General features: G+C 70.2%; 46 protein-coding genes and 2 tRNA genes (2 of these 48 cut by a window edge). 32 read left to right on the plus strand and 16 right to left on the minus strand.

Features of this window, described 5'->3' with window-relative positions; all coding sequences use genetic code 11:
• The 3 genes from AB0K73_RS13250 to AB0K73_RS13260 all read right to left on the minus strand — a co-directional run.
• Positions 1 to 59, minus strand: the beginning of a protein-coding gene (locus tag AB0K73_RS13250) for a thymidine kinase (protein ID WP_360513157.1). 532 nt of this gene lie to the left of the window's left edge; only the first 59 of its 591 coding nucleotides appear in the window; it begins with the start codon at positions 57 to 59; the stop codon falls past the left edge of the window.
• Positions 60 to 121: 62 nt separating this feature from the next.
• Positions 122 to 562 carry a hypothetical protein gene (locus AB0K73_RS13255; RefSeq protein WP_360513155.1) on the minus strand — a complete coding sequence of 147 codons (441 nt, stop codon included), beginning with the start codon at positions 560 to 562 and terminating at the stop codon, positions 122 to 124.
• Between the two features lie 164 nt (positions 563 to 726).
• A complete protein-coding gene (locus AB0K73_RS13260; RefSeq protein ID WP_360513153.1) occupies positions 727 to 915 on the minus strand; it encodes a hypothetical protein in 189 nt (62 codons plus the stop codon).
• Between the two features lie 110 nt (positions 916 to 1,025).
• Here AB0K73_RS13260 and AB0K73_RS13265 point away from each other — a divergent pair, with 110 nt between their 5' ends.
• From AB0K73_RS13265 to AB0K73_RS13275, 3 genes are read left to right on the plus strand one after another with little or no spacing between them, the layout of a single operon-like run.
• Positions 1,026 to 1,625, plus strand: a complete 600-nt coding sequence (locus AB0K73_RS13265; protein ID WP_360513151.1) for a TetR/AcrR family transcriptional regulator — start codon at positions 1,026 to 1,028, stop codon at positions 1,623 to 1,625.
• A gap of 8 nt (positions 1,626 to 1,633) precedes the next feature.
• Entirely contained in the window at positions 1,634 to 4,522 is a 2,889-nt protein-coding gene (locus tag AB0K73_RS13270; RefSeq protein ID WP_360513149.1) for an MMPL family transporter, read from the plus strand.
• On the plus strand, positions 4,519 to 6,480 hold the full coding sequence (locus AB0K73_RS13275; RefSeq protein ID WP_360513147.1) for a YhgE/Pip family protein: 1,962 nt from the start codon (positions 4,519 to 4,521) through the stop codon (positions 6,478 to 6,480). The genes AB0K73_RS13270 and AB0K73_RS13275 overlap by 4 nt, the downstream gene beginning before the upstream one ends.
• A 32-nt stretch (positions 6,481 to 6,512) precedes the next feature.
• Here the strand turns inward: AB0K73_RS13275 and AB0K73_RS13280 are convergent, their stop codons facing one another.
• Complete coding sequence (locus AB0K73_RS13280) at positions 6,513 to 7,379, minus strand: sugar phosphate isomerase/epimerase (RefSeq protein ID WP_360513145.1); 867 nt, start codon at positions 7,377 to 7,379, stop codon at positions 6,513 to 6,515.
• Between the two features lie 88 nt (positions 7,380 to 7,467).
• Here AB0K73_RS13280 and AB0K73_RS13285 point away from each other — a divergent pair, with 88 nt between their 5' ends.
• From AB0K73_RS13285 to ilvC, 5 genes are all read left to right on the plus strand, one after another.
• Positions 7,468 to 9,720 carry a bifunctional alpha,alpha-trehalose-phosphate synthase (UDP-forming)/trehalose-phosphatase gene (locus AB0K73_RS13285; protein ID WP_360513143.1) on the plus strand — a complete coding sequence of 751 codons (2,253 nt, stop codon included), beginning with the start codon at positions 7,468 to 7,470 and terminating at the stop codon, positions 9,718 to 9,720.
• A 10-nt stretch (positions 9,721 to 9,730) separates the two neighbouring features.
• Positions 9,731 to 11,425 carry a dihydroxy-acid dehydratase gene (ilvD, locus tag AB0K73_RS13290; protein WP_360513141.1) on the plus strand — a complete coding sequence of 565 codons (1,695 nt, stop codon included), beginning with the start codon at positions 9,731 to 9,733 and terminating at the stop codon, positions 11,423 to 11,425.
• A gap of 41 nt (positions 11,426 to 11,466) precedes the next feature.
• A complete protein-coding gene (locus AB0K73_RS13295) occupies positions 11,467 to 13,275 on the plus strand; it encodes an acetolactate synthase large subunit (RefSeq protein WP_360513139.1) in 1,809 nt (602 codons plus the stop codon).
• 2 nt (positions 13,276 to 13,277) lie between these two features.
• Positions 13,278 to 13,787, plus strand: a complete 510-nt coding sequence (ilvN, locus tag AB0K73_RS13300; RefSeq protein WP_360513137.1) for an acetolactate synthase small subunit — start codon at positions 13,278 to 13,280, stop codon at positions 13,785 to 13,787.
• A gap of 69 nt (positions 13,788 to 13,856) precedes the next feature.
• Complete coding sequence (gene ilvC, locus AB0K73_RS13305; protein ID WP_360513135.1) at positions 13,857 to 14,885, plus strand: ketol-acid reductoisomerase; 1,029 nt, start codon at positions 13,857 to 13,859, stop codon at positions 14,883 to 14,885.
• Between the two features lie 92 nt (positions 14,886 to 14,977).
• Here ilvC and AB0K73_RS13310 read toward each other — a convergent pair whose 3' ends face one another.
• Together AB0K73_RS13310 and AB0K73_RS13315 are read right to left on the minus strand one after the other, a co-directional pair.
• Complete coding sequence (locus AB0K73_RS13310; protein WP_360513133.1) at positions 14,978 to 15,583, minus strand: GNAT family N-acetyltransferase; 606 nt, start codon at positions 15,581 to 15,583, stop codon at positions 14,978 to 14,980.
• Positions 15,584 to 15,682: 99 nt separating this feature from the next.
• Positions 15,683 to 17,317 carry a tetratricopeptide repeat protein gene (locus AB0K73_RS13315; protein ID WP_360513131.1) on the minus strand — a complete coding sequence of 545 codons (1,635 nt, stop codon included), beginning with the start codon at positions 17,315 to 17,317 and terminating at the stop codon, positions 15,683 to 15,685.
• 80 nt (positions 17,318 to 17,397) lie between these two features.
• Here AB0K73_RS13315 and AB0K73_RS13320 point away from each other — a divergent pair, with 80 nt between their 5' ends.
• The 3 genes from AB0K73_RS13320 (at position 17,398) to serA (ending at position 20,024) form a co-directional block, all read left to right on the plus strand.
• Positions 17,398 to 17,862 (plus strand): DNA polymerase III subunit gamma/tau, encoded by a 465-nt coding sequence (locus AB0K73_RS13320; RefSeq protein WP_360513129.1) that lies wholly within the window; start codon positions 17,398 to 17,400, stop codon positions 17,860 to 17,862.
• A 1-nt stretch (position 17,863) separates the two neighbouring features.
• Entirely contained in the window at positions 17,864 to 18,259 is a 396-nt protein-coding gene (locus tag AB0K73_RS13325) for a hypothetical protein (protein WP_360513127.1), read from the plus strand.
• Between the two features lie 172 nt (positions 18,260 to 18,431).
• On the plus strand, positions 18,432 to 20,024 hold the full coding sequence (serA, locus tag AB0K73_RS13330) for a phosphoglycerate dehydrogenase (RefSeq protein ID WP_360513125.1): 1,593 nt from the start codon (positions 18,432 to 18,434) through the stop codon (positions 20,022 to 20,024).
• Between the two features lie 39 nt (positions 20,025 to 20,063).
• Here the strand turns inward: serA and AB0K73_RS13335 are convergent, their stop codons facing one another.
• Positions 20,064 to 20,630, minus strand: a complete 567-nt coding sequence (locus AB0K73_RS13335) for a TetR/AcrR family transcriptional regulator (RefSeq protein ID WP_360513123.1) — start codon at positions 20,628 to 20,630, stop codon at positions 20,064 to 20,066.
• Positions 20,631 to 20,707: 77 nt separating this feature from the next.
• Between AB0K73_RS13335 and AB0K73_RS13340 the strand changes: the two genes are divergently transcribed.
• Positions 20,708 to 22,297, plus strand: a complete 1,590-nt coding sequence (locus tag AB0K73_RS13340) for an MFS transporter (protein ID WP_360513121.1) — start codon at positions 20,708 to 20,710, stop codon at positions 22,295 to 22,297.
• Between the two features lie 100 nt (positions 22,298 to 22,397).
• Here AB0K73_RS13340 and AB0K73_RS13345 read toward each other — a convergent pair whose 3' ends face one another.
• Complete coding sequence (locus tag AB0K73_RS13345; protein WP_360513119.1) at positions 22,398 to 22,658, minus strand: DUF6458 family protein; 261 nt, start codon at positions 22,656 to 22,658, stop codon at positions 22,398 to 22,400.
• A gap of 140 nt (positions 22,659 to 22,798) precedes the next feature.
• Here AB0K73_RS13345 and AB0K73_RS13350 point away from each other — a divergent pair, with 140 nt between their 5' ends.
• From AB0K73_RS13350 to AB0K73_RS13360, 3 genes are read left to right on the plus strand one after another with little or no spacing between them, the layout of a single operon-like run.
• Entirely contained in the window at positions 22,799 to 23,872 is a 1,074-nt protein-coding gene (locus AB0K73_RS13350) for a 3-isopropylmalate dehydrogenase (protein ID WP_360513117.1), read from the plus strand.
• 11 nt (positions 23,873 to 23,883) lie between these two features.
• On the plus strand, positions 23,884 to 25,002 hold the full coding sequence (locus AB0K73_RS13355; RefSeq protein WP_360513115.1) for a branched-chain amino acid aminotransferase: 1,119 nt from the start codon (positions 23,884 to 23,886) through the stop codon (positions 25,000 to 25,002).
• Positions 25,003 to 25,009: 7 nt separating this feature from the next.
• Positions 25,010 to 25,783, plus strand: coding sequence for a fumarylacetoacetate hydrolase family protein (locus AB0K73_RS13360; protein WP_360513113.1), 774 nt, complete (start codon positions 25,010 to 25,012; stop codon positions 25,781 to 25,783).
• A gap of 52 nt (positions 25,784 to 25,835) precedes the next feature.
• On the opposite strand, the gene AB0K73_RS13365 is transcribed toward AB0K73_RS13360, so the two are convergent.
• Positions 25,836 to 26,867, minus strand: a complete 1,032-nt coding sequence (locus tag AB0K73_RS13365) for an aminotransferase class V-fold PLP-dependent enzyme (protein ID WP_360513111.1) — start codon at positions 26,865 to 26,867, stop codon at positions 25,836 to 25,838.
• Positions 26,868 to 26,950: 83 nt separating this feature from the next.
• On the opposite strand from AB0K73_RS13365, the gene AB0K73_RS13370 reads away from it, so the two are divergent.
• The 4 genes from AB0K73_RS13370 (at position 26,951) to AB0K73_RS13385 (ending at position 30,152) form a co-directional block, all read left to right on the plus strand.
• A complete protein-coding gene (locus AB0K73_RS13370; protein WP_360513109.1) occupies positions 26,951 to 27,895 on the plus strand; it encodes a LysR family transcriptional regulator in 945 nt (314 codons plus the stop codon).
• A gap of 55 nt (positions 27,896 to 27,950) precedes the next feature.
• Complete coding sequence (gene gltX / locus AB0K73_RS13375) at positions 27,951 to 29,468, plus strand: glutamate--tRNA ligase (protein WP_360513107.1); 1,518 nt, start codon at positions 27,951 to 27,953, stop codon at positions 29,466 to 29,468.
• Between the two features lie 88 nt (positions 29,469 to 29,556).
• Positions 29,557 to 29,628 (plus strand) — tRNA-Gln (locus AB0K73_RS13380).
• A gap of 194 nt (positions 29,629 to 29,822) precedes the next feature.
• The gene (locus tag AB0K73_RS13385) at positions 29,823 to 30,152 is read left to right on the plus strand and encodes a hypothetical protein (RefSeq protein ID WP_360513105.1); all 330 of its coding nucleotides are present in this window, start codon (positions 29,823 to 29,825) and stop codon (positions 30,150 to 30,152) included.
• An 80-nt stretch (positions 30,153 to 30,232) separates the two neighbouring features.
• Here the strand turns inward: AB0K73_RS13385 and AB0K73_RS13390 are convergent, their stop codons facing one another.
• From AB0K73_RS13390 to AB0K73_RS13400, 3 genes are all read right to left on the minus strand, one after another.
• Positions 30,233 to 30,697, minus strand: coding sequence for a hypothetical protein (locus AB0K73_RS13390; RefSeq protein ID WP_360513103.1), 465 nt, complete (start codon positions 30,695 to 30,697; stop codon positions 30,233 to 30,235).
• A 1-nt stretch (position 30,698) separates the two neighbouring features.
• Positions 30,699 to 31,121, minus strand: a complete 423-nt coding sequence (locus AB0K73_RS13395) for a hypothetical protein (protein WP_360513101.1) — start codon at positions 31,119 to 31,121, stop codon at positions 30,699 to 30,701.
• Between the two features lie 103 nt (positions 31,122 to 31,224).
• Entirely contained in the window at positions 31,225 to 33,189 is a 1,965-nt protein-coding gene (locus tag AB0K73_RS13400; RefSeq protein ID WP_360513099.1) for an AarF/UbiB family protein, read from the minus strand.
• A gap of 228 nt (positions 33,190 to 33,417) precedes the next feature.
• Between AB0K73_RS13400 and AB0K73_RS13405 the strand changes: the two genes are divergently transcribed.
• The gene (locus AB0K73_RS13405) at positions 33,418 to 34,029 is read left to right on the plus strand and encodes a GNAT family N-acetyltransferase (protein ID WP_360513097.1); all 612 of its coding nucleotides are present in this window, start codon (positions 33,418 to 33,420) and stop codon (positions 34,027 to 34,029) included.
• A 72-nt stretch (positions 34,030 to 34,101) separates the two neighbouring features.
• Here the strand turns inward: AB0K73_RS13405 and AB0K73_RS13410 are convergent, their stop codons facing one another.
• Both AB0K73_RS13410 and AB0K73_RS13415 read right to left on the minus strand, forming a co-directional pair.
• Positions 34,102 to 34,764 carry a response regulator transcription factor gene (locus AB0K73_RS13410; protein WP_360513095.1) on the minus strand — a complete coding sequence of 221 codons (663 nt, stop codon included), beginning with the start codon at positions 34,762 to 34,764 and terminating at the stop codon, positions 34,102 to 34,104.
• Complete coding sequence (locus AB0K73_RS13415; protein ID WP_360513093.1) at positions 34,761 to 35,972, minus strand: sensor histidine kinase; 1,212 nt, start codon at positions 35,970 to 35,972, stop codon at positions 34,761 to 34,763. The genes AB0K73_RS13410 and AB0K73_RS13415 overlap by 4 nt, the downstream gene beginning before the upstream one ends.
• A 172-nt stretch (positions 35,973 to 36,144) precedes the next feature.
• Here AB0K73_RS13415 and AB0K73_RS13420 point away from each other — a divergent pair, with 172 nt between their 5' ends.
• Positions 36,145 to 37,719 (plus strand): multicopper oxidase domain-containing protein, encoded by a 1,575-nt coding sequence (locus AB0K73_RS13420; RefSeq protein ID WP_360513091.1) that lies wholly within the window; start codon positions 36,145 to 36,147, stop codon positions 37,717 to 37,719.
• Between the two features lie 414 nt (positions 37,720 to 38,133).
• Positions 38,134 to 40,416, plus strand: a complete 2,283-nt coding sequence (locus AB0K73_RS13425; RefSeq protein ID WP_360513089.1) for a transglycosylase domain-containing protein — start codon at positions 38,134 to 38,136, stop codon at positions 40,414 to 40,416.
• A 102-nt stretch (positions 40,417 to 40,518) separates the two neighbouring features.
• Here AB0K73_RS13425 and AB0K73_RS13430 read toward each other — a convergent pair whose 3' ends face one another.
• Both AB0K73_RS13430 and AB0K73_RS13435 read right to left on the minus strand, forming a co-directional pair.
• On the minus strand, positions 40,519 to 42,246 hold the full coding sequence (locus tag AB0K73_RS13430) for a hypothetical protein (RefSeq protein ID WP_360513087.1): 1,728 nt from the start codon (positions 42,244 to 42,246) through the stop codon (positions 40,519 to 40,521).
• 348 nt (positions 42,247 to 42,594) lie between these two features.
• Positions 42,595 to 43,233, minus strand: a complete 639-nt coding sequence (locus tag AB0K73_RS13435; protein WP_360513085.1) for an MBL fold metallo-hydrolase — start codon at positions 43,231 to 43,233, stop codon at positions 42,595 to 42,597.
• Positions 43,234 to 43,295: 62 nt separating this feature from the next.
• Here AB0K73_RS13435 and AB0K73_RS13440 point away from each other — a divergent pair, with 62 nt between their 5' ends.
• The 10 genes from AB0K73_RS13440 to AB0K73_RS13485 all read left to right on the plus strand — a co-directional run.
• Positions 43,296 to 44,198, plus strand: coding sequence for a YegS/Rv2252/BmrU family lipid kinase (locus AB0K73_RS13440; protein WP_360513083.1), 903 nt, complete (start codon positions 43,296 to 43,298; stop codon positions 44,196 to 44,198).
• Positions 44,199 to 44,274: 76 nt separating this feature from the next.
• Positions 44,275 to 44,347 (plus strand) — tRNA-Glu (locus tag AB0K73_RS13445).
• 257 nt (positions 44,348 to 44,604) lie between these two features.
• On the plus strand, positions 44,605 to 45,648 hold the full coding sequence (locus tag AB0K73_RS13450) for a TerC family protein (protein ID WP_360513081.1): 1,044 nt from the start codon (positions 44,605 to 44,607) through the stop codon (positions 45,646 to 45,648).
• 135 nt (positions 45,649 to 45,783) lie between these two features.
• A complete protein-coding gene (locus AB0K73_RS13455; RefSeq protein ID WP_360513079.1) occupies positions 45,784 to 46,665 on the plus strand; it encodes a protein phosphatase 2C domain-containing protein in 882 nt (293 codons plus the stop codon).
• Positions 46,646 to 47,764 carry an FHA domain-containing protein gene (locus AB0K73_RS13460; RefSeq protein WP_360513077.1) on the plus strand — a complete coding sequence of 373 codons (1,119 nt, stop codon included), beginning with the start codon at positions 46,646 to 46,648 and terminating at the stop codon, positions 47,762 to 47,764. The genes AB0K73_RS13455 and AB0K73_RS13460 overlap by 20 nt, the downstream gene beginning before the upstream one ends.
• On the plus strand, positions 47,764 to 49,497 hold the full coding sequence (locus tag AB0K73_RS13465) for a protein kinase (RefSeq protein ID WP_360513075.1): 1,734 nt from the start codon (positions 47,764 to 47,766) through the stop codon (positions 49,495 to 49,497). Before AB0K73_RS13460 ends, AB0K73_RS13465 begins: the two co-directional genes overlap by 1 nt.
• Positions 49,485 to 50,195 (plus strand): hypothetical protein, encoded by a 711-nt coding sequence (locus tag AB0K73_RS13470; RefSeq protein ID WP_360513073.1) that lies wholly within the window; start codon positions 49,485 to 49,487, stop codon positions 50,193 to 50,195. Before AB0K73_RS13465 ends, AB0K73_RS13470 begins: the two co-directional genes overlap by 13 nt.
• Before the next feature lie 146 nt (positions 50,196 to 50,341).
• A complete protein-coding gene (locus tag AB0K73_RS13475) occupies positions 50,342 to 55,702 on the plus strand; it encodes an Ig-like domain-containing protein (RefSeq protein WP_360513071.1) in 5,361 nt (1,786 codons plus the stop codon).
• Positions 55,703 to 55,746: 44 nt separating this feature from the next.
• On the plus strand, positions 55,747 to 56,715 hold the full coding sequence (locus AB0K73_RS13480) for a MoxR family ATPase (RefSeq protein ID WP_360513069.1): 969 nt from the start codon (positions 55,747 to 55,749) through the stop codon (positions 56,713 to 56,715).
• Positions 56,712 to 57,399 carry the 5' portion of a DUF58 domain-containing protein gene (locus AB0K73_RS13485; RefSeq protein WP_360513067.1) on the plus strand. The gene runs 611 nt beyond the window's last position, so only the first 688 of its 1,299 coding nucleotides appear in the window; its start codon is at positions 56,712 to 56,714; its stop codon lies off the right edge, out of view. The genes AB0K73_RS13480 and AB0K73_RS13485 overlap by 4 nt, the downstream gene beginning before the upstream one ends.

A 57,399-nucleotide genomic window follows, 5' to 3' on the forward strand; every position in this document is an offset into this window, starting at 1 on the left:
TTGCCGGCGAACATCGGGCCGCAGACCACCTGGAGTCGGCCGTTCTGGTTCCTGGGCATGGATCAGAGCTTAATGAGGCCGATGTCGCAATACCGGCAATGGCGCCCGCGGCGCCCGAGCGTCAGGCGGCGCGGGACTCGACCTCGGCTGACGCGCCGATCGCCGGCAGCTTCGCGGCATCCGTCTTGGATACCTCGGACTCCGACACGACCACCGGGTCGGCCCAGACGACGAGGGGCGCAGGCGACCAGCTGAGTGCGAGCGGCTCGTTCTCGGCGGGCACGATGACGGCCACGGTGTCGCGCTCGTCGAGCACGGTACGGGTGAGTTCGGCCGCGATCTGGTGGGTGAGCATCGCGTGGAAGATCTGGTCGGTGTCCTGCTCGGTGCGACGCACGAGCGACCATGCGCCGCCGGGGCCGATGAACTCCGCGAGCTTGGCATTGAGGAGTTCGAAGAGGTGTTCGCCACGCAGGTCGGCCGCGGTGGGGCGCGTCGCGGCGGCGGCGGCGTGGGCGGAGGCTTGTGCTGCGAGCCTCGCTCTGCGCCATCGGCGGAACATCGGCGACCCCTCTCGGTGGCATTCGGGCCGTGCGGTTCGGGTCGCACGGTCGGTCTACGTTTCAGTCTCCGCCCTCGGTTCGTGGATCGCCGCTGACACGCCGCGCAGGCCGGCTTGCGCAGGGAAAGACCGGAGTGACGAACGGTGGAGGTCGGATGACGCTGCTAGTCGGTGAGCTCCGCGCGCTTCGACTCGTCGGCGACGGTGCCGATCGCGATGGCGAGGCTCGCGGCCCACGCGACCCACATGAGGATGAGACGCCAGTCGCGCGGGCCGGCGATGCTGGCCCGGACGACCCCGATGCCGCCGAAGATCGAACTGAGTACTGCTCCGCTGAAGAGGTACTTGCGCATCCTGCAACGCTACCCGTTCACCTCCGGCGACCGGGAGCACGACTGGGAGTCGTCCGTGAATCTGCCCGATCGGTCAGAAGCTGACCGATCGGTCAACTACAGTCGATCGCATGCCCGCCGATGCACCCACGCCGTCACGCGTGCGCGCCAGCGACGAACTCCGCCAGGTCGCCCTCGAGCAGTTCTCGACCATCGGATTCGCCGCCAGTTCGCTCCAGCTCATCGCCGATCACGCCGGCTACTCCAAGTCGAGCGTCCTCTACCACTACTCCTCGAAAGAGGCGCTGCTCGAGGCCGCCATCGGCCCGGCGATCGACGGGCTCGAGGAGCTCCTCGGCGACTTCGTCGCCAGCGGTCGCACGGTCGAGGCTCGTGCCGACTTCATCGAGCGGTTCGTCGACTTCCTCCTCGGCAACCGGCTCGCGGTGCACACCTTCGTCAACCAGGGGCAGTCGCTCCGCGGTCTCCCCGTGATCGAGCGGGCCAACGCGGCCATCCGCGGGCTCGCCGACTCGATCTGCGAAGCGGATGCCCCGCTCAGCGAGCAGATGCGCTTCGGCGTCGCGCTCGCCGGCGCCGCCTACACGCTCGTCGCGGGCGCCACGTTCCTCGAAGACGACCGGCAGCGCGACGACGCCGATGTGCGTGCCGCACTCATCTCCGTGCTCTCCGAACTGCTCATCCCGGCCGACGGCCGCTCGACCCGATAGGCCGCGCCATGGCATTGCTCCTCCACCGGATCGGACGATTCGCCTTCCGTCGCGCCTGGTTCGTCATCATCGCGTGGGCCGTGGCCCTCGCCGCACTCCTCGGCGCCGGCATCGGCCTCGGCGGCCAGCTCCAGGAGTCCTACGCCATCCCCGGCACCGAGTCGCAGGACGCGATCGACCAGCTCGCCGCCGTGTTCCCGCAGACCTCGGGTGCGTCAGCGAAGGCCGTCGTCGAAGCGCCTGATGGGGCATCCGTGGAGTCCGACTCCTACCGAAGCGCCCTCGCCGACATGGAGACCGAACTCGAACGGGTCGACGGGGTCGCGAGCGTGCTCGGGCCGTTCGACGAGTACGCGGGCGATCAGGTCTCGACGGACTCGCGCAGTGCCTACATCCAGGTGCAGTTCGACACGCCGACCACCGGCGTGACCGACGACTCGATCGACGCCGTGGTCGCGACCGGCGACCTCGGGCGCGACGCGGGCCTCACCGTGGCATTCGGCGGCGAAGTGTTCCAGGACACCACCTTCGGCCTCACCATCACCGAGGTGTTCGGCGTGCTGTTCGCGGGCGTCGTGCTGCTCATCACATTCGGTTCGCTGCTCTCGGCCGGGATGCCGCTGCTCACCGCGCTCGTGGGGGTGGGCGCGACGTTCGGCGGCATCTCCCTCGTCGCGGCCTTCGCGACCGTCTCGAGCACCGCCCCGATGCTCGCCGTCATGATCGGCCTCGCGGTGGGCATCGACTACGCCCTCTTCATCCTGTCGCGCCACCGAACCCAGCTCGCACGTGGACACGACCCCGAGGCGAGCGCGGCCGAGTCCGTCGCGACCGCGGGCGGAGCCGTCGTGTTCGCGGGCCTGACCGTCATCATCGCGCTCCTCGGCCTGCTCGTGGTCGGCATCCCGTTCCTCAGCGTCATGGGCATCGCCGCCGCCTTCGCGGTGCTCATCGCGGTGCTCGGCGCCGTCACCCTGCTGCCCGCGCTCCTCGGGGTGTTCGGCACGCGGCTCATCCCCAAGCCCGGCAGCCGAGCGCACCGCCGGGCGAACGCCGACGACGACCGGGGCAAGCACACCATGGGTCGCCGATGGGTCGACCTCGTGCTCAAGGCGCCGGTCGTGTTCGTGCTCGTGGTCGTCGGCCTGCTCGGGGCGGCGGCGATCCCCGCGGCGAGCCTCGACCTCAACCTCCCGAGCGGCGCCTCGGAGCCAGTGGGCTCCACGCAGCGCGAGGCCTACGAGATGATCGAGAACGGCTTCGGCCCCGGCTACAACGGGCCGCTCATCGTCACCGTCGACATCACCCAGACGACCGACATCTTCGACGACCTCGACGCGGTCGGCGCACGCATCGCCGCGCTCGACGGCGTGACCTACGTCGGCCAGGGGCTCCCCAACGAGACGGCCGACACCGCCATCATCCAGGTGATCCCCGAGAGCGCGCCCGACGCCCCCGAGACGAAGGTCGTCGTCGAGGAGATCCGCGACCTGGCCCCCGGCATCGAAGCCGACTACGGCACGCCCATCGCGGTGACGGGCTACACCGCCGTCACGATCGACATCTCGAACCGCCTCAACGACGCGCTCGTGCCGTTCGCCCTCATCGTGGTGGGGCTCTCGATCCTGCTGCTGCTCCTCGTCTTCCGGTCGATCTTCGTGCCGATCAAGGCGGCGCTCGGCTTCCTGCTCTCGGCGTTCGCCGCCATCGGCGCGACGGTCGCGATCTTCCAATGGGGCTGGTTCGCCGACCTCCTGCACATCCAGCCCGGACCGATCCTGAGCTTCCTGCCGATCCTGCTGCTCGCAGTGCTCTTCGGCCTCGCCATGGACTACGAGGTGTTCCTCGTGTCGGGCATGCGCGAGGAGTTCGTGAAGACGCGAGAGCCGAGGGCGTCGATCGTGCACGGCTTCCAGCACGCCGCCCGGGTGGTCACCGCCGCTGCGCTCATCATGTTCTTCGTCTTCTTCGCCTTCGTGCCCGAGGGGTCGGGCGTCATCAAGGGCATCGCGTTCGCGCTGGCCGTGGGCGTCGCGTTCGACGCGTTCCTCGTGCGCATGACGTTCGTGCCCGCGGCCATGGCGCTCGCCGGACGCGCGGCGTGGTGGCTGCCGAAGTGGCTCGACAAGCGGCTCCCCGACGTCGACATCGAGGGGGAGGGGCTCCGTGCCCACCTCGAGCAGCAGGAGTGGGCCGCCGGGCGCCCCGCCGCGGTCAACCTCGACGGCGCGGTCTTCGGACTTCCCGAACGACCCATCGGACCGTTCACGGCCGACGTTCCCGCAGGCGGCGTGCTCGTCGTGCGCGGCGACGCCGTCGACCGTCGGGTGGTCGCAGCGACCCTCGCCGGCCGGCTCGCTCCCGTGTCGGGCCGGATCGCGGTGCTGGGGCATCCGCTGCCCACCGCGACGGGCGCCGTCATGCGCGGCGTCGCGATCGCCGAGTTGCCGACGGATGCCGCGACCGGCGGCAGCGTGGGCGAACTCGTCGCCCGCCGCCTCGACGCCACCGGCCCGTGGTACCGCGTCGCCCCGTCGAACCGCGCCGTGCGGTCGTGGGTCGAGCGCGCCGCCGATGCCGCCGGACACGGACCCGACGGCCCGCGCTTCACCGTCGAAACGCCGATCGCCGCCCTCGGCGCCGAGGCACGAGCCCTCGTCGCGGTCGCCGCGGCGCTCGCCGAGCGCCCGCAGGCCGTGGCCATCGACCTCGACGACCAGCCCGGGTCGGCGAGCGCCGGGTTGTGGCGTGCGCTCGCGCAGCTCGTCCCGTCGTCGGTGACGATCATCGTCGGGCTGGGCACGTCGGCCGTGACTCCCGACGCCGCACCAGAACTCGCCGCACGCGGCATCCGCACCATCGAACCCGTCTCGTCCCTGCAGGAGGTCGCCCGATGACCAGCACCAGGCTGTCCCGCCTGTTCGGCTCCACCCCGGCGCAACGTCGCCTGCGCTACGGCGCACTGGTGGCGGCGGTCATGGCCGTGCCACTCGCCGTGGCCGGCCTCGTTTCGGGCGCCTTCGCCGGCGCCGACGACAACATGGAGGCGATCCCCGCCGTCGTCGTGAACAACGACGAGATGGTCACCATGACCCTGCCCGACGGCACCGAGCAGCCCGTGCTCGCGGGGCGCCTGCTCGTCACCGAGCTCACCGACCCCGACACCGCGGGCTTCGACTGGACCATCTCGAACGACGAGGAGGCCGCCGAGCTGCTCGCCTCAGGCGACGCGTACGCGGTGCTCACCATCCCCGACGACTTCTCGTCGTCGGTGACGTCGCTCTCAGGCGAGGAGCCCACCAAGGCGAACCTCGACATCCGCACCGACGACGCCCACGGGTACCTCGCAGGTTCGGTCGCGCAGTCGGTGGGCGACGCCATGACGACCGCGTTCGGGCGCGAGCTCACGCAGCAGTACCTCGAGGGGTTCTACACGAACCTCGCCGCGCTCGGCGGGTCGCTCGGCGACGCCGCCGACGGTGCGACGCAGGTCTCCTCGGGGGTCGGCTCGCTCGCTGGCGGCCTCGGCGAACTCTCGAATGGTGTCGCCCGGTCGGCGGCCGGAGCCGACGAGCTCGCGAACGGCGCCACGGCCTACGCCGACGGCGTCGCGCGGTACACGGACGGCGTCGACGGCATCGCCGGCGGGCTCGCCGAGCTGGATGCGGGCGCCGCGCGACTCGACGAGCTCGCCGCGGGCGTTTCGCAGTACGTCGCCGGCGTCAACGGCGCGGTCGGCCAGATCGAGGGCGCGTTCGGCCAGGTCGCCGGCGGCCTGCAGCAGCTCGCCGTGCAGTACCCCGAGCTGCAGCCCGTCGTCGATCAGGCGCTCGCCGACCTCGCCACCCAGTCGGGACCGCTGACGCAGCAGCTCACCCAGTTCACGCAGGGCGGCCAGACCCTGGCGACGCAGACGCAGTCGGGCGTCGACGGCATCCAGGGTGGCATCTCGGGGCTCGCGGGCGGCGCGGCCGAGCTCTCGGCGGGCTCCGCCGGCATCCGCGACGGTGCCTACGGCATCGCCGGCGGGGTCGGCGAGCTCGCGGGCGGCCTCGACCAGCTCTCTGGCGGTGCAGCGGATGCCGCGAGCGGCGCGAGCCAGCTCGCGGGCGGCGCCCAGGCCCTCGCCGACGGCCTGACCACGGGCGCCGAGGAGGCGAAGGCGCTCACCGACATCGACGCGGAGGCGACCGCCGACGTCGTCGCCGAGCCCGTGACCTCGACCACCGATCGCGACAACGAGATCGGCACGATCGGCGAGGTCATCGGCATGCTGTTCGCCCCGATCGGGCTCTGGCTGGGCGCGATGGCGATGTTCCTCGTGTTCCGGCCCTTCGGGCGCGAGGTGCTGCGCAGCACCGCGTCGACGGTCGGCCTCGTCGGCCGCACGCTCACTCGCGCGAGCCTCATCGCCCTCGCGCAGGCGGTGGCCGTGGTCGCGCTCATGCACGCCGCGCTCGGCGTCTCGTGGACGTTGCTGCCGCAGACCCTCGCGTTCGCGGCGCTCCTCGCCCTCGCGTTCACCGCGGTGCACGCCCTCCTCACGGCGTGGCTCGGCCGGGCGGGCCTGCTCGTGTCGCTCGTGCTCGTGGCGTTGCAGCTCGCGGCATCCGGTGGGCTCTATCCGATCGAGGTGCTGAGCGGCCCGTTCCAGGTGATCAGCCCGTTCCTGCCGCTCACCTGGGCGGTGCAGGGCATGCAGCTCATCGTGTCGGGCGCCGGCGGTGCCGCGGTCGCCACGGCGGCCGGGGTGATCGCGCTCTTCGGGGTGCTGGCCGCGGTCGGCACGACCGTGGTCGTGGGGCGACGCCGGGGCATCCGCTCGATCGGGTTCGCGGCGACCGCGCTCGGCTGACTCGACTGACGCGTCGTCGTTGCGACGACGCGTCAGTCGTCGTCGTGCCGGTGACCCGGGCGGATCGCCTCGAGCGCCCGGCGCGACTTCGTGAGCATCGGTCGGCTCGTCTGGTGCGTGTGGCGGCGGGCGAACTCGAGCGTCTCGCGGAGCAGCTCGATCCGCTCGCGCTCGCTCTTCGCCTTGCGCGTGTTCACCTCGGCGACGACCGAGCCCTTCCACCCGCGCGCGCTGAGCGCCTCGAGCACCTCGGCGACCGGCTCGCGCCCATGGCCGGGCAGCAGGTGCTCGTCGAAGATCTGGCCCTCGCCGATGGCGCCCGAGCCGTCGCACAGGTGCACGTGCCGCAGGCGGTCGCCGAGGTCGTTCGCGAACTGGAGGCTGTCGACCCCCGAGAGCGCAGCGTGCGAGAAATCGAGCGTGACCGCGTCGCAGTCCATGATGCGAGGATCCCAGCCGGGCGCGTACGCCTTCATGTTCCGCCCGGCGGCACGCCAGGGGAACATGTTCTCGACGCCGATCTCGACGTCGTACTTGCCCGAGATCTCGCGCACGATCTCGAGGAAGTTGGAGGCGTACGTCGCCTGCCAGCGGAACGGCGGATGCACCACCACGCTGTCGGCGCCGACCGCCGCCGCGAGCGCGGCGGTGCGATCGAGCTTCACGCGCGGGTCGCGACCCCACACGAAGTGGGTCAGCAGAAGCACGGGAGCGTGGATCGACAGGATCGGCAGGGAGTAGCGGCGGGAGAGCTCGAGCAGCGGCTCGGGCTGCTGCGTGGACTCCTCCTGGGTGACCATGATCTCGATGCCGTCGTAGCCGGCGAGCTTCGCCAAGCGGAAGGCATGCTCGGGTTCGAGCGGGTAGACGCAGGTGGTGCTCATGCCGACGCGGATCATCAGGACCGCAGTCTATCCACGGAGCCTGAGCGTCTGCGGGGGGCTGTTAGCCTGAACGGAGCCGCGAGGAGGAGGGGGAATCCGCCGCATGCACGCTCCCGGACCGGAACGCGACGAACTGCACGTCGAACACGCCTACGACATGATCGTGGTCTCGAACCGGCTTCCGGTCGACTACCAGGCCGGGCCCGACGGCGAGACGCAGTGGAGGAGCTCGCCCGGCGGCCTCGTCACGGCGCTCGAGCCCGTCATGCGCGCCGCCGACGGCGCGTGGGTGGGGTGGACGGGGGTCGCCGAGCGCGAGTTCGATCCCTTCGAGCACGACGGCATCTCGATCATCCCCGTGCCGCTCACCGAGTCCGAGCTCGAGGAGTACTACGAGGGCTTCTCCAACGACACGCTGTGGCCGCTCTTCCACGACGTGATCGCTCCGCCCTCGTTCCACCGCGAATGGTGGGACGCGTACGTGCGCGTCAACCGTCGGTTCGCCGAGGCGGCCGCCCGTGCGGCATCCGACGGCGCCGTCGTCTGGGTGCACGACTACCAGCTGCAGCTGGTGCCGCGGATGCTCCGCGAGAGCCGCCCCGACCTCGTCATCGGCTTCTTCAACCACATCCCGTTCCCGGCCTACGGCATCTACTCGCAGCTGCCGTGGCGCCGCCAGGTGATCGACGGGCTGCTCGGCGCCGACGTGATCGGCTTCCAGCGAGCGGCGGACGCCGGGAACTTCGCCCGTGCCGTGCGCCGGCTGTTCGGCTACGCCACGCGCGGCACGGTCATCGACGTGCCCGACCGCGGCGCCGACGGTGAGACGCGGCGCGTGGTCGCGCGCCACTTCCCGATCTCGATCGACGCGGCCGGCTTCGAGGAGATCGCCCGCCGGCCCGACGTGCAGGAGCGGGCGCGGGAGATCCGCAAGAGCCTCGGCAATCCCGAGACGATCATGCTCGGCGTCGACCGCCTCGACTACACGAAGGGCATCCGGCACCGCATGAAGGCGTTCGGCGAGCTCCTGCGCGACGGGCGGCTCTCGGTCGACGACGCCACGCTCGTGCAGGTCGCGAGCCCCTCGCGGGAACGCGTCGAGACGTACCGGCAGCTCCGCGACGAGATCGAGCTCATGGTCGGCCGGCTGAACGGCGACTACTCGACGCTCGGCCATCAGGCGATCGCCTACCTGCACCACGGCTACCCGCGCGAGGAGATGGTGGCGCTCTACCTCGCCGCCGACGTGATGCTCGTCACGGCCCTGCGCGACGGCATGAACCTCGTCGCGAAGGAGTACGTGGCCTGCCGCTTCGACGACGACGGCGTGCTGCTGCTCAGTGAATTCACCGGGGCATCCGACGAACTCCGGCAGGCGGTGCTCGTGAATCCCCACGACATCGAGGGCCTGAAGGACGCCATGGTCGAGGCGGTGCGGATGCCGAAGCGCGAACGCACGCGTCGCATGCGCGCTCTCCGCAAGCGCGTGCGCGACAACGACGTTGCCAACTGGTCGGCGACCTTCCTCGAGACCCTCACCGGCGCAGGGATCATCAGGCCCGGCGTCCCCGACGGCCTGCGCACGGCGCTCTCGCGCGTCGCCGAGACCGAGCGGCTCCTCGTCGCGCTCGACTTCGACGGCACGCTCGCCCCGCTCGTCGACCGGCCCGAGGATGCGCGTGCCACCGATCGGGCGCGGTCGGCCATCCAGCGGCTCGCCGAGTCCGACGACACGCGCGTGGCGATCGTCTCGGGGCGTGCGCTCGCGAGCCTCGGCGAGGTGGCGAGCCCGCCAGAGGGCACGCTCCTCAGCGGCTCGCACGGCGTGGAGCTGCAGCTCGACGCCGGCGAGGTCACGATCGACCTGCGCGACACCGAGTTCGCCCGGCTCCAGCGACTGGCGGAGATCCTCGATGACGTCGCCGCCGGCTCCGACGGCGCCTGGATCGAGAAGAAGCCCGCCGGCCTCGCGCTGCACACCCGGAAGCTGAGCTCCTCGGCCGGCACCGCGCTGCAGCACGCGGCTCGCCAGCGCGTGGAGTGGGAGGTGCAGGGCATCACGGTACGCGCCGGCAAGTCGGTGCTCGAGTTCTCGGTGCGCTCGAGCGACAAGGGGGAGTCGCTCACCCGGCTCCGCCAGCACGTCGGCGCGACCGCCGTCATCTACGTCGGCGACGACGTCACCGACGAGGACGCGTTCGCGGCGCTCGATGCCGAGGATGTGGGCGTCAAGGTGGGGCAGGGCAAGTCGATCGCCACCCATCGCGTGCGCAGCCCGGAGGATGTCGCGATCATGCTCGAATTCCTCGCGGATGCCCGTGAGACCGCGCGCGAGGCCGTTGCCCGCTGGTCATAGACTCGTGGGTATGCCCGAGTTCGATCCCAAACCGCGTAGTCGTACCGTCACCGACGGCATCGAGGCCATGACGAGTCGCGGGATGCTCCGCGCCGTCGGCATGGGCGATGCCGATTGGGACAAGCCGCAGATCGGCATCGCGAGCTCGTGGAACGAGATCACGCCGTGCAACCTCTCGCTCGGCCGCCTCGCGCAGGCCGCGAAGGAGGGCGTGCACGGTGGCGGGGGATACCCGCTGCAGTTCGGCACCGTCTCGGTCTCCGACGGCATCTCGATGGGCCACGAGGGCATGCACTTCTCGCTCGTCTCGCGCGAGGTCATCGCCGATTCCGTCGAGGTCGTCATGCAGGCCGAGCGGCTCGACGGCTCGGTGCTGCTCGCCGGCTGCGACAAGTCGATCCCGGGCATGCTCATGGCCGCGGCGCGGCTCGACCTCGCCTCGGTCTTCCTCTACGCGGGCTCGATCGCGCCGGGCTGGGTGCGCCTGTCCGACGGCACCGAGAAGGACATCACGATCATCGACTCGTTCGAGGCGGTCGGTGCCGTCAAGGCGGGCACGATGAGCGAGGCCGACGCGAAGACGATCGAGTGCGCCTTCGCACCGGGCGAGGGTGCCTGCGGCGGCATGTACACCGCCAACACCATGGCGTCGGTCGCGGAGGCACTCGGGCTCTCGCTCCCGGGGTCGGCGTCACCGGCAGCCGCCGACCGCCGCCGCGACTACTACGCGCACCGTTCGGGCGAGGCCGTCGTCAACCTGCTGAAGCACGGCATCACCGCGCGCCAGATCCTCACGAAGAAGGCGTTCGAGAACGCCATCGCCGTGGGCATGGCCCTCGGCGGCTCGACGAACATCGTGCTGCACCTCCTCGCGATCGCGAGCGAGGCCGACGTCGAACTCACCCTCGACGACTTCAACCGCATCGGCGCGAAGGTGCCGCACATCGGCGACCTCAAGCCGTTCGGCACGTACGTCATGAACGATGTCGACCGTCGCGGCGGGCTGCCAGTGCTCATGAAGGCCCTGCTCGACGCCGGGCTCATGCACGGCGACGCCCTCACCGTCACCGGCAGGACGCTCGCCGAGAACCTCGCCGAGATGGATATCCCGCCGCTCGACGGCGAGGTGCTGCGCACCCTCGACAACCCGATCCACGAGACCGGCGGACTCACCATCCTGCACGGCTCGCTCGCCCCCGAGGGCGCGGTCGTGAAGACCGCGGGCTTCGACGCCGCGACGTTCGAGGGACCCGCCCGGGTCTTCGAACGCGAGCGCGCCGCGATGGACGCGCTGACCGCCGGCGAGATCAAGCACGGCGACGTCATGGTGATCCGCTACGAGGGCCCGAAGGGCGGCCCCGGCATGCGCGAGATGCTCGCCATCACCGCCGCCATCAAGGGCGCTGGCCTCGGAAAAGATGTACTACTCTTGACTGACGGTCGATTCTCAGGCGGCACAACCGGGCTGTGCATCGGCCATCTGGCACCCGAAGCGGTGGACGCAGGTCCTATCGCCTTCGTGCGCGATGGTGATCTGATACGGGTCGATATCGCAGCTCGTTCCATCGACCTACTGGTCGACGATGCCGAGCTGGCTGCCCGCCGGGAAGGCTGGGCTCCGCTTCCCCCGCGCTATACCCGTGGCGTCCTCGCGAAGTACTCGAAGCTCGTGCGTTCCGCCGCAGAAGGCGCCACGACGGGCTGAGTGCTGCGCTCTCCGCACACCGTCCAGAGAACAGGAATCGAATGACCACGGAATCCTCTCCCGTGCCATCGCCCGCCCCCGCGCCGCCCGGCGCGCCGGTCGAGATGACCGGTGCCGAGGCGGTCGTCCGCTCCCTCGAGATGCTCGGCATCACCGACGTCTTCGGCCTGCCCGGCGGCGCGATCCTCCCCGTCTACGACCCGCTGCTCGACAGCCGCAAGCTCCGCCACATCCTCGTTCGGCACGAGCAGGGCGCCGGCCACGCGGCCGAGGGCTACGCCTCGTCGTCGGGCCGGCTCGGCGTCGCCATCGCCACCTCCGGCCCGGGCGCGACGAACCTCGTCACGGCGATCGCCGACGCGCACATGGACTCGGTGCCGATCCTCGCGATCACCGGCCAGGTGTTTTCGAACCTCATGGGCACGGATGCCTTCCAGGAGGCCGACATCGTCGGCATCACGATGCCCATCACCAAGCACTCATTCCTGGTGAAGCGCGCCGAGGACATCCCCGGCACCATCGCGGCGGCGTACCACATCGCCACCACCGGGCGTCCGGGCCCCGTGCTCGTCGACATCACGAAGGACGCGCAGCAGGCGACGTTCCAATTCCGCTGGCCGCCGAAGGTGGAGCTGCCCGGCTACCGCCCCATCACGAAGGCGCACGGCAAGCAGGTCGCCGCGGCGGCGCAGCTGCTCGCCGACGCCAAGCGCCCCGTGCTCTACGTGGGCGGCGGCATCATCCGTGCGCACGCGTCCGAAGAGCTCATCGCATTGGCCGAGGCCACCAACGCGCCCGTGGTCACCACGCTCATGGCGCGCGGGGCGTTCCCCGACTCGCACCAGCAGCACCTCGGCATGCCCGGCATGCACGGAACCGTGCCCGCCGTGCTCGCGCTGCAGGAGGCCGACCTGCTCGTCGCGCTCGGCTCCCGCTTCGACGACCGCGTGACCGGCAAGGCGCCGCTCTTCGCACCCAATGCGAAGGTCGTGCACGTCGACATCGACCCGGCCGAGATCTCGAAGATCCGCACCGCCGACGTTCCCATCGTGGGCGACCTGAAGGACGTGCTCGTCGACCTGCTCGCCGGCTACCGCGACGTCACCGCGACCGCCACCGAGAAGCCCGACCTCGAGGAGTGGTGGGCGACGCTCGACGGGCTTCGCTCGGAGTTCCCGCTCGGCTACACGCAGCCGTCCGACGGGCTCCTCGCGCCGCAGTACGTCATCGAGCGCATCGGCCAGCTGACCGGCCCCGAGGGCGTGTACGCCGCGGGCGTCGGCCAGCACCAGATGTGGGCGGCGCAGTTCATCAAGTACGAGCGGCCCAACTCCTGGCTCAACTCGGGCGGTGCGGGAACCATGGGCTACGCGGTCCCTGCGGCGATGGGCGCGAAGGTCGCCGAACCCGACCGGGTCGTCTGGGCGATCGACGGCGACGGTTGCTTCCAGATGACCAATCAGGAGCTCGCCACCTGCACGCTCAACGACATCCCGATCAAGGTCGCGATCATCAACAACTCCTCGCTCGGTATGGTGCGCCAGTGGCAGACCCTGTTCTATGACGGCCGGTACTCCAACACCGACCTGCAGACCGGACATGACACGGTACGCATTCCCGACTTCGTTGCGCTCGCCGAGTCGTACGGCGCGCTCGGCATCCGGGTCACGAAGGAGGAGGAGGTCGACGACGCGATCAAGCTCGCGCTCGAGACCGACGACCGGCCGGTCGTCATCGACTTCGTCGTCTCGGCCGACGCCATGGTGTGGCCGATGGTGCCGCAGGGCGTCTCGAACAGCTACATCCAGTACGCCCGCGATCACTCGCCGGCATTCAGCGAGGAGGACTGACCATGTCGACACACGTGCTCTCCCTCCTCGTCGAGGACAAGCCGGGCCTGCTCACGCGCGTCGCGGGGCTCTTCGCCCGCCGCGGGTTCAACATCGAGTCGCTCGCCGTGGGCCACACCGAGATCCCCGGCCTCTCGCGCATCACGGTCGTCGTCGACGTGGAGGACCTGCCGCTCGAGCAGGTCACGAAGCAGCTCAACAAGCTCATCAATGTCATCAAGATCGTCGAGCTCGACCCGGCGCAGTCGGTGCAGCGCGAACACCTGCTCATCAAGGTGCGCGTCGACAACGCCACGCGTTCGCAGGTGCTCGAGGCGGTGAACCTCTTCCGCGCGCGTGTCGTCGACGTCTCGACCGACGCCCTCGTGATCGAGGTCACCGGCGACAGCGGCAAGACCACCGCGTTCCTCAAGGTGCTGGAGCCCTACGGCATCAAGGAGATCGCCCAGTCGGGCCTTCTCGCGATCGGCCGCGGCGGCAAGTCCATCACCGAGCGCGTCTTCAAGAACTGACCCGCGGATGCCGCAGCGCGATGTCGCGGCATCCGTCACCTGAACCCCACCAAGGAGAAAGAACAGCACATGGCTGAGATCTACTACGACAAGGACGCCGACCTCTCGCTCATCCAGGGCAAGAAGGTCGCCGTCATCGGCTACGGCTCGCAGGGCCACGCGCACGCGCAGAACCTCCGCGACTCGGGCGTCGAGGTCGTCATCGGCCTCAAGGAGGACTCGAAGTCGAAGCCCAAGGCCGAGGAGGCCGGGTTCGAGGTGAAGAGCGTCGCCGACGCCGCTGCCGGTGCCGACGTCATCGTGATCCTCGCGCCCGACCAGTACCAGCGCCACATCTACGCCGAGTCCATCAAGGACAACCTCACCGAGGGCAAGACGCTCGTCTTCGGCCACGGCTTCAACATCCGCTTCGGCTACATCGAGGCGCCCGAGGGCGTCGACGTCGTCATGGTCGCCCCGAAGGGCCCCGGCCACACCGTTCGTCGCGAGTACGAGGCCGGCCGCGGCGTGCCCGTCATCGTCGCCGTCGAGAAGGATGCGTCTGGCAACGCGTGGCCGCTCACCCTCTCGTACGCGAAGGCCATCGGCGGCCTGCGCGCGGGCGGCATCAAGACCACCTTCACCGAGGAGACCGAGACCGACCTCTTCGGCGAGCAGGCAGTGCTCTGCGGTGGCGTGTCACAGCTCATCCAGTACGGCTTCGAGACCCTGACCGAGGCGGGCTACCAGCCGCAGGTCGCCTACTTCGAGGTGCTCCACGAGCTGAAGCTCATCGTCGACCTCATGTGGGAGGGCGGCATCGCCAAGCAGCGCTGGTCGGTCTCCGACACGGCCGAGTACGGCGACTACGTCTCGGGCCCCCGCGTCATCGACCCGCGCGTCAAGGAGAACATGCAGGCCGTGCTCGCCGACATCCAGTCGGGCGCGTTCGCCGAGCGGTTCATCGCCGACCAGGATGCCGGTGCCCCCGAGTTCCTCGAGCTCCGCGCGAAGGGCGAGGCGCACCCCATCGAGGCCACCGGCCGGGAGCTCCGCAAGCTGTTCGCCTGGAACGCGTCGAGCGACGACGACTACGTCGACGGCGAGGTCGCGCGCTGACGCGAGTACCCCTGTCCTGATGTCACGCATGGCGGGGTCGGCTTCGGCCGGCCCCGCCGTCGGCGTCCGCGCCGGGTCGGGTCCCGGCCGGGTCAGGTGATGCTCGGCTCTCGCCACATCGGCCACAGCGGGGGAGAGGTTGCGCTCCGGATCTCGGCCTGCACGACGAATCCGTGGCGTTCGTACAGCGCACGATTGCGTTCGCTGGTCGCTTCGAGGTAGGCGCCGAGCCCGTCGGTGTCGACGCGGGCGAGCGCGGACCGCATCAGCCCGGATCCGACGCCGCGGCCCTGCTGGTGCGGGTCGACGCCGATGAACGGGAGGTACCAATGCGGCCGGGTCGGATGGTGCGCCTGCGTCTGTTCGAGGAACCCGAACATCTCGTCGTGGCGCGACGCATCGACACTGCGGACGATGAGGTCCGCCGCCGCGTCCGCGGCCGCATCCGAGTCGTCGGATGCGCCCGGGGGCACCCAGAGGGCGGCACCGGCGCCGCCGGGGGCGATGTCGGCAGTGCCCGCCGCGAACGCGCCTTCGCCGAGCATGGCCGCCGCGTCCGGGTAGTACTGGAGGAACCGCCCGGCGTCGGGCCAGATCCATCGGATGACCGGGTCGCCGGCGAACGCGAGGGTGAGAATACCGACGGCCGGGTGACGGGAGAGCTCCGTGCGCTCGGCGACCAACGTGGTGATGCTCATGATGTTGCTCCTTCGACACGGATCACGCTACGAGCCGGGGTCGGGGTTCGGCATGAGCACCGGTACGCAACCCGCTACGCAGTTCGTGGTGCGATCCGCTCAGGCGAGGGGATCGATGAGCCCATTCCGCAGTGCGAGACCGACGGCGGCGGCGCGGGCCGTCCGTCCGCCGACCCCGAGCTTTCCGTAGACCCCGACCAGATGCCGCTCCACGGTCCGAACGCTGAGGAACAGATCGTCCGCGATCTCCTGGTTGGTGCGACCGGTGGCGACGAGAGTGAGCACCTGCGTCTCGCGCGGCGTCAGCCCCGGATCATGCCCGCTCAGCCGGAGCCGCTGCGGTTCGGCGAGGAGGGACGTGCGCGCGGCATCCGCGGCCCGTCGCTCGCGCTCAGCCGCCTCCGTGTCACCCATGGCGGAGTACGCACGGCCCAAGTCGGAGCGGATCCGGATCGACGGCAGCACGGCACCGACGTCCTGCCACAGCTGCAGCGCACGTCGCAGGGTCGGCAGCGCCGCCGCCGGACCCTCGGTGGTGAGGAGCAGACGACCCGACGCATGGGCGGACGCCGCCTCGAAGCCCGCTGTCCGGAACACCGCCGCGAGCTCACTGAGCTCGGTGCACATCAACCCAGCCTGCTCCAGGTCTCCGATGGCGATGGCCGTCTCGACCGCCGTCGGCAGCAGCCGCGCGCGTGCGAGCGGATCGTCGGGCACGCCGGCGAGCGCCGAGCGTATCGCCGTGTCAGCGGCAGCGTAGTCGCCACGGTCCAGCGCGAGACGGGCGAGGCCCGGGTGCGGGTCGCGGCCGAGCTCGTGCGCCCGGCGGAACTGGCGCTCGGCCGTAACGAAGTCACCCTGCTCCCGGGCGATCTCGCCGAGCACGTAGTGCGCCTCCGCGGCGTTCGAGGCAGGGATGCGATCCGCTTGCGAGATCACTCGACGGGCCTCGCGCCTCGCCTGCGGCCAGTCGCCGCGCAGCTGCAGCAGGGTGGCGCGATGCACCCGGCAGATGCCCAGGAACGGCCCCGCCCCGCCGGGCATGGACTCGCACCAGCGCGCCGTCGCATTCGTCCATTCCATCGCTCGACGCAGGTCGGCGATCTCCTCGCACGCCGTGATGAGGTGGCAGTAGATGTTCCCCGCCCAGTCCGGCGCGATCTCGTCGGACACCGCGGCGAGCATGGCCTCGTCGAGCATCGCCAGCCCGCGGTCGGTCTCGCCGCGTCGAACCGCGATCCTGCCGAAGGCGAGCACCGCCAGGGCCGCCAGCGTGGGGTCGTCGTGTCGGCGGGCGCGCCGGTCCACGAGCACCGCGGCACGCTCCGCGCCGTCGAGGTCGTTCCGGTCGAAGGCCTCTTCGAAGCCGACGTAATCGAAGTAGCCGTGTACCGGGTGGTCGGGGAGTTCGGCGGCGGCTCTCGTGGCGCGACGCATCCAGCCCGACGCCTGCGCGTGCTCGTCGAGCAGCGACAGCGTGTACGCGACGTCGAGTGCGATCCGTGCCGCCTGTTCGGCGGCTTGCGCGGCGACGGCCAGCCGATACGCCTCGTGCAGCACTACGAGCGCGCGGTCGAATTCACCCAGCCACCAGTGACAGTCGCCGAGCGCATACAGGTCGGGGGTCTCCAGTCGCGCCGCGTCCTGCAGGCGTGCATACCCGTCGCGAGCAGCGACCCAGTCGTGATGCCGATACGCATCCCGAGCCGCGGACAGCACGGCGACGGTGTCCATGAATCCATGGTCCCACCCGGACGGAAGGCGCGCTTGCCCGACGGTCGAGGCGACGCCGAACCGCTCGCTAGTCTGGGGGCATGGCCCGCGACTCCGACGACGAAGCCCTGCGATGGGAGGGCGACGACGATCCGACCCTCGCGCCCGGCTGGAAGACCGTGGGGCAGCCTGTGCCGCTCGCCGGCGCGCCCGCGGGGGAGCGCGCGGAGGGTGCTGCTGCGGACGAGGCCGGTGGGAAGACCGCGGCGACGGATGCCCCCAGGCAGGCGGGCTCGGCCGAACTCGTCATCCTCGGGGTGCTCGGCGGCGTCTACCTGCTGTACGCCATCGGCTGGCTGATCACCGCCACCACGCCCGCTCCTGCGCTCGCCGATCCGGTCGCGCAGTTCATGTACGGACTCGGCCGCTGGCTGGCGGTGGCGGCCCCGGCGCTGTGGTTCGGCACGGTGCTGTGGCTGGCCGCCGAGCACCGTCGCGCCCGGCTCATCTGGCTCATCGCCGGGGCCGTGCTCCTCGTGCCCGTCCCGTTCCTGTTGCGAGGTTGAGATGACCGAGGCATCCGTTCCCGCCGGTGACGCCGGCACGGACTCGAGCGACACCGGGGCCACCCGCCGCACGGTGACGCCGCTCTGGCTGGCCGTGACGATCGCGGTGATCTTCGGGGTGCTGTACGCCTACGACGTGTGGGAGGCCGTGCGCGACCTCGTGGGCGTTTCGCTCATGGTCTCCGACCTCGGGGTCACGCTGGCGGGCGGCGGCATCGCCCTCCTCATCGCGGCCCTCCTCGTGCCCCTCGCCGTCTTCGCACTGGCCTTCTGGCTGGGATACCGACGCGGTCCGGTGGCGCAGGTCGTGCTCCTCCTCACCGGGTATGCCGTCGTGCAGGTGCTGACCCTCGACCTCGGGGCGCTCTTCGAGCTCGGGGGCATCGACTTCTCCTGACGGGGTGCGACTCGTGCAACGCGGTCGCGCGCATGAGCGCAGGCGTCACGGAACAGAGTGCGCATCCGCGCTCCCGTAGAATGGCCGGGTAGGCGCCCCCACGGCGTGTGGCGCATCCCACCGCATCAGCGCGCGTTCGCGCGCCTCGCCCTCGCCCCGAAGGAACCGATTCGTGTCAAAGCCGGTCGTGCTGATCGCTGAAGAACTCTCGCCCGCCACCGTCGAAGCCCTGGGGCCCGACTTCGAGGTCCGCAACGTCGACGGCACCGACCGTCCGGCGCTGCTCGCGGCGCTCGCCGACGCGAACGCCATCCTGGTGCGGTCGGCGACGAAGGTCGACGCCGAGGCGATCGCGGCGGCCCCCAAGCTGAAGGTCATCGCGCGGGCGGGCGTCGGCCTCGACAATGTCGACATCAAGGCCGCGACGACGGCGGGCACCATGGTCGTGAACGCCCCGACGTCGAACATCATCTCGGCGGCCGAGCTCACGGTCGGCCACATCCTGAGCCTCGCCCGCCACATCCCCGCTGCCCACGCGGCGCTCGCACAGGGGGAGTGGAAGCGCTCGCACTACACCGGTGTCGAGCTCTACGAGAAGACCGTCGGCATCATCGGCCTCGGCCGCATCGGCGCGCTCATCGCGGCCCGGCTCCAGGCGTTCGGCACCGAGGTCATCGCCTACGACCCCTACATCACGGCGGCGCGTGCACAGCAGCTCGGCGTGCAGACGATGAGCCTCGATGAGGTCCTCGAGCGCAGCGACTTCATCACCATCCACATGCCGAAGACGCCCGAGACCACGGGCATGATCGGCGCCGAGCAGCTCGCGAAGATGAAGCCGACCGCCTTCGTCGTCAACGTCGCGCGCGGCGGTCTCATCGACGAGCAGGCCCTGCACGACGCGCTCGTGGCCAAGACGATCGCGGGCGCCGGCCTCGACGTCTTCGTGTCGGAGCCGCCGAGGGACTCGCCCCTCCTCTCGCTGCCGAACGTCGTCGTCACGCCGCACCTCGGCGCGTCCACCGACGAAGCGCAGGAGAAGGCCGGTGTCTCGGTCGCCAGGTCGGTTCGTCTCGCGCTCGCGGGCGAACTCGTGCCCGACGCCGTGAATGTCGCCGGCGGCGTCATCGACCCGTACGTGCGCCCGGGCATCCCGCTCGTGGAGAAGCTCGGCCAGTTGTTCGCGGGCCTCGCGCACGGCCCGCTCACGAGCCTCGATGTCGAGGTGCGTGGTGAGCTCGTCGACTTCGACGTGAGCGTGCTGAAGCTCGCCGCCCTCAAGGGCGTGTTCACCAACGTCGTGAGCGAGACGGTGTCGTACGTCAATGCGCCGCTCCTCGCCGAGCAGCGCGGCATCGACGTGCGGCTCATCACCGACCCCGAGAGCCCCGAGTATCGCAACGTCATCACGCTGAGCGGTGCGCTCGCCGACGGCACGCAGGTGTCGGTCGCCGGCACGCTCACGGGCACGAAGCAGACCGAGAAGCTCGTCGGCATCAACGGCTACGAGATCGAGGTTCCGATCGCGACCACGCACATCATCATGGAGTACACCGACCGTCCCGGGATCGTGGCGATCTACGGCCGCGAGTTCGGCGAAGCCGGAATCAACATCGCGGGCATGCAGATCGCTCGACGGGAGGCCGGGGGCGAGGCCCTCAGCGTGCTGACGGTGGATTCGCCCGTTCCCTCCGAGGTGCTGGAGCGCGTGCGCACCGCGATCGACGCCGCCGTGCTCGTCGAGATCGACATCACGGAGTCCTGACCCCTCGGTACGCGCCCCGGTGCTCCTCGGCCGGCCGCACTACTCGCTCGCGGGCGGTTCCGTGGCGAGCCGTTCGAGCAGGGCGACGAGCGCGTCCATCTCCGACGCGCGGGGCGCGTCGACGCCGAGGTCGTCGACATCGCCGTGCAGGGCGGAGTCGTAGTACAGGCCATCGCCGATCAGGGTGATCGCGAGGGCCACGGTCGGGTCGGCGACGTGACGGCGCATGGCCTCGAGCCAGCTCCGCCGCGCGTTGCGGATCGCCCGGCCCGCCGCGGCGTTGCCGCCCTGCGCGAGCCGAGCGGCGGCGACGACGGCACGATCGAGCGGATGCTCCATCGCAACCGATGACCGCACGAAGTATGCGATGGGTCCTTCCGGTGCCGCCTCGATGGCCTGCACGTCCTGCTCGACGAGCGTGTCGAGGCGTGCGACGAGGCCGTCGATGAGCGCGTCACGGGTGGCGAAGTGGTAGAGCAGGCCGCCCTTCGAGACGCCGGCGGCCTTGGCCGTCGCGTCGAGGGTCGCCGCCCGCTCCCCATCGTGGAGGAGGATGCGCTCGAACGCATCGAGCACCGCTTCGCGGGCGGCGGGTGGTCGGCTCATGTGCTCGATCGTACCGAGCGCTGGAGACCGATGATCTGTTACTATACCGGCTGGACGGTATAGTAATGAGTACTTCGATGACCCACACCTCAGACCCCTCGACCGGCAGCCGACCGGCGATCACGGCAGCGGATGCCGCGGCGCCCATCGATCCCGGTCGCGTCGGGCTCGCCCCGCGGCGCGCATGGGTGGCACTCGGGGTGCTCATGCTGCCGGTGCTGCTCGTGTCGGTCGACAACACGGTCCTGAGCTTCGCGCTTCCGGCGATCTCGCGCGACCTCGCGCCGACCGCGGCGCAACAGCTGTGGATCATCCACGCGTACCCGCTGGTCCTCGCCGGGCTCCTCGTCGCGATGGGTGCCGCCGGTGACCGCTTCGGTCGTCGGCGCCTGCTGCTCATCGGCTCGACGGGGTTCGCCGTGCTGTCGGTCGCGGCCGCGTTCGCCCCGACCCCCGAGGCGCTCATCGGCGCGCGTGCGGCACTCGGCTTCTTCGGCGCGATGCTCATGCCGTCGACCCTGTCGTTGCTGCGTGCCGTGTTCGTCGACCGTGAGCAGCGACGGCTCGCGATCGCCATCTGGGCGTCGGGCTTCGCGGCGGGGAGCGCTCTCGGGCCGCTCGTCGGCGGCGTCCTGCTCGAGCATTTCGCCTGGGGCTCGGTCTTCCTCCTCGCCGTGCCGGTGCTCGTGCCCATGCTGGTGCTCGTGCCACTGCTCGTCCCCGAGAGCCGGGACCCGGCGCCCGGGCGCGTCGATCTCGTGAGCGTGGCGCTCTCGCTCGCCGCCATGGGACCGATCGTCTATGGTCTCACCTCCCTCGCGACGGAGGGCGTCGCCGGCGGCGGCGTGCAGGCGATCATCGTCGGCGTGTTCTGCGCCCTCTGGTTCACGCGGCGGCAGTTGCGAAGCGCCTCGCCCCTGCTCGACATGCGGCTGTTCCGGCAGGGTTCGTTCGGCGGTGCCGTGCTCGTGAACCTCCTCAGCGTGATCGCCCTGGTCGGGTTCCTCTTCTTCGTGTCGCAGCACCTGCAGCTCATCGCCGGCCTGAACCCGGTCGCGGCGGGGCTCGCGCTCGTGCCCGGCCTCGCGGCGATGATCCTCACCGGCCTCGCCGTGGTGCCCATCGCCCGACGGGTGCCGCCGCGAGTGCTCGTACCGGTGGCCCTCTCACTGTCGGCCGCGGGTTACCTCCTCATCGCGTCGACGACCGGCGTCGACTCCATCGCGCCCATCATCGTGGCGTTCGTGCTCCTCGGCGCGGGCATCGGGGCGGCCGAGACCGTCTCCAACGAGCTCATCCTCTCGAGCGCGCCCCCCGCGAAGGCGGGTGCGGCCTCGGCCGTCTCCGAGACGGCCTACGAGCTTGGGGCGGTGCTCGGCACGGCCGTTCTCGGCAGCATCCTCGCCCTGCGCTACCGCGCGGGCGTCGAGGTGCCGGCCTTCCTGCCGGATGCCGCGACGGATGCCGCTCGCGAGACGCTCGCCGGCGCGGTCACGGTCGCCGAAGGGCTGCCCGGCGCCGTCGGCGCCGAGCTCGTGGCATCCGCTGCTCGCGCCTTCAGCGACGGAGTGGTGGTGACCTCGCTCATCGGGGTCGCGCTCATGATCTCGGCGGCGGTGGTGGCGGCGGTCAGCCTTCGCAACCCCGCGCCCGCGCGTGAGGAGTGACGCGAGCGCCCCGCTGTTCGCCCGACGACAGGGCCGGAACGCGGAACGGCCGCCGGCCCGCCGAGTGGCGGAGACCTGCGGCCGTTCGATCGAGCGCGACTCAGAGCACCGGGTCGTCGGGCGCGGAGTGCTCGTTGCGCACCACGCGGTCGCCGGTGGCGGGGTCGACGCTCGTGTGCGAGGTCGAAACCGAACGGCGCCGGCGCGCCAGGAGGACGATGCCGAGGATGATGATGATCGCACCCGCGATCATCAGGATGTAGCCGACGAGCTGGAGGTTGATCCAGTCGACCGCGAGGTTCAGCGCGAACGCGAGGATCGCGCCGATGACGAAGAGCACGATACCGAGACCGAGACTCATGTGGGGGTCCTGCTTTCTCTCCGGCAACGCACTGAGCGTCGCGTTTCGATGAGGCGGATACCTCGTCCTGAGGCCGAGTGTAACGAGCGCCCGCCCGCACGGACAGTACGCTGGGAGGGCTGGCGCACGAAGGAGAATTCATGGTACGCACGGTCAAGCTCGCGGTGATCCCGGGCGACGGCATCGGTCCCGAGGTGGTCGGCGAGGCGCTCAAGGTGCTCGACGCGACCGTCGCGGGCACGGATGTCTCGTTCGAGCAGACGCCGTTCTCGCTCGGTGCCGCGCGGTACCTCGAGACCGGTGACGTGTTGACCGACGACGACCTCGAGGCCATCCGGCAACACGATGCGATCCTCCTCGGTGCCGTCGGCGGCGTGCCCGGCGACCCACGCCTCGCGGGCGCGAACATCGAGCGCGGGCTCCTGCTCCGACTCCGGTTCGAGCTCGACCACTACGTGAACCTGCGCCCGTCGGTGCTGTATCCGGGCGTCGTCAGCCCGCTCGCGAATCCCGGCGACGTCGACTTCGTCGTCGTACGAGAGGGCACCGAGGGCCCGTACGTCGGCAACGGCGGGGCGATCCGGGTCGGCACGCCCGCCGAGGTCGCCAACGAGGTGAGCGTGAACACGGCATACGGGGTCGAGCGCGTCGTGCGCTACGCGTTCGCCGCGGCATCCGCTCGTCCGAAGCAGAAGCTCACGCTCGTGCACAAGACGAATGTGCTCGTCTTCGCGGGATCGCTCTGGAAGCGCACGGTCGACGCGGTCGCCGCCGAGTTTCCCGAGGTCTCGGTCGACTACCTGCACGTGGACGCCGCGACCATCTTCCTCGTGACGGACCCTGCTAGATTCGATGTCATCGTCACGGACAACCTCTTCGGCGACATCCTCACCGATCTGGCCGGCGCGATCAGCGGCGGCATCGGCCTTGCGGCCTCGGGCAACATCAACCCCGACGGCCGGTTCCCGAGCATGTTCGAGCCGGTTCACGGTTCCGCTCCCGACATCGCCGGGAAGGGCATCGCCGACCCCACCGCGGCCATCCTCTCCGTCGCCCTGCTCCTCGACCACCTCGGTCACCAGGAGCTTGCGGCGAAGGTGCAGCGGGCGGTCGCCGCCGACATCGCCGAACGCGGCGACGTGCGACGCTCGACCTCCGAGGTCGGCGACGCGATCGTCGCACGCATCGGCGCACTCGAGACTCAGCGCATCTGAAGGAAGGCACCATGACGACCACGAACCTCACCCTGCAGACCCCGTCCGAGGCGGGACTCACCTGGGCGATCACGCGCAATGAGAACGCCCGAAGCGACGCCGACCGCGAGGCGATCCTCGCCGACCCCGGCTTCGGCAACCACTTCACCGACCACATGGTCGACATCTGCTGGTCGGAGAAGGGCGGATGGCACCGGCCCCGAGTCTCGCCGTACGGCCCCATCCAGCTCGATCCCGCCGCGGCGGTGCTGCACTACGCGCAGGAGATCTTCGAGGGCCTCAAGGCGTACCGGCACGCCGACGGTTCCATCTGGAGCTTCCGACCCTACGAGAACGCGGCCCGCATGCAGCGCTCCGCCCGTCGCCTGGCCCTGCCCGAGCTGCCCGTGTCGTACTTCATCGACTCGCTGAAGCAGCTCATCGCGGTCGACGGCGCGTGGGTGCCGAGCGCCGCCGAGACGAGCCTCTACCTGCGCCCGTTCATGTACGCCAAGGAGGCGTTCCTCGGCGTGCGCCCCGCGAAGAAGGTCGCCTACTACGTCATCGCCAGCCCGGCGGCCGCGTACTTCCCGGGCGGCGTCGAGCCCGTGAACATCTGGCTCTCGACGACCTATGCGCGGGCCGGCAAGGGCGGCACGGGCGCCGCGAAGACCGGCGGCAACTACGCGTCGAGCCTGCTGCCGCAGGCAGAGGCCTACGAGAAGGGATGCCAGCAGGTCGCGTTCCTCGACCCCGACGGCAACCTCGAGGAGCTCGGCGGCATGAACATCGTGCTCGTGAAGCGCGATGGCACCCTGCTCACCCCCGAGTCGGACTCGATCCTCGAGGGCATCACGCGCGACTCGATCCTGCAGCTCGCCGCCGACCGCGGCCACGTCGTCGAGCGGCGACCGGTCAGCCTCGCCGAATGGCGTGAGGGTGCGGCATCCGGCGACATCATCGGTGCGTTCGCCTGCGGCACCGCCGCCGTCGTCGTGCCGATCGGTCGGCTTCTCGCCGAGGACTTCGAGATCGTCCATCACGGCAGCCGGTCGTCGGAGCTCGCGCTCTCGCTGCGCGACGAGCTCACGGGCATCCAATACGGCCGCGTCGAAGATCGCCACGGCTGGATGACCCGGCTGGACGCGTGACGGCGCCATGAAGATCGCCCGCTTCTCGTACGGTGAGACCATCGCATTCGGCATCGTCGACGCGGAGGAGCACGAGCTCGTCGTGCTGAAGTCCGACCCGATGTTCGCCGGCTACGACCCGACGGGGGAGCGGGTGCCGCTCGCCGAAGCCAAGCTGCTCGCGCCGGTGATCCCGCGCTCGAAGGTCGTCGCCGTCGGCCGGAACTACCGCGAGCACGCCGCCGAGCTCGGCAACGACGTGCCGGCCGAACCACTCCTCTTCCTGAAACCGAACACCTCGGTGATCGGTCCCGGCGACGCCATCGTGCTGCCGCGCCAGAGCGAGCAGGTCGAACACGAGGGCGAGGTCGCCGTCGTCATCGGCCGCATCGCCAAGCACGTCGCCGAAGCGGATGCCGCGAGCGTGATCTTCGGGTACACGATCGCCAACGACGTCACCGCGCGCGACCTCCAGCGCCGCGACGGGCAGTGGACGCGCGCGAAGGGCTTCGACACGTTCTGCCCGCTCGGGCCCGTGATCGACACCGAGCTCGACGTCGAGCGCGGCACGATCGAGACGAGCGTGAACGGCGTGCGCAAGCAGGAGGGTCGGCTCGCCGACATGGTGCATTCGATCCCCGCGATCATCGCGTACGCGTCGAGCGTGTTCACGCTGCTGCCCGGTGACGTGGTCCTCACCGGTACGCCGGCGGGTGTCGGCCCCCTTGTCGAGGGCGACACCGTCGAGGTCACCGTGTCGGGACTCGGCACCCTGTCGAACCCGGTGCGCGCGGCGGCCTGAGGGCGCTGCTGCGGCATCCGCCGGGCCGTCCTGCGCGCGGGCGTCGGACCGCTCAGCGACCCAGGCTGGCGGCGGACAGCTCGACGTCCTCCTCGTCGTTCCACAGGTGGAAGGCGACGCGTGCGCGTCCGGCGCGCCCCGACGCGGTGACGCCCGAGGCGGTGAGCGCCGCCAGATCTGCACCGTCGGCGTCGGGCCAGGTGACGATGGCGCTGTCGGATGCCTCGAGCCCGAGCCGCTCGCGGAACGCGTTCGCAAGCCCCAGGTCGTACTCGCGCACCGCCTCGGCGTCGAAGGACGCCGCGAACTCGAGCGCGACCTCGGCGCCGGCCCACGCGTGCCACGCGGGGGAGACGTCGAAACGGCTCGCGTCATCGGCGAGGTGCAGTTCGGGGCCGTAGGTCGATGCCCACGGGTCGGCCCCTGAGAACCAGCCCGCCGTATAGGGCACGAACTCCGCGAGCGCCCGGTCGGAGAACGCGGCGAAGGCGGCACCGCGCGGCGCACTGAGCCACTTGTAGGCATGGCAGACGATGAGGTCGGCGTCGAGGCCGGTCGTCGGCATCCAGCCCGTGGCCTGCGTCGTGTCGACGAGCGTGAGCGCGTCGTGGTCGCGGGCGGCGGCGGTGACGGATGCCGCGTCGGCGACCTCCCCGGTCGCCGACTGCACGAGCGAATACGCGACCATCCACGTGGCGTCGGTCACCTCGTCGGCGATCGCGTCGACGGGCACGTGGCGCACGCGCAGGTCACCGCGCACGAGGAACGGCGCCACGACCGACGAGAAATCGCCATCGATGCAGAGCACCTCTGCCCCACGCGGCGCCGACGCGGCGGCGAGCCCGGCGAACACCGACACCTGGGAGCCCATGGCGATGCGCTCGGGGCTTGCCCCGAGGAGGGCAGCGGCGTGGGAACGGCTGCGATGGAGGATGTCGGAGTAGTCATGGGCGCTCGCCGTGCCGGCGGCCCAACGTTCGAGATCGCGCAGGAGAGCGTCCCGGGTGGAGTGCGTGGGAATGCCGAGCGTGCAGGCGCTGAGGTAGCCGCGCACGGAGGGGAAATGATCGCGGGGAGGAATCATCCTCACAGTCTCCGCCCGGGATCATCCATTGGACAACGACATGTGAGTGATCACAGCCATGACGAACGCTTATGATTCGGGGTATGACCGACGCGTCCGTCGAACACCTCGCGAGCGCCATCGACGTTCAGACGGTGCGCGTCATCCGGCAAGTGGCCGAGCACGGGTCCATCACCGCGGCCGCCGAGGCGCTCGGGTACAGCCAGCCGGCGGTGAGCCAGCAGATTCGCCGTTTCGAGGAGCGCACCGGCATCGCGCTCGTCGAACGCGTCGGCCGGGGCATCCGGCTCACCCAATCGGGTCGCGTGCTCGCGCGGCACGCCAACGCGGTGACGACGGCGATCGAAGCGGCGGCGGGCGAGCTCGCCGAGATCCGCGGACTCCGGGCCGGACGGGTGCGGCTCGTGGCGTTCCCGTCGGCGTCGGCCACGCTCGTGCCGCGGCTCATCGCCACGCTCGCCGCCGAGCATCCGGGCGTCGCGGTCACCTACGTCGAGGCCGAGCCGCCCGAGGCGGTCGCCGCCGTGCGCGCCGACCGTGCCGACGTCGCCATCACGTTCAGCTACCCCGGTGACCGCGACGATCCGCATCAGGCGAGTGCCCGCGGGCTCGACGTACTCGACTTCTGCGACGAGCCGATGCGGCTCGTGCTGCCCGAGGGTCATCCGGCCGCGGCATCCGATGTCGTCGAGCTCGGAACGCTCGCCGACGATCACTGGATCGCCGGATGCCCGCGCTGCCGGGGCCACCTGCTCGAGCTGGCAGATGCCGCGGGCTTCCGCCCCCGGATCGCCTTCGAGACCGACAACTTCGTCGCGGTCGAGGGGATGGTCGCGCAGGGACTCGGGGTTGCCCTGCTTCCTTCGCTGGCCCTGAACGCGTCGCCGCGGTATCCGGGCGTCGTCACCAGGCCGACCGCGCATGCGGATGTGCGCTCGCTGCATCTCGTCACCGCCCGTGGCGCCGACCGGGTACCCGCCGTGGGCGCGATGCTCGGCGTGCTTCGTCGGCTCGTGCCCGCGGAGTGACGAGCCGCGGCGGCGCGGCGTGTCGGCCACCGGCCGGTCGATACGATTGGTGCGTATGTCCGAGACAGCTGATCCCACGACCACCGCCACCGGCAGCGACATCCGTGTCCGCTTCTGCCCGTCGCCCACCGGCACACCGCACGTCGGCCTCGTGCGCACCGCACTCTTCAATTGGGCGTACGCCCGGCACACCGGCGGCACGTTCGTGTTCCGCATCGAGGACACCGACGCGGCGCGCGACACCGAGGAGAGCTACGAGCAGATCGTCGACGCCATGAAGTGGCTCGGCCTCGACTGGGACGAGGGCATCGAGGTGGGCGGTCCGCACGCACCGTACCGCCAGTCGCAGCGGCTCCACATCTTCGCCGATGTCGTCGAGCGGCTGAAGGCCGCCGGCCACGTCTACGAGAGCTACTCGACCGCCGAGGAGATCGACGCACGCAACGAGGCCGCGGGCCGTCCGAAGCAGTTCGGCTACGACAACTTCGACCGCGACCTCACCGACGAGCAGCGTGCCGCGTACCGTGCCGAGGGCCGAACGCCTGCGCTGCGGCTGCGCGTGCCCGACGACCTCGACCTGGGGTTCGACGACCTGGTGCGAGGCCGCATCGACTTCGCGCCCGGATCCACCACCGACTTCGTCGTCGTGCGGCCGAACGGGGCGCCGCTCTACACGCTCGTGAACCCGGTCGATGACGCGCTCATGGGCATCACGCACGCGCTCCGCGGCGAGGACCTGCTCTCGTCGACCCCGCGCCAGATCGCGCTGTACCACGCGCTCATCGACATCGGCGTCACGACGTTCGTGCCCCGATTCGGCCACCTGCCCTACGTGATGGGGGAGGGCAACAAGAAGCTCTCCAAGCGCGACCCCGAGTCGAACCTCTTCCACCACCGCGACCGCGGCTTCATCCCCGAGGGGCTCCTGAACTCACTCGCGCTCCTCGGCTGGGGCTTCGCGGCCGATCGCGACGTGTTCAGCCGTGACGAACTCGTCTCGAAGTTCGACGTCGCCGACGTGAACCCGAACCCCGCGAGGTTCGACCTCAAGAAGGCCGAGGCCATCAACGGCGACCACATCCGGCTTCTCGACGGCGCCGACTTCGCCGCCCGCACGGTGCCCCACCTGCAGGCGGCCGGCATTGTCGACACGCCCCTCACGCCCGCGCAGGAGGCCGTGCTCGCCGAGGCGGCGCCGCTCGTCCAGGAGCGCATCGGCCTGCTCGGCCAGGCACCCGGCATGCTGGGCTTCCTCTTCACGGACGCCGCGAGCCTCTCGTACGACGACGACGCCCTCTCGGGCCTGCCTGCGGATGCGCCGGTCGTACTCGCCGCGGCCCGCGAAGCCCTCGATCGCCTGCCCGCCGAGGCGTGGCAGCACGCCGAGATCGAGGAGGCCCTGCGCGACGCCCTCGTCGACGGTCTCGGGCTGAAGCCGCGAGTCGCGTTCGGTCCGGTGCGCACCGCGATCTCGGGCAGGCGCGTCTCGCCACCACTCTTCGAGTCGATGCAGATCCTCGGCAAGATCGACTCGCTCGAGCGCATCGACCGACTCGTGGGCCGGCTGGGGTAGCGGGTCGTCGGCGAGGTGCGCTCAGTTTGGTCGGGCCGCCGTCCGTAAGCTAGAGTTGCATGTCGGCCGGGGCTTCGGTTCCAGCCTTTGGGGTATGGTGTAATTGGCAACACGGCGGTTTCTGGTACCGTTGTTCTTGGTTCGAGTCCAGGTACCCCAGCAGTGAAGAACCCCCGACCATTCGGGGGTTTTCGTGTTTCGCCCGCGCTCGTCGCGCTGCGCTCGGTGGCAGCATGTGGGCGGTTCGACCGCCTTGGCCGAGATCCGACGAACCATGACGGTTCCGGCGTCGCGGCGATGGCAGAAGCGCCGCAGGATGAGGTCATGACAGATGAGGGCATGACAGATGAGGGCATGACATCTGAGGGTTCGGTCGTTCGCATGTGGCGGGGCGTCGTCCGAACGGACGATCGCCAGAGCTACGTGGAGTACATCGAGCACACGGGGATGCGGGAGTACCGCCAGACGCCGGGGAATCAGGAGGCGTGGATGCTCAGCCGCGACCTCGGGGATGGACGAACCGAGATCGTCACGTTGTCGAGGTGGGAGTCGCTCGCTGCGATCGTCGGCTTCGCCGGCGACGACATCGAGCGCGCGGTCTTCTACCCCGAGGACGACGAGTTCCTGATCGAACGGGACCTCAGCGTTCGGCACTACCGCCTCGAGAGCCGATCAACGGGGTGATTCTGAAAACGTCTCGATCACGAAGCGCGGCGGCGGCGAACGCATCTTGGGTGCGTTCGCCGCCGTCACGCGTACCGGGCTCAGGCCGACAAGGCGTTCCGACGCGCAACGGCTTGGATCCCCGCGGCGATCAGCCCACCGATCGCCCCGATCGCCGCCCCGGTGAAGAGGCCGCTCGGAATCGCTGCGATCCGTGGCACCAGGAGGCCGACCGGACCGTCGCCGAGCGAGATCGTTCGGCCGTCGAACGCGACTTCCCAGAGCAGTTGGTGGGTGATCACGAGCATGACCCCGTAGAACACGCCGATCATCAGGACCGTGACGAAGGGGTGCGGCACGCGCTTGAGCACGGCCACGGCGATCCACACCGCGACCGGAAGGAGCGAGAGAAGCCACGTCACCGGGCTCCACTCACCGATCAGGTGGAGGTCGTGCAGGATCACTCGGGGAACGGCGAGTGCGGCGAGGCCGATCATCGCGAGCAGTGGCAGCCCGAGGGCGCCCTGCCGCGTGCGAGGTGTGGCGGCGGTCGCGTTGTCGGTCATCTCACGACCTGGCCTTCTGAATGGCGTAGGCCACGACGCCGGCGAGCGCGCCCAGCGCTGCGCCTCGTCCGATCTCGATGATCGCGGCGATCAGCAGGATCCCTGGGGCTCGATCGCCCATCTCGCCCAGGACCAGCGACGTGATGGTGATCAGCACACCGGCGATCACGCCTGAGAGCGTGAGGGTGGCGACCGGTTGGGGCACGCGACCGAGACCGACGCCGAGGATCCAGGCCGCGCCGATCACGGCGATCACGATGAGCGCCGTGGCGAGGCCGCCGATCAGCGATTGCACGCCGATCAGGCCCGCCAACGGCCAGAGCAGGGCGAGCGCACCGAATCCCACCACGGCGGCCCAGTTGATGCGCGCGCGCGACGTGGACGTCGGTGGGGTGGTGTTCTGAGGAGACGTGGAGTCGTTCATGGCGCCGAACCTACCGAGGGGACCGGCCACGAGGCATCCGCCCGGAATCGGCAGTGCAGTCGCCTGGGGGCGACACGCGGGCACGCGTCGGATCGAGGGGTGGTCACGGCCGTTCGCCGGTGAGTCGCTTGAGCACCATCGCCGAACGGGTGCCCGCGATGAGTGCGACGAACCCGATCACCCACCCCATCAGCGGAAGGGCCGGGACCCCCGGTGGGATGCTCGGTCCGCCTCCGTCGAGGATCAGGATGAGCGCGGCCGCCGCGAGACTCAGGCCGAAGAGGCATCCGCCGAGCGCTGCGATGACCCGAAGTCCCCAGCTTCTGCGCTCCTGCTCCGTGGAGGCCCTCGACGTGACCCGGGCCGTGTTGCCCTCGGTGATGGCGTCGAGGTTGTCGGGAAGACGGCGCAGGAACTGCGAGACGGTCATGGCCTGCGACATGCCGACGAGCTGGAGCCGTCGTGGGTCGGCCTGGCGTGCGGCGACGCCCTGCATCCGTGTGAGAACGAGATCGGCGTAATCGGATGCCGCGTCCAGCGTCTCGATCGCGTCCTGAAGTGTCGCCATCGTTCGAACTGCGGCCGCGAGGTTGCCGGGGACCGCGAGTCCGTGGCGGTGGAACAGTCTCAGGAGGCGGTCGGTCAGCACCTTCGTGTTGCGTTCGATCGACACGATCGTGAAGAGCTCGCCGATATCCCGGTGGAGCGCGCGGTCGTCCACGAACTCGCCACCCGCGGTCAGGTGTCGCACTGCGACGACCGCCGAGTGGACGTCCTCCGCGTTGAACGCGGCGAGGAAGGCCGCGAGCAGGTCGCGTTGCTCGCGGTCGACGATGCCGACCGACCCGAAGTCGATCAGGGCGACCGTTCCATCGGAGCAGACCATGATGTTCCCCGCGTGCAGGTCCGCATGGAAGACGCCATCGACCAGCACCTGCTGCAGCACGCCGTCGACGAGCTGTTCGGCGATCGAACCCTGCGCGGCGGTCGTGAGCGTCTGCAGGGTCGAGGATGCCGCAGCCAACGGCTCGCCGTCGATCCGTTCCATGGTGATGATGCGTCGCGTGGAGAACTCGGGATGCAGGTGCGGCACGCGCAGCGTGGCCGCGGCGCGATCGGCGGCGGCGCTCATGAGCGAGAGGTTTCGCGCTTCGACCCGGTAATCGAGCTCGTCGCGAAGCGACTCCGCGAGATCGCGCATCAGCCTCAGCAGCCCGATGCGTCGCGCCGCCGGCGACCGTTGCTCGAGTCGCGCGCAGAGTCGCAGTGCGATGTCGATGTCGGTCTCGACCTGGCTTCGCGCGTGGGCGCGTTGCACTTTGACGACGACCGCCTCGCCACTGACGAGCGTTCCGGTATGCACCTGCCCGATCGAGGCGGCCGCGAGCGGGGTCTTCTCGAGGTTGGCGAACACCTCGGCCAGCGGCCGATCGAGCTCGGCGAGGAGCATCCGTTCGACAGCGGGCCAGTTCTCGGGCAGCACCTGGGTCTGGAGCGTGGAGAGGTGCGCCGCCAGGGCCGGCGGCACCACGTCTCGTCGGCTCGCGAGCACCTGCCCGAGCTTGACGAACGTCACGCCGGCGTCGGTCAGTGCCGCCACGAGGGCCGGACCAACGTCTTCGATGCGGACCTGCCGACCGCGAAGCAGCGGGCCCAGCCCGTGCCTCGCCGCAATGCGGACGATGCGGAGATAACGGAGGGCCCGTCGCCAGCGGTCCCGGCCTCCCCGCACTCGCGCGATGATGCCGACGCTCCGGTACGACGGCCACACGATCTCCAGTGCGGCGAGGAACGCGGCGCCGAGTCCCAATACCCAGAGGAGCGCGACGCAGATCACCAGCACCTCGCCCGGGGAGACCTGCCCACGTGCCATGCCAGCCGTGTCGACGACGCCCGAACCGCCGATGGCCAGGAACACCGCCGGGACCAGCACGAAGAACGCCACCAGGCCCGTGAGCAGGCTTCGTGCAGGCCCGACCGGGGCCCCGACGAGCCACCGGACCACGAGCCCGAGCGCCACGACGTATGCGGCCACCAGTGCCGTCACCATCACCCACGTGAACCACATGACCGACCCGCTTCCTGCTCCGATGGCTGGGCAAACCCCCATCGTGCGGACCGTGCTGGGCGGCGGACAGCTCCGAGCGGCGACAGCGTGGGTCGCTTCCGGGCGACGCGTGCCTCGATCGGGTTCGAACGCGACGTCGCCGCCGGGAGGCATCCGGTGCGCCCGGGTCTGCCAAGAATGGCCGAAGCCCATGCCGAAGTCGTGCCGCTGAAGAGGAAGGCCCCGTCCATGTCCGTTCACGAACCGCAGGTGCAGATCCGAGCGCTCGGCCCCGCCGATATCGAGGCCGCCGCGTCGCTGCTCGGCCGCGGGATGGCGGACAATCCGATGCACCTCACCGTCTACGGGCACGACGAAGCTCGAAGCGAGCGCCGTCACGCCCAGCTCGTGCGCGTCCTGCTCCGACATTCGCCCTCGCTGCGCGTGTTCGGGGTGGAACGGTCGGGGTCGTTGCTCGGAGTCCTGGCATCCGCCGCCCCCGGTCACTGCCGACCCACCGTGGCTGCCCGCGCACGACTCCTCGGGCGAGCGTCGACCTTCGGACCCCGGACAGCGTGGAAGCTTCTCGAGTGGAACACCGGATGGGCGTCCCACGACCCTGCCGAGCCGCATGTGCACCTCGGACCGGTCTCCGTCGACCGCGGCCTGCGCGGCCAGGGCATCGGCGGACTGCTGATGCGGCCGCACGTCGACGGCCTCGACGCCGTGGGTGCGGTGGGGTACCTCGAGACCGACCGACCGACGGCGGTGGGGTTCTACCGGCGATTCGGGTACTCGGTGGTCGCGCAGTCCGATATCGTCGGCGTGCCCTGCTGGTTCATGCGGCGCCCGGCGGCGTGAGCGCGGTCAGGGGGCGAGCAGCCAGCGGACGTCGGCGCTCAGCGGACGTTCGGACTCGGCGGACGTCCGGACTCAGCGGACGTCGGGCACGACGAGCCCCGACCGGTGCGCGATGATCACGAGTTCGGGACGGTCGCGCGCCGCCAGCTTCGCGAGGATCCGGCTCACGTAGGTTCGGGCGGTGGCCGGGCTGAGGTGCAGCGCCGCGGCGATCTCGTCGTTGGTGTCGCCGTGTCCGATCCGCGTGAGCACCTCGATCTCGCGCTCGCTGAGGAAGGCGAGCCGCGGATCGGGTGTGGGCGCGGCCTGCCCGGTGGCGATCATCGTCATGACGCGCTCGGTGATCGCCGGCGAGAGCAGACGTTCGCCTCGCCCGGCGCGGATGACCGCGGAACGCAGGTCTTCGCGAGGCAGGTCCTTCAGGAGGTAGCCGACGGCTCCGGCGCGAATGGCCTCCACGATGTCCGCATCGTCGTCGAAGGTGGTCAGGACGACGACGCTGGTGCCGACGAGCCGCTCGTCGGACCGGATCATCCGCGTCGCCTCGATGCCGTCCATCTCGGGCATCCGGAGGTCCATGAGCACGACGTCGGGGCGGTGCCTCCGCACGGCTTCGACGCCCCGCCGCCCGTCGGTGGCCTCCGCGACCACCCGGATCGAGTCATCGTGGGTCAGGAGGGACCGGAGCCCCGCGCGAACGAGGTCCTGATCATCGACCAGTACGACCGTGGTCATGTGCCCACCTCCAGAGGAATCGATGCGGTCACCGCGAACCCGGAGTCCTTCGCCCGGGCGGAGAACGTTCCCCCGAGGAGGTGGATCCGTTCACGCATACCCGTGATTCCGTGGCCCGGCGTGACCCGGGCGTCGGCCACCCGGGCATCAGTGACACCCGCGCCGGAGGCAGGTGACCTGTCGCCGTTCCCGTCGTCCTCGACGCGCACGCTCACGACGCCGTCGACCTCCTGCACCTCGATGTCGACGTGCGACGCACTCGCGTGCCGCACCACGTTCGTGATCGACTCCTGGACGACCCGGTAGATCGCCGCCTCCACCTGCGGCGGGAGATCCGACCGCACCGAGACGCTCGTCCGCACCACGACTCCGGCCTGTTCGGCGGGACGGATCGCAGACCCGAGGTCGGCCAGCCGCAGCGGCGACCGCCCGGCGTCGCGTTCGGTGCGAAGGCCGGCAAGCGTTCGGCGCAGGTCGGCGAACGTGACGGCGGTCGTGTCGGAGATGACCTCCAGGGCACGACGCACTGCTGCGTCATCCGACCCGACAGCCTCTTCGGCCACTTGCGCGTGCAGCCTCACCACGGTCAGGGCGTGACCGACGGAATCGTGCAATTCGCGGGCGATGGCGAGGCGTTCCGACATGACGCGCTGTTCGGCCTCCCGCGCGTACCGATCGGCGACCAGCCGGGAGATCTCCTCGGACTTCCGGCGGAGTTCCCGACGAGTGCGAACGGTGTCGCCGAGGGCGATGGCACCCGCGAGGAGCAGCGCATGGCCCGGGAGTTCGTAGGCGACGACGAATGCCGGGTCCTGACCCACGGCGAGCCGGTAGGCGACCGAGATACCGAGGGCCGCCACGGATGTCATGACCGACCACCCGATGCGGCCGTACTCGGCGGCAGAGAACACGGCCGCTGCGAGCGGAACGCCCACGCCGATAGGCGGATATCCGGCGATGTAGTACGAGAACACCCCCACGAACGACAGCACGAGCACGGTCACCGGGTAGCGGCGGCGCACCAGCATGAGGCCGCCGAGGGCCAGCGCCCAGAGGTACGCCCACCACTCGGGTCGGGTGCGGCTGACGTCGGCCGCGATGAACAACGAGACGGTCAGCGTGACGCCGAGCCCGAGCAGCACGTCGAACATCCACGGCGCAGGAGTGTGCGCAGCTGCGCGCGGGGGTGTGCGGACTTCGCCCGTCATGCTGCCATGGTAGGTCGGCATGCCCGCTCGAGCAGTCGACTTGGGGCGACATCCTGCAATACCCTGCAGAGCCCTGCCGCGGGCTTCTGCGGATCCGATGTCGATCCGGATCGACCCGGCTGTCGCTCCGGTGCGGATGCCGCGGCCGAGCGCCGTTCGTACCATGCCGACCATGACCACCAGCATGGAACCCGCCCGCGATTCGACGACACCGGGGTCGCGGCGCCGCAATCCGGTGCGGCCGGCGATCCTGCTCAGTGCCTCCCTCGTCACCTCGGCCGTCGTCCTGACGGCCTGCACCTTCGGCCCCGACTTCGGCGCCGACGGCTCTGCGGCAGAGCCGCGAACCCCGACCTCCTTCGACCAGCCGCTGCCGATCCCGCCGCTCGCCGACTCCGCGGTGGTCGACGGAGTTCGGGTCTTCTCACTCACGGCGCAGGAGGGCGAGATGCAGTTCAAGCCCGGGATGACCACCCCGACCTGGGGGTACAACGGCGCCTTCCTCGGCCCCACGCTCCGCGCGGAGCGGGGCGAGCAGGTGGCCGTCGAGGTGACCAATGAGCTTTCCGAGACCACCACCGTGCACTGGCACGGCATGCACCTGCCCGCCGCGATGGACGGGGGCCCGCATCAGCCGATCGCGCCGGGGGAGCGGTGGCGTCCGACGTGGCGCATGGACCAGCCGGCGGCGACCCTCTGGTACCACCCGCATCCGCACGGCGAGACCGAGGAGCACGTCATGCGCGGCCTGGCCGGCATGTTCATCGTCGACGACGAGGCATCCGCTGGTCTCGGCCTGCCGAACCGGTACGGCGTGGACGACATCCCGGTCGTCGTGCAGGACCGGAAGTTCCGTTCCGACGGTGGGTTCGAGTTCGACAGCGAGGGCAACGAGATCGGGCTGCTCGGCGACACCGTGCTCACGAACGGTGCGTGGGGCGCCGTGCTCGACGTGACGACGGAGCTCGTGCGGCTCCGGATACTGAACGGCTCCACCGCTCGCACCTACGACTTCGCCTTCGACGACGGTCGTGACTTCTCGCTCGTCGCCACCGACGGGGGACTCCTCGAGGCTCCCCACCCCACCGATCACGTGCGCCTCTCGCCCGGGGAACGCGCCGAGATCGTCGTGGCGGTCGAACCCGGCACCGAGACGATGCTGCGCTCGCTGCCGCCCGATCTCGGCGATGTGCTGGTGCCGTTCGCGTTCGGCGGCACCGACGAGTTCGATGTGCTCCGGTTGCGTGCCGCGGACTCCCTCGACCCGTCGCCGCCGATCGCCGAGACGTTCACGGCGATCGATCGTCTTGCGGAGAACGACGCCCGCAGCATTCGGACGTTCGAGCTGCAGAACCGCGAGCTCAATGGGCGCCGCATGAGCATGGACCGGATCGACGAGGTCATCACGGTCGATTCGACCGAGATCTGGGAGGTCACGAACCTCGACCTGTTCCCACACAACTTCCACGTGCACGACGTGCAGTTCCAGGTGCTCGACATCGACGGCGAGGCTCCGCCTCCGGAACTCGCGGGGCGGAAGGACACGGTCTACCTCGAGCCCCGACGCATCTACCGGCTCATCATGCGCTTCGAGGACTACGTCGACGACGAGACGCCCTACATGATCCACTGCCACCTCCTCCTGCACGAGGACGAGGGGCTCATGTCGCAGTTCGTCGTGAGCCGGAAGCAGCCGAGCCGCGAGGCCGGCGACCTCGGGACGGGCGGTGACCACGGCGCCCACTGATCACGTATGAGCAGGGCGTCCCGGATTGAGCCGATCGTCTCTGCGCCGGGCCGAAACGGTCCCAGGCCGCGCGCTGAAGGCGCTGAACTGCACCCCGCTCGGCGCACTGCGCGAATCGAGGGGCCCGCCCCGGAGAAATTGGGCGGAACCCCTCGTTTCCCCTTGGGTGGCGGGCTCGTTGCCGCGGAACTCGCATCGACGCGGCTGTCCGCACATCCTACGCAGCGTGGTCGCCCGCCTGAAGCCCCCCGAAGTCGGGGCGTACTCTAGGCACAGCCGGACACGTTGTGCAACGGCACGGCAGCCCCCTTTACAGGGGCCAGTAGCTGGGGTTGCATGGGAAGAGGCGATGACGGACCCGAACCCGCGCACCGCTGACGAGGTGGAGGTGAGCCCGTGGACTACGTTCGGAACATGCGCAATCGGGACTTCGCCGAGAACCGGACACCTCTTGGAGTCCTGGGCGGTTTCGTCGGCTTCATCGCGGCGAGCGTCGCGGCGGCCACCCTCGTGACGGTGGGCATGACGCCCGCGCTCGCGACCGTCGGCATGGCGGCATCCGGAACGATCGGAATGTTCGAGAACCTCCCCGGCTACCTCCAGATCGGCGAGCTGTCGCAGAAGAGTGAGATCTACGCGACGAGGTCCGACGGCACGCCGGTCCTGCTCGCGTCGTTCTACGACCAGAACCGCGTCGAGGTCGGCTGGGACCAGATCAGCCAATACGTCAAGGACGCGGCAGTCGCCGGTGAGGATCCGCGGTTCTATGAACACGGCGGCATCGATCTGCAGGGCACCGTGCGTGCGGCCGTGACGACCGCGACCGGGCGTGAGACGCAAGGCGGGTCATCGATCGCCCAGCAGTACGTGAAGAACGTCCGGGTGCAGGAGTGCGAGCGCGACGCCAAGGACGAGGTCGAGCGCGACGGATGCTATGACAAGGTCACCGAGACCACGATCGACCGCAAGCTCAAGGAGATGCGGTTGGCGATCGGCGTCGAGAAGCGTTACACCAAGAGTGAGATCCTGCTCGGGTACCTGAACATCGCGGGTTTCGGTGGCACCGTGTACGGCATCGAGGCCGCGGCGAATTACTACTACTCCACGACCGCCGCGAACCTGAGCCTCGCGCAGGCCGCTTCGCTCGTGGCGATCGTCAACAACCCGCAGAAGTTCAAGATCGACGTACCCGACGCCGAGGTCAACGGTGCGGCCGACGGGTACGCGACCAATACGGCGCGGCGCGACTACATCCTCCGCAGCATGTTCGAGGAGAAGAAGATCACGCAGGCCGAGTACGACGAGGCGATCGCCACGCCCGTGCAACCCGCCATCACCGAACCGAGCACCGGTTGCCAGACCGCGGCGGAAAGCGCCTACTTCTGCGACTACGTCAAGAACATCCTGCAGACCGATCCGACGTTCGGCGAGGATGCCGAGACGCGCATGCTGAACTTCAAGCGCGGCGGCTTCCAGGTGTTCACGACACTGGACCTCGACCTCCAAGGTGCAGCCGCCGCCGCAATCGCGAACAACGTGCCACAGGCATTCCCCGGATGGGACGTCGGCGCTGTGATCTCGAGCGTGCAGGTCGGCACGGGCCGCGTGCTCGCGATGGCGCAGAACAAGATCTACAGTCAGGATCCGGCCGTACTGCAGACCGGTCCGCAGTTCACGAGCATCAACTACAACACCGACTTCGCCTACGGCGGATCACGCGGCTTCCAGCCGGGGTCCTCCTACAAGGTCTTCACGCTCGCCCAGTGGCTGAACGAGGGCCACAGCCTCGGCGAGCGCGTCGATTCCCGCCCCAAGAACAACTGGGGCACGTTCCAGGACAGTTGCCTCGGGCCGCACTTCGCCGGCGACTGGGCTCCGAGGAACGACGCGAACGAGTCCGGAGCCAACTACACCGCGCTCGAGTCGACGATCGGGTCGATCAACACGGGCTTCGTCGGCATGGCGAAGAAACTCGACCTGTGCGGCATCCGCCAGACTGCTGAGGCGTTCGGAGTGCATCGCGCCGACGCCGACCCGCTGCAGCAGGGACCGTCATCAGTCATCGGAACAAACGAGGTCGCGCCCCTCAGCATGGCGGTCGCATTCGCGGGCATCGCGAACAACGGCGTCACCTGCACGCCGATCGCGATCGATCGCATCGTGAGCCGCGACGGCGAGGAGATCCCGCCGCCGAAGTCGACGTGCTCGCAGTCGGTGTCAGCGGACGTCGCAGCCGCGATGCATTACGCGCTGTCGCGGGTCATGACCAGCGGCACGGCTCAAGCATCGTACGCAGCCACGGAGCCACGGGTGCCGCTCATCGGCAAGACCGGAACCACCGATGGTTCGAAGGACACCTGGATGGTGGGCGCCAGCAGCAAGGTCGCCACGGCGGCTGCGGTGGTGAGCGTGAACGGTGAGGCGAACCAGCGCGCCATCTTCTTCGACAGCGGGCAGGCGGCGACCGCACGCCACCGGATGTGGCCGGCGGTGATGTCGGTCGCAGCGTTCAAGTACGGCGGCGACCCGTTCACCGAGTCGTTCGGTCCGAGCGGCCCGCCCGAGGCGCCCTCGGATTCGGGGAACTCAGGGGGGGAGCCGGCACCCGAGCCTCCGGCGGACGGCGGCGGCGACGGCGAGCCCGGAAACGGGAATGGGAACGGCAATGGGAACGGCGGCGGGAACGGGAACGATTGACGCCGCCGCCGCTGAGGCAACTTCGGGTCACGACGGCACGCCTCGCTCAACGCCGCAACGCCCGGCCCGTCCGAAGACCGACCGGGCGTTCTCGCGGGCGCATCAGGCCGCGGTGAGGTCCCGTGAGCGGAACCGGATACGGTGCACGATCCATGCCGCGAGAGCAGCGGCCGCGACACCGAGGGTGATGATCAACCAGGGTGCGACACGCTCAGGCGACACGCCGGCGGCGCCGCCCGCGAGCGTCGCGCTGCCGTCGGCGATGCGCAGGGTGCCGTCGCTGAGCTCGGATGCCCCACCGGCGAGGGCTTCCGCGCCGGTGGCGAGCTTGTCCGCACCCTCGGCAAGCGTCTCCGTGCCGTCGGCGAGGTTCGAGGCGCCGGTGGCGAGCGACGTCGCTCCCGTGGCCAGGCTCGAGGCACCCGTGTTCAGCGTGCTCGTGCCCGCCGCGAGCTCGTCCGCGCCGGTCGACAGGCGCGCGGCGCCGTCGACCAACGACGAAGCGCCATCGGATACGCGCTTGGTTCCCGCGACGAGGTCGCTGGCCTTGGTCTCGAGGGTTGCCGTGCCCTCGCGAACCTGCTGGGCGCCCGAGCTCACCTGTGCTGTTCCGGCAGCGAGTTCCCCGGTCTTGTCCCGCAGGAAGACCGCTCCGTCCGTGAACACCGCACTACGGCCGGCCAGCGTGGCCGCGCCTTCGGCAACCTGGGTGGTTCCTGCGGCGAGCGCTGCAGTACGCTCCGGAAGCGTCGCGGTGCCGTCGGCGAGCGGCGTCACACCATCGGAGAGCTTCGTTGCGCCCGCCGAAAGCTTCGCGGCGAGCGGGGCAGCGTCGTTGAGCTTGGTCGCGAGCGTCGATGCGCCAGCGGTGAGGTCCGAGGAACTGGTTACGACCAGATCGGCTCCATCTCGAGCAGCGGTCGCCGCGGCGAGGAGCGTATCCAGGCCCGCGACGATCGCGGCATCGGCACCGGCCGTCACCGCCTGACTGCGCAGTGCGGTGATCCCCGCGAGGAGGCTCGCATTGGCGCTGGCGACCGTGGCTGCGCCGTCGCGCACGCGCACCGCGCCGTCCGCCAGTTTCGAGCTTCCGGCGGAAGCATCCTCGATGCCAGCCGCGATGGCAGTCGCGCCGCTGGCGACCGTCTGCGCGCCCTCCTTCGCGGCCTGCAGGCCAGCCGAGAGCGGGCCCGCCCCCTCGGCCACCAGTGCCGCGCCATCGGCTGCCGCGCGCGCACCAGTCGCGAGGTTCCGTGCGCCGGTCGTGATCTGAGACGCGCCGTCCGCGATGGCCCCGTTGCCGGCCGCCACCTGTGCAGCGCCGACGCTGGTGCGCGCCGCTCCGTCGGCCACCCCTCCGGCACCCGCCGCGGCACGGCTGATGCCGTCGGCAAGGAGCGCTGATCCGTCTGCAGCGCGCGCTGCGCCGTCGTGCAGCGTCTCGGCACCGGTGGCCGTGCGGAACGCGCCGTCGGCGAGGGATGCCGCGCCCAGTGCCGCCTTCTCGGCACCGGCCCGAACGCGTTCGGCTCCAGACGAGGCTGAGTCGGCACCGGTGGCGAGCGTCTCGGCACCGGTTGCAGCCTTCGTGGCGCCCTCAGCGAGGCTCGCCGTACCGTCCGACAGCTCACCGGCGCCGTCGGCGAGCTTGGATGAGCCCTCGTCGGCGGTGCCGGCGCCGGCGGCGAGTTCCGCCGAACCGGCGGCGATCTTGTCGGTGGTGAGCAGGAAGAGCGTGGTCATCGTGGCAAGCGCGAGCGCAAGCAGTACGACCGTGATCTTGAGCCCGAGCCCGTGTCGGTGCTCGGAGGCGGGGTCGATTCTCGTCATTGAGGCTCCAGTGTCTGCGGGCGCGCCGAATGGGCGCCCGTTGAGGTGCGTGCAGGGTTCCGTCCGCGATGGTCGGCTGCCGGTTCGGACGGGGGTGTTGCCCTGCCCGGCGACCTCAGGAGCATCTCGTGGCGTCGGATATCGGCGCTGGTATCCCGGCACTCGGGCTCCTGAAGTGTCACGACCGTAACAGCGCGAGCGCGAGCACAGATGGATGCCGCGGAAGTTATGTGTCATCCGCCAATGGGTACACCGTTCGACTCGTCATCGTTGTGGAACAACGACAGTCGGCGCGTGGGCGGTCGCCGACGTGACGGGCCCGAAGCCCGTGCGAATCAGCGTCTCACCTCAGAAATCGAGCGTGTCGCCGGGCTCGAGCGGCACGTACTCGCCGCCGCCCTGTTCGGTCGCCCAGCCCAACCGGGCGTTCGACATGGCCTTGCCCGCCTGCGAGAGCACCATCTCGTGCGTCGGGAATGCGCGTCGCGGCGCGACGGCCATCACGTAGTCCATCGACTCGGCGATCTTCATCCACGGTGCTCCGGCAGGCGCCGCGAGGACCTCGACGGCCACGCCTTCGGGCACGGCGAACGAGTCGCCTGCGTAATAGAGCCGGTCGTTCACGAGCACGCCGACGTTGTCGATGATCGGAATGGACGAGTGGATCTGCGCGTGCCGGCCGCCGAAGAAGCGCAACCGGAACGGGCCGACGGTGACCTCATCGCCCGCCGCGACCGTCTCGACGGGGAAGCCGGATGCCGCTTCCACCACACCGGCCGGACCGAAGATGCGCACGTCGCGATTCGCCTCGACGATGCGCCCGAGCTGGTCGGGCGTCCAGTGGTCGTCGTGCTGGTGCGTGATGACGATGGCGACGGCACCGGCCGACTCCGTGATGGGCGTCGTGAACTTACCCGGATCGATGAAGAGCTTGTTCCCGGAGTCATCGATGACCAGTGCGGCATGTTCGAGCTTGGTGAGGCGCATGCCTCGAGCCAACACCGCCCGTCGGTCGCCGCGCAAGCCCAGTGGCCTGCCAGAATCGCACCATGGATCGTGCCCTTCGGCGTCTCATCGTCGCCGTGAACCCCGCGGCCTCCTTCGGTCGCCATCGCGCCGTGGGGCCGGCCGTCGCCGAACGCCTCATCGTCGAGGGATACGACGTGACGATCGTGCGCGAGGCGAACTTCGAGCTGCTGCGCCGCGAGACCGAGCAGGCGTTCGCGCAGGGCACCGACGCGCTCATCGTCGTCGGCGGCGACGGAATGGTGTCGCTCGCGGTGAACCTCGTGGCCGGCACGGGCGTGCCGATCGGGATCGTCCCGACCGGCACCGGCAACGACCTGGCCCGCGGCCTGGACCTGCGGTTCGACGATCCTGCCACGGCGACCGAGGAACTCGTCGCCGCCCTCGAGCGACCGCCGCGCTCGATCGACGTCGGCGCCATCCGTCACGGCGCGCACCGCACCCTGTTCGCGTGCGTGGTGTCGGCGGGGTTCGACGCCGTCGTGAACGAACGCGCCAATCGGATGACCCGTCCGCGTGGACCGAGCCGGTACACGATCGCCCTCATCCGCGAACTCGCCACCTTCCGGCCACGCAGGTACACGATCACCATCGACGGCGTGCGGCGGGAGCAGCGCGCCATGCTCGTCTCGGTGGCGAACAACTCGTCGTTCGGCGGGGGCATGCGCATCGTGCCGCATGCCGATCTCTCGGACGGGATGCTCGATGTGTTCATCGTGCATCCACTGTCCCGCGCGGGCCTGATCGCCGTCTTCCCGAAGGTGTTCGCGGGGGAGCACGCCGACCACCCGGCCGTCGAATTCGTGCGCGCCCGGAACGTCGTCATCGAGGCCGATGACATCGTCGCCTACGCCGACGGCGAGCGCATCGGCGCCCTTCCGATCGAGGTCGAGGTGGTCCCAGGGGCCGTCTCCGTGTTCGTCTGACGGCTCCGGATGCCGCGGCCGCCACGATTTTGCGGGAGACCCGAGGCTGTGCCATACTCTTCGAGTTGTCGATTTCGGCCCCATCGTTTAGCGGCCTAGGACGCCGCCCTCTCACGGCGGTAGCGCGGGTTCAAATCCCGCTGGGGTCACGCTGAAGCATCCGACAACGGAATGCCCTCGCACTGCGGGGGCATTCGTCATTTCGGGCGGCGTTCCGCCCGGGCAACCGCCACCGCCCCATCGGCTAGACTCGTGCGAGCGAAGGGGAGTATCCCGCGGGGCGCATGCCCCGGGCCACGATCGTCAGTACGAGCGCCGGAGTCGGCGCTCCGGGCGTGGCGGCGCGCCGGAGGCGCGGTCGGGAGAGACTTTCGGGTTCACCTGACCCCTCACCGGAAGGCCACCTGTGCTCGAACTCCCCGTCTGGTTCGAAGTCGGTTCGCTCGTCGTACTGACGTTGATCCTCGTCGCCGACCTGCTGCTCGTCATCAAACGACCGCACGTGCCGTCGTTCCGTGAATCCACGCTCTGGGTCGTCTTCTACGTCACGCTCGCGCTGATCTTCGCGTTGCTGATGTTCCTGCTCGGCGACGCCGAACACGCCGGACAGTTCATCGCCGGGTGGCTCACCGAGTACAGCCTGTCGATCGACAACCTCTTCGTCTTCGTCATCATCATGGCGCGGTTCGCCGTGCCGAAGAAGATGCAACAGGAGGTGCTCATGGTGGGCATCATCCTGGCGCTGCTGTTCCGCGGCATCTTCATTCTGCTCGGTGCGCAGCTCATCGAGAACTTCAGCTGGGTGTTCTACATCTTCGGCGCGTGGCTCGTGTGGACGGCGATCCAGCAGGCCTTCCTGCACCGCGAGGAGACGGCCGAGCAGAACGAGGGCCGGCTCATCCGGATGCTCCGCAAGCGCGTGCGCATCTCCGATGACTACGATGGCATCAAGCTGCGCACGACCGTCGACGGCACTCGCATGTTCACCCCGATCATCATCGTGTTCATCGCGATCGGCACGACCGACGTGCTGTTCGCGCTCGACTCCATTCCCGCCATCTTCGGCATCACCCAGAGCGCGTTCATCGTGTTCACCGCGAACGTGTTCGCGCTGATGGGCCTGCGCCAGCTGTACTTCCTGCTCGGCGGACTCCTCGAGCGCCTCGAGTACCTGAAGTACGGGATCGCGTTCATCCTCGCCTTCATCGGCGTGAAGCTCGTACTGCACGCCATGCACGTGAACGAGCTCTCGTTCATCAACAACGGAGAGCCGATCGAATGGGCGCCCGAGATCTCGACCTGGGTCTCGCTCGGCGTCATCGTCGCCGCGATGGCCGTCGCGACGATCGCGAGCGTGGTGAAGGCCCGGGTCGATTCCGAGCGCCGGGGGGCGAAGCTCCTCGAGGAGGTGCCGCACTTCACCGAGGACGGCGACCGCGCCGAGCGCTGATCGTGCCGGCCGTTCCGCGCTGCCGCTCTCCACACCGGTCGGCGGGTGTGGCCGGGACTTGCTAGCGTTGTGAGGCGGCGCCTGGGTGGGGCGCACGGGCCGGCGGCCCGGAGATGAGCTGCGGCGAGGAGAATCGTGTCGGATGATGGCGAGGACGTCGTCCCTCTGCCACGCGGGTCTGCGGTGATCGCGCACAGCGCCCAGAGCGACGTGGGGCGGGTTCGCAGCGTCAACGAGGATTCGTTCCTCGCCGAGGCGCCCGTCTACCTGGTGGCCGACGGCATGGGCGGACACGCGCGCGGCGACGCCGCGAGTCGAGCGGTCGTGGACACCTTCCGCCGTCACCTCGAGGCCGGTCGCCCGTCGACGCCCGAGCAGGTGCTCGACGCCATCCACAGCTCGAACGACGCCGTGCGGGAGCTCACCGCGGAGGGCGAGGAGGGCACCGCAGTCGCGGGCACCACGCTGACCGGGGTGGCGCTCGTCGACGCGGGTGGCGGGGCCGGATTCCATTGGATGGTCTTCAACATCGGCGACTCCCGCGTGTACGCGTGGAACGGCCGCACCCTCGAACAGTTGAGCGTCGACCACTCCGCCGTGCAGGAGCTCGTCGACGCCGGACTGCTGCGACCCGACGAGGCCGAACGCCACCCCGAGCGCAACGTGATCACCCGCGCGATCGGTGCCGACGACGTCGTCGACCCCGACGTCTGGCTCATCCCCGCCACGGGCCGCCAGGTCTTCCTCATCTGCTCCGACGGCCTCTCGAAGGAGGTCGACGATGAGCGGCTGGCAGACATCCTCGCGGGCGACACCGGGCATGCCGCCGGCCTCGCGGGCGAACTCGTGAACGCCGCGCTCGAGCACGGCGGCCGCGACAACGTCACGGTGATCGTGGTGGAGTCCGAGCTCGGCGTCGAAGGTGACGAGGGCGACGACGAGGCGACGCGCGACCGGCCCGAGGAGGACACCACGCCCCGTGGTGCAGGAGGTGGGAATGGCGACGTACCGTCCTGATCCGGCGGCCGCCTGGTTCGCCGCGGTGCGTGGCGGGGTCGTGCTGATGGCGCCCGCCTCGGCTGCCGCCGAACTCGCGGCGCTCTGGCCCGAACTCGCTGCGGCCGACCCCACGTCGGCGGTGCTCGACCGACTGACGGCCGGCGGGCTGGCGGCGACGCCGTCGTTCGCGCTCGTCGTGCGCGACCCGGCGAACGATGCGACACGGGTCGTGGTGCGCGGTGAACCACTGGTGCGAGCGGCCGGCACGGAAGTCTCCGGAGCGGATGTCGCGACGTGGGCCGAGCGCGTGGTCGACGGCGACGACCTCGAGATCGTCGCACCCGGTGCGGCCTCCGAGGGCGTCGAGCTTCCACTCATCGAGGGCGTGGTGCCCTCGTCGTCGGTGCGGTCGCGGGCGACGGAACCGGTGGTGAGTCCGGCTCCGGTGGTGAGTCCGGCTCCGGTGGTGATTCCGGAACCGGTCGTGATCCCGGCTCCGGTCGCGCGTCCCGAACCGGCGGCGGGTCCGGCTCCGACGCCGCCGACGAGTCCGCCCCCGCCCCCGCCCGCCGCGGCGACCGAGCAGACCATGGTGCCCGCCGAGGACACCGTCGCGTCGCCCACGCGCCTGGCCGCGCCCGAACCGTTCGACGGCGACCACGACGGGCTCACCGTCGCGAGCATCGACCTGCAGCGCCTGCGCGCCCAGCGGGCGGCTCGCGCGGCGGAGACGCCCGCTGCCGGCATGCCCGACGCGGTCGCCGGCGCTCCGAGCTCGCCGGTCACGACGCTCCGGATGCCCGACGGCGCCATCGAGGCGCTGGGGCATGAGGTCGTGCTGGGCCGCGCCCCGAGCGTGAGCCAGGTCTCGGGCGGACGGCTGCCGCGACTCCTCACGATCGGCGCGGGCGATCCCGACATCTCCCGTAACCACGTGCGGATCACGGTCGAGGGCGACACCGTGGTGGTGACCGACCTGCACTCCCGCAACGGCACGCACGTCGTCGCGCCGGGCAAGCCGCCCGTGAAACTCCGCGCCGGGGAGCCGACACCCGTGCTGGCCGGCACCGTCGTGGACCTCGGCGGCGGCTGGACCGTCCAGGTGGTCGGCGACTGATGCGACGCGCTCCCTCCACGCCTCCCGACCTTCCCGGCTACACCCCGATCCGCCTGCTCGGCTCGGGCGGGTTCGCCGACGTGTTCCTCTACGAGCAGCGACTGCCGCGCCGCAAGGTCGCGGTGAAGGTGCTGCTCGCGGAGGGCCTCGGCCACGACACCCGTGCGCAGTTCGTCGCCGAGGCGAACCTCATGGCGCAGCTCTCGGCGCACCCGTTCATCGTCACGATCTTCCACGCGGATGTCTCGGCCGACGGTCGTCCGTACTTCGTCATGGAGTACTGCTCGGGGCCCAGTCTCGCCGAGCAGTACAAGCGCGACCGCTTCACGCTCGAGGATGCGCTGCGCACCGGCATCCGCCTGGCCGGAGCGGTCGCCACCGCGCACGCGGCGGGCATCCTGCACCGCGACATCAAGCCCGCGAACGTGCTCACCAACGCATACGGATGGCCCGCGCTCACCGACTTCGGCATCTCGTCGAACCTCGAGGGGGAGCTGCCCGTGCACACCGTCACGTCGCCCGTCGAGGGCTCCGCGACCACCTCGGGCCAGTCGGCCGTGGGCATGAGCGTGCCGTGGTCACCGCCCGAGATGTTCGAGGACGACCCCAAGCCCGACCAGCGCAGCGACGTGTTCGCACTCGCCGCGACCGTGCACACGCTCCTCGCCGGCCGCACGCCGTTCGAGATCCCCGGCCGGCCGAACGGCTCGCTCGACCTCATCGGACGCATCGAGCGCGGGGCGATCACGCCGATGGCGCGCGACGACGTGCCACGGGCCCTCGCGGCCGTGCTGGCGAAGGGCATGGCGTCGCGGCGCAGCGACCGCTACCCGAGTGCTGTCGAGTTCGCGCGTGCGCTCCAGCGCATCGAGCTCGAGCTCGGCTACGCCGCCACCTCCATCGAGGTGCCGAATCTCGCGTCGTCGCATGCGGCCGCCGATGACGATGAAGCGGATGCCACCCGCGCCCGCGCCGTGCGCTCCATCGAGGCGCAGCCGGCGGCGCCCGTGCCAGCCGGCGGCGACGACGCCACCCGGGCCCGGACCCCCCGGCCGATCGAGGCGCAGCCGGCGGACGCTCGGAGGAGGGACGCCGATCCGACGATCGATGCGGGAACCGTCGTGCGGTCCGTCACGGCAACCCGCGGGGCCGTCGCCTCGACGCGCGGCGCCGCCCCGGAGGAGGTGGACGTGACGGTCGCCCGCCCCCGCGCGGCCGCGACATCCGCATCCCCCGACCTCGTGGACGCCACGCTGGTTCGGCCGCGCCGAGGCACCGAACCCGAGACCGGCGAAGAACCGGTCGAGCGGGAGGCTCCGCCGAAGCGCTCGCGCGTCGGCGCCATCGTCGGCATCGCGGCCGGGCTCGTGGTGGCGGCGGCCGTCGGCATCGCGATCGCTCTCTCGGGCACGATGCCTCAGGGCGCAGCGGAACCCACCACGGCGCCCACCGGGGAGGACGCCGTCATCGCAGCCACCGTGCCCGCGCCCGTGGTCGAGCCGGGCGTGCGATCCGCCGACGGCTCGAGCGTCTCGTTCGCGGTGTCGCATCCGAATCCCGATGACGGCGACCGCTACCGCTGGCAGCGCGCCGACGGTTCGGGCTCCACCGAGGTGAGCGAGGCAGCCGAGATCGTCGTGTCCGGCGTGCAACCCGGCGAGCGGATCTGCATCGACGTGCAGGTGCAGCGCGCCAGCAAGACCTCCGAGACGACGCGGGGATGCACGCCGTGAGGCCGCTGCGGGTGGAGTACTGCGGCGAGTGGTACACCGTGGAGGAGGGCCAGCCGTTCGGCATCGGCCGGGAGTCGGATCTCACGATCGACGACAATCCGTACCTGCACCGCACGTTCCTGACGCTCTCCAGCGAGTTCGGCCTCTGGTGGCTCTCGAACGTCGGCCAACTGCTCTCGGCCACGGTGTCGGATGCCACCGGGAGCGTGCAGGCCTGGCTCGCGCCCGGGGCGAAGCTGCCCCTCGTGTTCCAGATGGTGCACGTCATGTTCAGCGCCGGCTCGACAACCTACGACTTCACCGTGCACGCCGAGGAGGACTTCTACAACACCTCACTCAGCGCGAGGCCCCTCGACGGCGGCACGACGATCCTCCCCGTGACCCTCACGACGAGCCAGCGACTGCTGGTCGTCGCACTCGCCGAGCACGTGCTCTCGCAGCCGTCGGCTGGCCGGTCGACCGTGCCCACCTCGGCCGAGGCGGCCGCGCGACTCGGGTGGAGCATGACGACGTTCAACCGCAAGCTCGACAACGTGTGCGAGAAGCTCGACAAGATCGGCGTCGACGGGCTTCGGGGCGGACGCGGCAGGCTCGCCACCAACCGGAGGGCACGTCTCGTGGAGTACGCGGTGGCGACGCGTCTCGTGAGCGTCGACGACCTCGCGCTCCTCGACGCAGAGGCCGACCACGAGCGCTGACGTCACGCTTCGAGTCCGCCCCTCGGATGGGCAGCGGTCCCCATTTCGGGGGTGCCGGGCGGCGTGTTAGCGTAATGCCGTCCGGCCGCCGAGCGGTCGGATTTCCGTTGCGTTCGATCGAGCGAATTCATCCTGGGGAGTTGAGCGTGGGCACCTTCACGTCCTGGCTCCGAAGCCGCAAGCAGGTCGCATCGATCACCGCGCTGGCCGTGCTCGCCGGGGTTCCGCTCGGGTTCGCCGTGCTGCACCAGGGGTTCCCCGTCACCGATCCCGACCTGCGCGCCCGCGAGGTCTGGGTGACGAACGCGGAGGAGCTGCTGGCCGGGCGCCTCAACCGGCAGATCGAGGAGCTCGATGCCGCCGTCGCCGCCGCGACGAACGAGATCGATGTCTTCCAGAACGGCGACGACGCCTTCCTCTTCGATCCGAGCGTGGGCTCGCTCGAGCGCATCGATCCGTCCTTCACCACCCTCGTGCAGCGCATCGACGTGCCGCCCGCCTCGAAGGTCGCCTACGGCGGTGACATCCTTGCGATCCTCTCGCCGAAGGGTGAGCTCTGGCGCGTTCCCGCGGGCGGCGAGCTGTCGTTCGACTTCCGCGGCGCCGACCCGGTGGCCGAGCTCGACGACGAGGCCCAGGTCGCCGTGAGCGCCGAGGGCACCATCTTCGCCACCTCGCCCGACGACGAGGAGCTCCTCACCCTCCGACGAGACGCCGACGACCCCGAGACCTCGACGCTGCCCGGCCTCGGCGGGCACCAGCTCGCCGCGGTCGGCGAACTGGCGGTCGCCTTCGACGTCGAGGCCGACACCATCGTCGTCGACGGGCGCACGATCGAGCTTCCCGAGCCGGCGCTGCGACTCCAGCAGTCGGGGCCCGAGCGTGACCGAGTGGTGCTCGCCACGGGTTCGGCGCTCCTCGACGTGCCGCTCGACGGCGGCGAGCCTCGCATCATCGAGGCCGGAACCGATGCGAACCTGTCGGATGTCGCGGCGACCTCGCTCGACGAGGTGGCCGCGCCGGTACGACTCGGCGACTGCATCCACGGGGCATGGGCGCCGACCGGATGGTACCTGGCGGCATGCGACGGCGAGGAGCCGAGGGCCGTCTCGATCGAGCAGCCCACTGCGGGCTCGCAGCTCGAGTTCCGTGTGAACCGCGACGTGATCGTGCTCAACAACCTGACGAACGGCAACGCCTGGCTCGTCGACTCCGACCTCCGCCTCGTCGACAACTGGGAGGAGGTCACGCCGCCCGAGGAGAGCGACGAGCTCGAGGGCGACGAGAAGAGCGCCCAGCAGACGTTCGAGGACACGCTCGCCGAACGCAGCGACGTGAACCGGCCACCGGTCGCCCGCGACGACGACTACGGCGTTCGTCCGGGCCGCACGACGATCCTCGAGGTCCTCGAGAACGACACCGACCCCGACGGCGACGTGCTGACGGTGGCGGGCACGACCGAGATCTCGGATGCCGCGGGGCGTCTCGAGCTCATCGACGGTGGCCGAGCCCTGCAGTTCGCGCCCACCGAGGGCGCCGCGGGCACCGTCTCGTTCCGGTACTCGGTCGACGACGGGCGCGGCGGCGTGCACGAGGCATCCGTCAACGTGCGCATCGTTCCCGAGAGCGAGAACGCCGCGCCGGTGTCGATGCGATCGGGCGCGATCAGCGTCGAACAGGGGCAGCAGCTCTCCTACAACGTGCTCGGCGACTGGAACGACCCCGACGGCGACGACCTGTACCTCGTCAATGCGTCGCCCACCGGCGGTGACACCGTGCGTGCGAGCCCCGACGGGTACGTCACGTTCGAGCACCGCTCGGCCGAGCTCGGGCAGAAGGAGGTGCAGTTCACCGTCTCCGATGGCCAGACCACCGCGGCGGGAACCCTCATCGTCGACGTGAAGCCGACCGGCACGCTGAACCCCGTCGGCACGCCCGATTTCGCGAGGGTGTTCCTCGGCGAGACCGAACTCATCGAACCGCTCGCGAACGACCTCTCCCCATCGGGCGCCGGCCTCGAGCTGCTCGGCGTCGAGGAGATCCCCGAGAACGCGACCATCACGCCGAACGTCGAACGGGGCACGATCGCGTTCTCGAGCAACGTGGCCGGGGAGTACGTGTTCCTGTACAACCTCGGCGCGGGCGCTTCGGTGAGCAAGGGCCTCCTGCGGGTGCAGGTCGTGGAGCAGCCCGCCGAGGCGCCACCGCCCATCGCCGTCAAGGACACGGCATACCTCAGGCCGGGCGAGCCGCTGTCGGTCCCCGTGCTCGCGAACGACGTCTCGCCGTCGGGCCGCGTGCTCGCCGTGCAGTCCATCGACGACTCGACCACCGAGGGCCTCGTGTCGGTCGAGATCCTCACGAACACGGTCACGCGGGTCACGGCCTCGCAGGCGCTCGACCGCCAGCTGCAGTTCAGCTACACCGTCTCCGACGGCGTGAACGCGTCGACCGCGACGGTGACGATCGTGCCCGTTCCGCCGCTCGTGAAGCACCAGCCACCGGTTGCCGTCGAAGACGGCGCCATCGTGCGGGCCGGCGACATCGTGACCGTTCCCGTGCTGGAGAACGACTATCACCCCGACGCGGCGCAGCTCCATGTGGAGCCCGAGCTCGCCGACGTCAACACGCCAGACGGCCTCGCCTTCGTCGACGGTGACGCGGTGCGTTTCCAGGCGCCCGAGAATCCCGGTGTCTACTCGGTCGTCTACACGGTGGCCGACGACTTCGAGCAGGCGGCGCGCGCGACCGTGAGCTTCACGGTGGTGGCTCGGGACGCCGGCGAGAACCGCGAACCGCTGCCCACGCCGCTCACGTCGAGAACCTTCGCGGGCTCGGCCGTGAAGATCGACATCCCGCTCGATCAGCTCGACCCCGACGGCGACTCCGTGACGCTGACCGGAATCTCCGCGGCGCCGAACCTGGGTCGAGTCATCGAGCGTACGAGCACCTCCCTGACGTACGAGGCGTTCGACGGCTCGGCGGGCACCGATTCGTTCACCTACGAGCTTCGCGACACGCTCGGGGCCATCGCCGAGGGAACGATCCGGATCGGGGTCATCCCGCGCCCGGTCGTGCAACTTCCGCCCACCGCCGTCGACGACGCGATCGAGATGAAGCCCGGCCGCACCGCCTCCGTCGAGGTGCTCCTGAACGACTCCGACCCCAGCGGATTCAGCCTGAGCGTCGCCGACCTGCCCGAGGTCGACGACGGCATCGAGGCGGAGATCCGGGATCGACGACGAATCGTCGTCACGGCACCCGACCAGGAGGCGGCGTACACGATCCGCTACGAGATCTCGAACGGCCATGGCGGCGCCGACACCGCGTTCCTCCAGGTCGCCGTCACCGACGATGCCGTCATCGAGCCGCCCACCGCCGAGGACCAGGTGATCGAGCCCGAGCAGGTCGTCGACGGCGAGGCCGTGACCGTGACGCCGCTCGCCGATGCCACGAACCCCGGCGGGCTCGTCGAGGACTTGGTTGTGACGCTCGAGGGTCCGAACGCCGCGCGTGCTGAGGTGGCATCCGACGGGAGTATCGACGTCGTGCCCGGCCGCGAGCGCTTCGCGGTGGCGTACCGACTGACGAACGAGCTCGACGACCTCTCGGCCATGGCGTTCGTGATCGTGCCGCCCGTACCGTCGGGCGACGACACGGTCGAGGAGACGCAGCGTCCGAAGACCCCCGAAGAGCTCGCGGCCGAGGAGAAGGCGAAGTTCCCCGCGCCCTACCTCGCCGACCTCGGCGAGATCATCGTGCCGATGAACGGGAAGATCAGCTGGAACGTCGACGACCTCGTCATCGTGCCGTCGGGCAACCCTGCGCTCATCCTCTCGGCGTCGGCGACGAACGCCCGCGAGGCGGCGATGGTGAGCGGCACCGCACTCCAGTTCGTTCCCGCCCAGGACTACCGGGGCGCGGCATCCCTCACCTTCGAGGTGACCGACGGCAAGGGCGCCGACGATCCGATCGGCCGCACCGCGATCCTCACGATCCCCATCACGGTCGGCGACCCGAACTTCAACGACACGCCGCCGACCTTCACGCCCCGCAGCGAGACGATCGAGGCCGGGGAGGCGCCGCTCGACATCGACCTGCGCTCGTCGAGCGACCATCCGAACCCCGACAACATCGAGCGGATCACCTACTCGAACCTCGGCGGCACCACCGCCGACATCCGTGCCGAGATCATCGAGGGATCGATCCTCCGGGTGTCGTCGCCGCTCGGCGTGCAACCGGGGACGACGACGAGGATCACGTTCGACGTCAAGTTCAACGAGTTCACGGTGCCCGGCTACGTCGACGTGGGCGTCGTGTCGTCGACCCGCGCACTGCCGAAGGCGAACGACGACGCGGTGGACATGCAGCGCAGCGACACGCGCGTGGTCGACGTGCTCGCGAACGACTTCAACCCGTTCGCGCCCGACACTCCGCTTCGCGTCGTCGATGCGAGGATCGACCAGGCAGATGTCGGGTCCGCCGCCTCGGCGAGCTTCACCGCGTCCGACGTCACCGTGCGCACGGGTGCGGGATTCACCGGAACCCTGAGCGTGATCTACCGCATCCAGGACGGAACCCGTGATCCCGCACGCGAGGTGCAGGGGCGCATCATCGTCACGGTGCGCGACGAACCCGACGCGCCCAACACCCCGTCCGCGTCCGCCGGCGACGGTGCCGCCACGGTGCGCTGGAACATCCCGGCGAACAACAACGCCCAGATCGACGGCTACCAGCTCGACGTCAACGGGTCCATCCGCGACGTGCCCGCATCGGCGGGCGGCACCAACTACGCCGTCAGTGGCCTGAGCAACGGCACGGCATACCGATTCATGGTCCGCGCTCACAACGCCATCGGGTGGGGAGCATGGTCGCCACCGTCCGCCGCCGTGACGCCATACGGCACGCCTTCGGCGCCACGCAGCGTCGACGCCCAGGTGAACGGCACGGCCCCCACCAGTGTCGACGTCAGCTGGGCCGCACCGTCGGATACCGGCGGCGGCAGCGTCCGATACGAGGTCAGGCTCGACTCGGGTGGCTGGAACGATTCGGGTACCAACCGCACCCACCGGTTCACGGGGGTCGGCGCGGGCGGGCACAGCGTTGAGGTCCGCGCGATCAACATGGGCAGCGGCAGGCCAGGCCCGGCCGCGACGACGAACTTCAACGTGCAGAACCCCCAGCCGTCGGGTTCGATCGGCAAGGGGCCGAGCCGGTCATGCGACAGCGGCGGCGGCGGCTGCGCCGAGGTGCGCATCACGTGGAGCAACATGGATCCGGGCACCTACCGCGTGTTCGCCACGCTCAACGGCAGCTCCTGCTGTGGCTACCAGCAGACCTTCGACATCGGCGCGAACGGCCAGCTCCAGCTGCTGAACCACCTGGGTGTCCGTCCGGCGGGCGAGACGATCGCGGTTCGCTTCGAGAACATCAGCGGCGGCACGTCGCGCACCCTGGGTGCGATCAGCGGAACCCAGTGGAACAACCTCCCCTACAACTCGTGGTGACCTCGCGTGGCACCGCACCGGCGACTCCGATCGAAGGAACAGACATGGCAGTGACATCCGAACAGGCACTCTGGTTCCAGGACGCCTTCTCGAAGCTGGTCGACAACATCGACCAGGCGATCCTCGGCAAGCGCGAGGTCATCGAGCTCGTGCTCGTCGCGCTGCTCTCCGACGGTCATGTGCTGCTCGAGGACTTCCCCGGAACCGGCAAGACGGTGCTCGCGAAGGCTCTCGCCAATACCCTCGACGGCACGAACTCGCGCATCCAGTTCACGCCCGACCTGCTCCCCTCCGACGTCACGGGCGTCACCATCTACGACCAGGGCAAGGGCCGGTTCGAGTTCCACCGCGGCCCGATCTTCGCGTCGATCGTGCTCGCCGACGAGATCAACCGGGCGAGCCCGAAGACCCAGTCGGCGCTCCTCGAGGTCATGGAGGAGGGCCGGGTCACGGTCGACGGCGTGAGCTACGAGGTGGGCTCGCCGTTCATGGTCATCGCGACGCAGAACCCGGTGGAGCAGGCCGGCACCTACTCGCTGCCCGAGGCGCAGCTCGACCGGTTCCTCATCAAGACCTCGCTCGGCTACCCCGACCACGACACGGCCGTCACGCTCCTGCTCGACTCCGCGAACCGCGCACGGGCATCCAAGGTCTCGCCGATCATCGCCGCCAGCTCGGTCACGACGATGTCGCAGCTCGCGTCGGAGGTGTTCGTCGACGCCGCCGTGCTGTCGTACCTCAACCAGCTCGTCTCGGCCACGCGGGAGCATCAGGACTCGGCGCTCGGCGTGAGCATGCGCGGGGCGCTCGCGCTCGCCCGCACGGCGAAGACGTGGGCGATTGCGCACGGGCGCACGTACGTGACGCCCGACGACGTGCGCGAGCTCGCCGTGCCGGTGCTCGCACACCGCATCATCGTCGATCCCGAGTCGGAGTTCGCGGGCGCCACGGCCCAGGACATCGTCGAGCGCGTGCTCGTCGAGGTGGCCCCACCCGCGTACCGGGCGGCATGAGCGAGCCCGAACAGCTTCCAGCGCCGCCCTCGCAGTCGCGCATCGCGCTGCGCACGATGGGGCGGTCGCTCGCGGCCTCCGCTCGCTCCCTCGGTCGTCGTGCCCACGCGGGCGGCGGCGCGGTCGCGAGGTTCGCCCGGCCGGTGACGGGCGTGGTGTCGACGGCCGGATGGCTCGTCGCGGGCGCCGCGGCAACCTCTCTCGGGATCGCGTGGCTGCTCGGCTGGGTGGAGTTCGCCTTCCTCGGGTTCACGCTGCTCGCGGCGCTCCTCGTCGCGGTTCCGTTCGTGTTCGGCCGCATGGACTTCACCGTCACCGTGGAGCTGCAACCGGCACGAGTGGTGGCGGGGGAGCGCGCGCTGGGGCGCCTGGTCGTCGAGAACGCGGGTGCTCGGCCGACCACGCCGTCGCGCCTCGAGCTGCCCGTCGGCGCCGGGCTCGCGGAGTTCATCGTGCCGACCCTGCCGCAGGGCGGAGAACACGAGGAGCTGTTCGCGGTGCCGACGAACCGGCGCGCCGTGATCGTCGCCGGTCCGGCCCGGTCGGTGCGCGGCGACCAGCTCGGGCTGCTGCGGCGCACCATGCGATGGAGCGATCCCGTCGAGCTCTTCGTGCATCCGGTGACCGCGCGGCTCCGCCCGTCGGCGGCCGGCCTCGTGCGCGACCTCGAGGGCGAGATCACCA

It is taken from the genome of Agromyces sp. NPDC052230 (genome assembly GCF_040679595.1).
Classification (GTDB): domain Bacteria; phylum Actinomycetota; class Actinomycetes; order Actinomycetales; family Microbacteriaceae; genus Agromyces.

Excerpts from the sequence above, each read along its gene's own strand:
- AB0K73_RS13315 (WP_360513131.1), bottom strand. The coding sequence starts at position 17,317 with ATGGACACCGTCGCCGTGCTGTCCGCGGCTCGGGATGCGTATCGGCAT.
- AB0K73_RS13270 (WP_360513149.1), top strand. The coding sequence starts at position 1,634 with ATGGCATTGCTCCTCCACCGGATCGGACGATTCGCCTTCCGTCGCGCC.
- AB0K73_RS13355 (WP_360513115.1), top strand. The coding sequence starts at position 23,884 with ATGACGACCACGAACCTCACCCTGCAGACCCCGTCCGAGGCGGGACTC.
- AB0K73_RS13360 (WP_360513113.1), top strand. The coding sequence starts at position 25,010 with ATGAAGATCGCCCGCTTCTCGTACGGTGAGACCATCGCATTCGGCATC.
- AB0K73_RS13465 (WP_360513075.1), top strand. The coding sequence starts at position 47,764 with ATGCGACGCGCTCCCTCCACGCCTCCCGACCTTCCCGGCTACACCCCG.
- AB0K73_RS13325 (WP_360513127.1), top strand. The coding sequence starts at position 17,864 with ATGACCGAGGCATCCGTTCCCGCCGGTGACGCCGGCACGGACTCGAGC.
- AB0K73_RS13285 (WP_360513143.1), top strand. The coding sequence starts at position 7,468 with ATGCACGCTCCCGGACCGGAACGCGACGAACTGCACGTCGAACACGCC.
- AB0K73_RS13410 (WP_360513095.1), bottom strand. The coding sequence starts at position 34,764 with ATGACCACGGTCGTACTGGTCGATGATCAGGACCTCGTTCGCGCGGGG.
- AB0K73_RS13275 (WP_360513147.1), top strand. The coding sequence starts at position 4,519 with ATGACCAGCACCAGGCTGTCCCGCCTGTTCGGCTCCACCCCGGCGCAA.
- AB0K73_RS13415 (WP_360513093.1), bottom strand. The coding sequence starts at position 35,972 with ATGACGGGCGAAGTCCGCACACCCCCGCGCGCAGCTGCGCACACTCCT.
- AB0K73_RS13340 (WP_360513121.1), top strand. The coding sequence starts at position 20,708 with ATGACCCACACCTCAGACCCCTCGACCGGCAGCCGACCGGCGATCACG.
- ilvC (WP_360513135.1), top strand. The coding sequence starts at position 13,857 with ATGGCTGAGATCTACTACGACAAGGACGCCGACCTCTCGCTCATCCAG.
- AB0K73_RS13295 (WP_360513139.1), top strand. The coding sequence starts at position 11,467 with ATGACCACGGAATCCTCTCCCGTGCCATCGCCCGCCCCCGCGCCGCCC.
- AB0K73_RS13430 (WP_360513087.1), bottom strand. The coding sequence starts at position 42,246 with ATGACGAGAATCGACCCCGCCTCCGAGCACCGACACGGGCTCGGGCTC.
- AB0K73_RS13440 (WP_360513083.1), top strand. The coding sequence starts at position 43,296 with ATGGATCGTGCCCTTCGGCGTCTCATCGTCGCCGTGAACCCCGCGGCC.
- AB0K73_RS13420 (WP_360513091.1), top strand. The coding sequence starts at position 36,145 with ATGACCACCAGCATGGAACCCGCCCGCGATTCGACGACACCGGGGTCG.
- ilvD (WP_360513141.1), top strand. The coding sequence starts at position 9,731 with ATGCCCGAGTTCGATCCCAAACCGCGTAGTCGTACCGTCACCGACGGC.
- gltX (WP_360513107.1), top strand. The coding sequence starts at position 27,951 with ATGTCCGAGACAGCTGATCCCACGACCACCGCCACCGGCAGCGACATC.
- AB0K73_RS13345 (WP_360513119.1), bottom strand. The coding sequence starts at position 22,658 with ATGAGTCTCGGTCTCGGTATCGTGCTCTTCGTCATCGGCGCGATCCTC.
- AB0K73_RS13350 (WP_360513117.1), top strand. The coding sequence starts at position 22,799 with ATGGTACGCACGGTCAAGCTCGCGGTGATCCCGGGCGACGGCATCGGT.
- AB0K73_RS13480 (WP_360513069.1), top strand. The coding sequence starts at position 55,747 with ATGGCAGTGACATCCGAACAGGCACTCTGGTTCCAGGACGCCTTCTCG.
- ilvN (WP_360513137.1), top strand. The coding sequence starts at position 13,278 with ATGTCGACACACGTGCTCTCCCTCCTCGTCGAGGACAAGCCGGGCCTG.
- AB0K73_RS13435 (WP_360513085.1), bottom strand. The coding sequence starts at position 43,233 with ATGCGCCTCACCAAGCTCGAACATGCCGCACTGGTCATCGATGACTCC.
- AB0K73_RS13365 (WP_360513111.1), bottom strand. The coding sequence starts at position 26,867 with ATGATTCCTCCCCGCGATCATTTCCCCTCCGTGCGCGGCTACCTCAGC.
- AB0K73_RS13320 (WP_360513129.1), top strand. The coding sequence starts at position 17,398 with ATGGCCCGCGACTCCGACGACGAAGCCCTGCGATGGGAGGGCGACGAC.
- AB0K73_RS13385 (WP_360513105.1), top strand. The coding sequence starts at position 29,823 with ATGACATCTGAGGGTTCGGTCGTTCGCATGTGGCGGGGCGTCGTCCGA.
- AB0K73_RS13470 (WP_360513073.1), top strand. The coding sequence starts at position 49,485 with ATGCACGCCGTGAGGCCGCTGCGGGTGGAGTACTGCGGCGAGTGGTAC.
- AB0K73_RS13310 (WP_360513133.1), bottom strand. The coding sequence starts at position 15,583 with ATGAGCATCACCACGTTGGTCGCCGAGCGCACGGAGCTCTCCCGTCAC.
- AB0K73_RS13390 (WP_360513103.1), bottom strand. The coding sequence starts at position 30,697 with ATGACCGACAACGCGACCGCCGCCACACCTCGCACGCGGCAGGGCGCC.
- AB0K73_RS13265 (WP_360513151.1), top strand. The coding sequence starts at position 1,026 with ATGCCCGCCGATGCACCCACGCCGTCACGCGTGCGCGCCAGCGACGAA.
- AB0K73_RS13335 (WP_360513123.1), bottom strand. The coding sequence starts at position 20,630 with ATGAGCCGACCACCCGCCGCCCGCGAAGCGGTGCTCGATGCGTTCGAG.
- AB0K73_RS13400 (WP_360513099.1), bottom strand. The coding sequence starts at position 33,189 with ATGTGGTTCACGTGGGTGATGGTGACGGCACTGGTGGCCGCATACGTC.
- AB0K73_RS13370 (WP_360513109.1), top strand. The coding sequence starts at position 26,951 with ATGACCGACGCGTCCGTCGAACACCTCGCGAGCGCCATCGACGTTCAG.
- AB0K73_RS13260 (WP_360513153.1), bottom strand. The coding sequence starts at position 915 with ATGCGCAAGTACCTCTTCAGCGGAGCAGTACTCAGTTCGATCTTCGGC.
- AB0K73_RS13425 (WP_360513089.1), top strand. The coding sequence starts at position 38,134 with ATGCGCAATCGGGACTTCGCCGAGAACCGGACACCTCTTGGAGTCCTG.
- AB0K73_RS13280 (WP_360513145.1), bottom strand. The coding sequence starts at position 7,379 with ATGATCCGCGTCGGCATGAGCACCACCTGCGTCTACCCGCTCGAACCC.
- AB0K73_RS13255 (WP_360513155.1), bottom strand. The coding sequence starts at position 562 with ATGTTCCGCCGATGGCGCAGAGCGAGGCTCGCAGCACAAGCCTCCGCC.
- AB0K73_RS13405 (WP_360513097.1), top strand. The coding sequence starts at position 33,418 with ATGTCCGTTCACGAACCGCAGGTGCAGATCCGAGCGCTCGGCCCCGCC.
- AB0K73_RS13460 (WP_360513077.1), top strand. The coding sequence starts at position 46,646 with ATGGCGACGTACCGTCCTGATCCGGCGGCCGCCTGGTTCGCCGCGGTG.
- AB0K73_RS13395 (WP_360513101.1), bottom strand. The coding sequence starts at position 31,121 with ATGAACGACTCCACGTCTCCTCAGAACACCACCCCACCGACGTCCACG.